The sequence below is a fragment of the Erwinia tracheiphila genome, from assembly GCF_021365465.1.
GTDB classification, from domain to species: Bacteria; Pseudomonadota; Gammaproteobacteria; order Enterobacterales; family Enterobacteriaceae; genus Erwinia; species Erwinia tracheiphila.
The window spans coordinates 2,705,246-2,762,916 of record NZ_CP089932.1 but is presented as its reverse complement, the minus strand read 5'-3'; the positions used below and the strand labels follow the sequence as shown (position 1 = coordinate 2,762,916).

Below are 57,671 nucleotides of genomic sequence, written 5' to 3'. Positions count from 1 at the left end.
ACGCGCTGGACGTCCTGGATGGAGTGATTGCTGATATCGGCCGGGAGGCGAAAAAAATTGGGCAGAAAAAACGCCTGAGAACTTTGAAAGATCTTGATAAATCGGCATTAGAACTGGCAAATATCTGCTCGATGCTTCTGGATGAAAATGTCGACAGTGAGTTGCTCCGCTCGACAATATTTGAAAAATTTCCTCCGGCCAGGCTGGCCGACACCATTACATTTATAAACGCTATTGCCCGGCTTCCTGATGCCAGCTTTCACGATGAAATGGTGGAACAATATGGAAGGGTCCGACGCTTTCTTCCCTGTTTGCTGGAAAATATTGAATTCAGCGCCGCTCCGGCAGGTAAAACCACGCTGGAAGCGACTCTGTTATGGCAAAGACGGTCATTTATCCCGACAGGGTTATACCCTTTGTGTTATGAATAAGTTACAGAACAGTCTGCGGCGACGGGATATCTACGTCACACGGAGCGAACGCCTGGGAGATCCGAGGGCTAAACTTCTCCAGGGTCAGGACTGGCACACCAACAGAGTACAGGTGTATCGCTCCCTCGGGCATCCTCTTAATGCCGGAAAGGCGGTCAACGCGCTGACCCGGCAGCTCGACACGGTATACCGACAGGTTGCAAAAAATTTTGCCGATAATCGGGCCGTTTCGCTTGATTTCACCGGCAAACGCACAAAGCTGACCATTGCTCATCTGAACGGACTGGATGAGCCGCCGTCGCTAAAGTTACTATCTAAACGTATATCTGACCTGCTGCCAGTTGTCGATCTGACCGAACTCCTTCTTGAAATTAACGCACATACAGGATTTGCAGATGAATTTACCCATGCAAGCGAGGCTGGCGCTCGAATGGAGGGCCTGACCATCAGTATCTGTGCTGTGTTACTGGCCGAGGCCTGTAATATTGGGCTGGAGCCATTTATCCGCCCAAATATCTCGGCGCTGACCCGTCATCGGCTGAACTGGACCCGACAGAATTACCTCCGTGCTGAAACGCTGGTCAGCGCCAATGCACGACTGGTTGATTATCAGTCTACTCTGCCTCTGGCTCAGAAATGGGGTGGTGGCGAAGTGGCCTCTGCGGATGGCATGCGATTTATTGCACCTGTCCGGACAGTGCACGCAGAGCCAAACCGAAAATATTTTGGCTCCAGCCGCGGGATTACCTGGTACAACTTTATTTCAGATCAGCATTCCGGATTTCATGGCGTTGTCGTTCTAGGTACGCTAAGGGATTTTATCTTTGTTCTGGAAGGGTTACTGGAGCAGCAAACCGGGCTAAACCCAACGGAAATAATGACCGATACGGCAGGCTCCAGCGATCTGATTTTTGGCCTTTTCTGGTTACTGGGCTATCAGTTTTCTCCGCGCCTGGCGGATGCAGGTGCTTCAGTGTTCTGGCGCGTGGACAAAGATGCGGATTATGGCGTACTGAATGATCTTGCCCGTAACACAGCCAATACGCAGAAGATAGAGCAGCACTGGGATGACATGATGCGTATGGCTGGTTCCCTGACATTGGGAAAAATACGCGCTTCAGTGGCGATCCGTTCATTGTTGAGCAGTGAACGACCTTCCGGCTTGATGCAGGCGATTATCGAAGCGGGGAAAATAAATAAAACGTTATATCTGCTTAATTATATTGATGATGAAGATTATCGCCGCCGCATCCTGACCCAACTCAACAGGGGAGAAAGCCGACATGCTGTAGCCAGAGCGATTTGCCACGGACAAAAAGGTGAAATCAGGAAACGCTATCAGGATGAGCAGGAGGATCAGCTGGGTGCGCTGGGACTGGTGACCAATGCAGTCGTTCTCTGGAATACCATCTATATGCAGGCTGCACAGGATCATTTACGTAATGAAGGGGAAACCATAATTGAAGAGGATGAAACCAGACTTTCGCCACTGAGGCACGCGCATATCGACATGCTGGGGCATTACACGTTCACACTTGCGGAGCAGGCAACAAAAGGCCAGCTAAGGCCACTGAAGCAAGCGGAAGAAACGGATGAATGGCCTCTATGACGGTCATATTGTTGCGGGGCTTGATGACCATCTATTCAAAAAACATACTTAGCGTACGTTTTCGTACGGTTGGGCTTCAGACCCCTTGTATTAGCCACACGCCCGACCATATATCAAAATATGGACGTAAAAAATCCGCATGTCTGTCGGATGCGGTTGCCGCTCTAACAGGTGTTTTGAGCACCTGCCCGCAATCTACCGCAACCATACACTGGCGTCAATCCCCAACCCGGGTTAGAATCCCGTCCATCATCAGGAGGATTTATTTATGGCACAGGTTGCATTTGACACACTGAAATTCGTTGAAACCCTCGAAGGTGCTGGCCTGCCTAAAGAGCAGGCTAAGGCTATTTCGCTTGCGGTTCGTGATTCTCACGAGGCAGTTGATGTTGCGACCCGGCGCGATCTTGGCGATGCTAAAAAAGAGCTTTCATCCGAAGTTACAGTCGTTAAGCGCGACCTTGAAGATGTCCGCAAAGAGCTGAAGTCTGATATTGCTCTGGTGCGCACTGAAATCACCGATGTCCGCAAAGAGCTGAAGTCTGATATTGCTCTGGTGCGCACTGAAATCACCGATGTCCGCAAAGAGCTGAAGTCTGATATTGCTCTGGTGCGCACTGAAATCACCGATGTCCGCAAGGAGATGATTTCCCGTTTCGAGAAAAGTGATGCACAGATAGCCGATGTCCGCAAGGACCTTGAAGCAAAAATCGATAAGTTAAGCCTCCAGCTTACTGTCAGGCTCGGCGGTATGCTTGTCGCCGCCATTGGCGTGCTCGTTGCCCTCACCAAACTCCCTTTCTGACGCACCCGTACTTTCCGTCAACCATCGGTGAGCAACATCGTCATGCTGTCAAAGTGGTGGCATTCGGTTGCTACTCGTAATTAATCTTCTGGACGTGGATTCATCTTCTCTCCTTACCGGGTTATTTGCGGGCTTGTGATTTCTGCATGTCTTTGACTCGGTATTTTCTCACCTCCGTTTCATCAACGCCGCAGCAAATACAAAGACAAACCTCTTCCATCTGTTCGTGAATCACATTGGTGGCAGGTATTTTTACAGGCACATCCACCCATGAATTTGGCCTCAAGCGTCCAATTACTTTGTGAAAGAACATCTCATTAGGAGCGTAATATCGTTTTTGCTCTATCAGAGTGTAATCTCCGAAATCAAAGTTCATTTCCCCTCCTGATATTAAGGCAATAAAAAAGCCGCTTATGCGACTTCATCAATATATTCTTTGCTGGTTAACCAGTCCGGCCTCTCACCCCTGCCAGGGTTGAAGTCAATAATATCCAGCGGGCGTGGATAAAACTTCAAAGCTTTTCGTCCATCCATTTCTGCTATTTCACGTTGACTGAAATTGTGCCATTTCTCAACTGTGTGATTCTGACACCCAGCTTTTACATATTCACCATTGGTTATTTGCACGTAATAGGTATGACCAATTAAAATAACTGGTTTAAGTGTCTATCCTGTCTGCCGATGCTAATAACTATATACAAATCAGTTAATTAACATGGTAGACACTTAACAGTTAACTGTCTGCCGCGTCTACTTTTTGATTGTTTTATATACAAAAGGTAGACACTTAAAAGGTCAACTCCCTACCATTTAACTCACTGAATTAAATGAAAAATATCACTGCGGTAGATAGGTGGACACTTAAACGTATAAATTTTATTTTTCCTGATTTACTGTTGCTCAGTATGTTACTTTCGAAAGACCAACTTCATTCGTTTCTCTGTTGACCCATAGATAGTAGCTGGAGGACGCTGAAATATTTTTCTCCCAATGTTCGCTATCACCTTCTTTGGGCCATCGCCAGTGATAACCGTCTTTTGGGTGTGGCCGTTGCGGGCGTTGGTCGCCAGTTCTGGCTGATTTTTATCGTCGCCGGGGTGACGGGTCATTTCGGCGTTGAGCGCCGCCCCGACACTGATTTTTTTCAGCAGGCGCTCAAACTGACTGAGATCGTCAGGGGTTTTGATATTTTTGGTCAGTTCGTTAGCCAGGGCCTGCGACTGTTTTTCGTCCATAAATTAACCTGCTTTTGATGCTGGATTGAACATATCAAAATCAGGCAATTACACAAATCTATGTACAGGCTCGCCATCGGTGCTGCACTGATGAGCCCCGCTATTATTCCGCCTTGAAGCTGTGCAGGCGGTTCATTGCTTTCAGGCTGCCTTCCTTTATCCACAGTTCAGTACATCTTGCCGCTTCGTCCACGGCTTCATCAATACGCTTTTGCTCACTGACTGGTGGTTTACCCAGTACAAATCCCACCACTTTGTTTCTGTCTCCCGGGTGCCCAATGCCAAGGCGCAGGCGGTGGAAGTTCTGATTATTGCCCAGTTTGCTGATGATGTCTTTCAGACCATTATGACCACCATGGCCGCCACCCTGCTTAAATTTCGCCACGCCCGGAGGCAAATCCAGTTCATCATGTGCCACAAGAATCTCTTCCGGGCTGATACGGTAGAACGTTGCCATCGCCGCCACCGCTTTACCGCTCAGGTTCATAAAGGTACATGGCACCAGCAGCCGGATATCCGCACTCTCGATATTTAGCCTGGCGGTAAAACCATAAAATTTACTCTCTTCTTTCAACAACTGATTGTGGCGATCTGCCAGTAAATCAATGTACCAGGCACCGGCATTATGGCGTGTGTCTGCGTATTCGGCCCCTGGATTGGCAAGGCCCACAATCAGTTTGATGCTGCTCACTTATCTGAATTCCTGAAAAGTGCGGAAAAGGGAACCCAGTTTACTCACAGTGGCGGCAGAACTCAAAAACGCGCGCGTAAAAATTGGTTCAGTCAGGTGATAATGTATTTTCTATAAATGAATCAGCGAGCTAAATGTAAATACTTGTCAATTTACCTGCTGAAAATGTGATCGTGCCCGCAACGAATTGGACCGCTCTTGCCTGGAATCATTAGCAGAAATGTATCGGATTATTCATCTGGAGGTGCATAATGAAACGTAAACATGCCTGCTTAACTGGTAATGCGCTGATGGCGCTCGGCTTGGCTGTGATGGTGGTTGGCGTGGGATATGCGGTTTTAAATCAGCTACCCCAATTGCGGTTACCTGAAATGATGGTTCTCGGGGCTATTTTCAGCATCTTTGTTGGTGCATTGATGTGGCTGGTTGGCGCCCGTATCAGCGGCAGGGAAAAAATAACTGACCGTTACTATTGGGTGCGCCACTATGGGGACAAGCGTTGCCGCAGAACGGCGAATCACCCTCATCATTGATGTTAGCGGGTTAATTTCACAACGTCGGTTCTGCGTCTGTCCGTCATTGTCCGTGGCTGAAGCCCCGGAAATTTTGAGTAAGGCCTCGTCGCCGCATGGGTATTTTCCTGAAACGGGCGAAGAAAGCAGGGTAATCAGAGCGTAATTCTATAGCGCATTTCAGATGCAATAATGCGGGTAAAAATGGATAGTGCCGATGGTCGATGAGCAAAAGGCAGGAATAACCTTCGGCCTGCCATTTCGAATAAACCTGTGACAGAGTAAAGCCTGTCATCAGCCTGAATCAGCAGCAGAAATCTTGTTCACAGCAGGTGGCTCTCAGCGCGTTTCATCGCAGCATACTAAAAATGAAGCTTTTGCCTGTACTGCCAGATTTAAATCCAAAGACAATCAGGTAGGGCTAAAAACCGGTTGATGAGTGCGCCAGCGGGACAAGGTTTCAGTCAGCAGTAAAAAAACCACCTGCATAGCAGGTGGCATTGATATCGCCCCACAGGGGCGCACTAAGTCCAGACTCAGAGAGCCTTCCCTTCACACTTATTTCAGTGGAAGCTGGCTCTCTTCAACTTCATGTTTTTCCTGATACTTCACGTACTTTATTATCATTTCTTCGTTTATACCTACGGTATCGACACAATAACCTCTTGCCCAAAAATCATTCCCCCACTGCTTGTTCTTACGCAGGCAGGGAAATTTACTGAACAATCGAAGGGCTGTTTTACCCTTTAAGTCGCCTGTTACATGGGAAATCGAAAGCCGTGGAGGCACTTTTACCCGCAAAGGGACATGGTCTGTCTGGACATTCAGCTCCACTACTTCTATCCCGGGCTGCTCACCTGAGATCCTTATCGGCTCACAGACCTCTTTACCAACATTGTTCCTGAGGATGCGAAACCGGTACCTGGGTGTCCATACGATATGATATTGACAACATCAGGGCACATGAGATGCTTTCTGGAATCTACTCATGGTTAAATCCCTGGCAGTTATGGGGATAACAGATTCGGATTTTCCCATGAGTAGCATGACTGACAGAGCCAACTTATTGCTGACCACCTCCACAGGAGGTGGTGTTCATGCAGGGGTAAAAAAAAGACGGGTCACCCCGTCTTTTTGCTGAAGGTACGCTATGATTAATGCTCAAACATCGCTGAAATGGACTCTTCATTGCTGATACGCCGGATGGCTTCGGCCAGCATGCCTGAGAGTGTGAGAGTACGCACATTCGGCAGCGCGTTGATCTCTTCCGGTAGCGGAATGGTGTCACAGACTACCACTTCGTCAATTACCGAATGACGCAGGTTTTCTACCGCGTCGCCGGAAAAAATCGGGTGAGTGGCGTAGGCAAAAACGCGCTTTGCACCACGTTCTTTAAGCGCTTCTGCAGCTTTGCATAGTGTGCCGCCTGTGTCGATCATGTCGTCCACCAGCACACAGTCACGTCCCGCAACATCACCAATGATATGCATCACCTGAGAGACATTGGCGCGAGGGCGACGTTTGTCAATAATCGCCATATCCGTGTCGTTCAGCAGTTTAGCGATTGCACGGGCGCGAACTACGCCGCCGATATCGGGTGAAACCACGATCGGGTTTTCAAGCCCAATCTGCAGCATATCTTCCAGCAGAATTGGACTACCAAAAACGTTATCAACCGGGACATCAAAGAAGCCCTGAATCTGCTCTGCGTGTAAATCAACCGTCAGTACCCGGTCAACGCCTACGCTTGACAGAAAATCGGCTACCACTTTCGCGGTAATTGGCACACGAGCAGAACGCACTCGACGATCCTGACGGGCATAGCCAAAGTAGGGGATGACCGCAGTGATACGGCCAGCGGAAGCACGACGCAGTGCATCCACCATTACCACCAGCTCCATCAGGTTGTCATTGGTGGGCGCGCAGGTGGACTGGATGATGAAAATATCACCGCCGCGTACGTTTTCATTGATTTGTACGCTTACTTCACCATCGCTGAATCGGCCAACGGCGGCATCGCCCAGGCTGGTATAGAGTCGGTTGGCAATACGTTGTGCTAGTTCCGGGGTGGCGTTACCAGCAAAAAGCTTCATATCAGGCACGAGAAGAACCTCAGGCTTTGCGTCCAGAGAATGAACATCATAGTCAGCAGCACTGGGCGGTATACTGCTGATCGGTTCATACGGAAGTATCTGTGAGTGCGATGCAACGTCTGAAACAGGTTGACGCTGTCACCACAGCTCTTTTTCGCATTGGACCGAAAGGTGGGCGTGCAGCGGCGAAACATTAAGACCCCGCGCGACAAACCCTTGCCACTTTTTCGGAACAACCGCAAACACCTGGCGGGCAGTGGACTCGGTGTCAAATTGGGCAAACACACAAGCGCCAGTACCGGTCAGGCGTGACGGCGCGTATTCTAGCAGCCAGGAAACGAGCTGTTCAACCTCGCGAAAACGTTTTCTTACTACTGGCTCACAATCGTTGTGATAATCGCTCAGTAATAATTCAGTCATATTTCTCCGTGGCGTATCGCGCGTCAGTTCGGGATCGTTAAAGATTAGCGGTGTGGGAATGTGAACGCCGGGATGGATCACCAGAAACCATTTTTCCGGTGGATTTACCGGGATCAATTTTTCACCGACGCCTTCCGCTATTGCTGCATAGCCGTGGATAAAAACCGGCACATCCGCGCCAAGCGCCAGGCCGAAAGCGGCAAGTTCATCAAGGCTGAAGCCCGTTTTCCAGCTGTGATTGAGTGCCACAAGTACCGTGGCGGCATCTGACGAGCCGCCTCCCAGCCCGCCTCCCATTGGCAGGTTTTTGATTACCGACAGCTTTGCCCCTGCCTGTTCTGACAGCCTGCCCTGGTTCAGCGCATGCTGACGTAGCAGTTTTGCGGCGCGGACAATGAGATTTTGTTCCTCTGGCACCCCTGCTACGGCATTAAGCAACTCGATGTTTCCGCTGTGATTTATGGTAATGGTCAGCTCATCACCAAAATCCAGAAACTGAAACAGCGTTTGCAAATTGTGATAGCCGTCAGATCTTTTTCCGGTCACGTAAAGAAAAAGGTTTAGCTTGGCGGGAGCAGGCCAGTTCAGGGACGAATCGTTCGTTCTGACATTACTGGCGCTCATTTCACGGTCCAACTGTCCATTTTCAGTTTAATGCGCTGGCTGCCCTCACGAAGTTCAAGACTGGCAGGCAGGACAGGGTTCTGGCCGCTGTCATAGCTCAGATAATTGACCGTCCACTGCCTGTTGTCCTGGGTATAACGCACTTCACGCAGGCGGTATTGATCATCCAGTGAATAATCGGTGGCATCACCCGGAAGGCCCATTATCCACTGACGCAGATTAGTTAATGGAATAGCCATCCCGGTAAGCTGTGCAATCATTTTTTCGGCATCATTACTGACATAGCGCTTGCCCTTGCTGTCGACAATCTGCACCACGCTGCCCTGCGCGTCCAGTTGCAGTTCGGTAATGCCCAGCGGATTTGTTAGCAATAAGCGATACCTGTCTGGCGCAGTTTGCTGCCAGTTGAAACGCGCATACATTTTTTGGCTATCGGAAAGATAGGCAAAAGCGCCACGGGTTTGATACTGGGTAATTTTTTGCACCTGTTTCTGGTACTGTTGCCATTGTGGCGAGTGGATACTTTGCCCGGGTCCCTGGGGTTTATTTATGCTACAGGCCGCAAGTAACAGGCCAGCAAGCGGAAGAAACCGCATCAGACGGTGTTTCTGTATAAACATAGGGGGTTCAGCTCCTGAAACTCTGGCCGGGCGTTGATGCCCAAACTAACTTTTCACGCTAGCTGCCTGCCAGCGTAACGTCAATGCACAATTTATCTTATTTAGACTGGTTGGTCTGCCACTCATGGCAGCGAACCTGTATGGACGGCTTTTATTGCTTCCGTTCATCTTGTAGAATGCGCCTCACAAAACCTTATCAACAGTGGGATAAACCCAATCACGCCTTATGACGCTGCTGGCTCTCGGAATTAATCACAAAACGGCACCTGTTACTCTGCGTGAACGTGTGGCGTTCTCGCAGGAGTCGTTAGATCAAGCACTTGACAGCCTTCTCGCCCAGCCGCTGGTGCAGGGGGGGGTTGTCCTGTCTACCTGCAACCGGACCGAATTGTACTTAAGTGTGGAGCAGCAGGAAAATTTGCAGGAGCAGCTGGTGCAATGGCTGTGCGACTATCACCGGCTGAGTGCTGATGACGTTCGTGCCAGCCTTTACTGGCATCATGGCAATGAGGCAGTCAGCCACCTGATGCGTGTTGCCAGTGGACTGGATTCGCTGGTGCTGGGGGAACCACAAATCCTCGGGCAGGTAAAGAAAGCTTTTGCTGATTCCCACCGTGGCCTGCCCCTGGCCAGTGAACTGGAAAGAATGTTCCAGAAATCGTTTTCCGTGGCGAAGCGAGTGCGTACGGAAACCGATATCGGTACCAGTGCCGTTTCTGTTGCTTTTGCTGCCTGCACGCTGGCCAGGAAAATTTTCGAATCACTTTCGACGGTTAACGTCCTGTTGGTGGGGGCGGGAGAAACCATTGAGCTGGTGGCTCGTCATCTGAACGAACATTGTGTACAAAAGTTGATGATTGCCAACCGCACCTACGCCCGTGCCCGGCAGCTGGCAGAAGAAGTGGATGCTGAAGTCATCGGTCTTGCGGATATCGACGATCGCCTGGCCGAGGCTGATATCATCATTAGTTCTACCGCCAGCCCGCTGCCCATTATCGGCAAGGGAATGGTGGAGAGGGCGTTAAAAAAACGCCGTAATCAGCCGATGTTGCTGGTTGATATTGCCGTACCGCGTGACGTGGAACCTGAAGTGGGCAAGCTCGCCAATGCTTATCTTTACAGCGTGGATGATTTGCAGGTCATTCTTGAGAGTAATATGGCCCGGCGTAAAGCCGCCGCGGTTCAGGCTGAAAGTATCGTTGCGCAAGAAAGCAGTGAATTTATGTCATGGCTGCGTGCGCAAAGCGCAGTTGAAACCATTCGCGACTATCGTTCGCAAGCGGATCTGGTTCGCAAAGAGCTTGAGGTGCGTGCGCTGGCGGCGCTGCAACAAGGCGACGATCCTCAGTCCGTCTTACGCGATATGGCCTATAAGCTGACCAGGCGATTGATCCACACGCCAACAAAATCTCTTCAGCAGGCTGCCCGTGACGGGGATACTGAACGCCTGCAAATTTTACGCGACAGCCTTGGGCTGGATTAGCGTTTTCTCTTAAGAATCATAAGGTAAAAAATCATTAATGAAGCCTTCTATTGTTGAAAAACTGGAAGCCTTGCAGGAGCGTCATGAAGAAGTTGAGGCGATGCTGGGTGATGCAAGCGTTATTGCCGATCAGGAGCGTTTTCGCATGCTTTCGCGTGAGTATGCACAACTGAGCGACGTCAGCCAGTGTTTCCAGCGTTGGCAGCAGACCCAGGATGATATCGCCACGGCAGAAGAGATGCTGGCCGATAGTGAAATGCGTGAAATGGCACAGGCAGAACTAAAAGAGGCGCGCGAAGCCAGCGACATGTTGGCGAAGGAGCTGGAAATTCTGCTGCTGCCGAAAGATCCTGACGATGAGCGTAACTGCTACCTTGAGGTTCGTGCCGGAACCGGCGGAGATGAAGCCGCTATTTTTGCCGGTGATTTGTTTCGTATGTATACCCGCTATGCGGAATCACGTCGCTGGAAAGTCGAAGTGATGAGCGCAAATGAAGGTGAACACGGTGGTTATAAAGAGGTCATCGCCAAGGTGGTCGGTGAGGGCGCTTATGGCCGCCTTAAGTTTGAATCGGGGGGGCATCGCGTGCAGCGCGTACCGGAAACCGAATCTCAGGGGCGTATTCACACGTCTGCCTGCACTGTTGCGGTGATGCCGGAAGTGCCGGAAGCCGAACTCCCTGACATCAACCCTGGCGATCTGAAAATTGATACCTTCCGTTCCTCTGGCGCGGGAGGACAGCACGTTAATACCACCGACTCAGCGATTCGTATTACGCACTTGCCGACCGGTATTGTGGTTGAATGTCAGGATGAGCGCTCACAGCACAAAAACAAGGCCAAAGCCCTTGCAGTGCTGGGTTCGCGGATTCGGGCCGTTGAAATCGCGCGCCGCCAGCAGGAAGAAGCATCCACGCGCCGTAACCTGTTGGGCAGTGGCGATCGTTCAGATCGCAACCGTACATATAATTACCCCCAAGGACGTATTACCGATCATCGTATTAATCTGACCGTTTATCGGCTCGATGAGGTGATGCAGGGCAAGCTGGACATGTTGATTGAGCCAGTTGTTCAGGAACATCAGGCAGATCAGCTGGCGGCGCTGGCCGGGCAGGAGTAATGGAAATAAGGCAGTGGCTGCAAAAGGCAGTAAGTGAACTTGCCGAAAGTGATAGCCCAAAGCGAGATGCAGAAATTCTGTTGAGTTTTGTAACCGGTCGTACCCGCAGCTGGTTAGTTGCTTTTGACGATACTCTTCTCAGCGCGGCACATCTGGAGGCACTGACGCCGCTGCTGGCCCGTCGCGCGCGGGGGGAACCCATTGCTTACCTTACAGGCGAACGCGAATTCTGGTCATTATCGCTGACCGTCTCGCCCGATACGTTAATCCCTCGTCCGGATACCGAGTTGTTAGTAGAGCAGGCACTGTTGCAGCTGCCCGCCACAGCCTGCAGCGTTCTTGACCTGGGCACAGGAACGGGGGCTATCGCTCTGGCTGTCGCCAGTGAGCGACCGGATTGTGAGGTCACGGGGGTTGATCGCATTGCGGCTGCGGTAGAGCTGGCGCGGAAAAATGCGCATCGTCTGGCAATAAACAACGTTTGTTTTTATCAGAGTAACTGGTTTAGCGCCCTGGCGGGCGGGCAGTTCAATATGATTGTCAGCAATCCACCTTACATTGATGCCGATGATCAACACCTCTCCCGGGGAGACGTGCGTTTTGAACCGGCCAGTGCGTTAATTGCTGCCGATGATGGCTTGGCTGATATCCGGCATATTGCGACAGCGGCCAGTGCGCATTTACTCTCCGGCGGCTGGTTACTGTTAGAGCACGGCTGGCAGCAGGGCGCACAAGTGCGCAACATATTGAGCGAGAACAGGTTTTTGCATGTGGCAACCTGTCAGGATTATGGTGAAAACGAGAGGGTGACTTTTGCCCGGAAACCTTAATCAGATAAGCGCCCTTGATTGGTGGCAACGGCCCGTTGTTACCCATGCCATCTGCTTTTACTCTTTGTAGCATAACCAGTCAGGCTGACGGAAAAAGCGTTTGGCGTTATCATCTTTTCAGTTCACAGGACTGCTACCTTCAGAGGGGCATCCGGAGTGCATAAAATAAGGGTAGTTGCCTTAAAATTCGTGCCTGCGATAACTGGTGCGAATTCATAATATGGCCAACATCAGAATGTCATTGTTGGGGAAGGTATGACATCGAAAGTAACCACAGATTTCACAGTTGCACCGCTATCTGAGGCTGTAATAGCCGCCATGCAGGCTATCCGCCCGGATTTTCCTGCTGAAGCAGTGGCGAGGCAGTTAGCCTTGCTGGTGTCCGAGGCTCGTGCTGCCATCCCGTCGCATCAGGATCAGGATTTGCAGCTGGAGCAGCTGATTGAACTGTTCTGGAGGCAGTGGGGGTTTGGCGGTGCCAGCGGTGTCTACCGCCTTTCCGACACCTTATGGCTGGATAACGTCCTGAATTCCCGGCAGGGTACTGCGGTGTCACTGGGGGTTATTTTCCTGCATATTGCAGAGCAGCTGTCGCTGCCACTGATGCCAGTCATCTTTCCTACGCAGCTGATACTTAGAGCCGACTGGCTTGACGAGGAGATGTGGCTCATCAACCCTTTCAATGGCGATACGTTGGATGAACATACGCTGGAAGTCTGGTTAAAAGGCAATATTGGCCCGATAGCGGAGCTGTATGAAGATGATCTGCATGAAGCAACATCGCAGCAGGTGCTGAGTAAAATGCTTGATACGCTTAAAGCGGCACTAGTGGATGAAAAACAGATGGAACTTGCGCTGGCGGTCAGCCAGCTGCTGGTGAATATGGATCCTGAAGATCCCTATGAAATTCGTGACCGGGGGCTAATTTTTGCCCAGTTAGATTGTGAGCACGTGGCCCTCAGCGATTTAAACTATTTTGTTGAGCACTGCCCTGACGATCCCGTCAGCGAAATGATTAAGATCCAAATCCATTCGATTGAACAAAAACAGATTACGCTGCACTGAACATAAGGCGATGACATGAAACAGAAAGTGGTAAACATTGGTGATATCCGGGTGGCAAATGATCTGCCGTTCGTGCTGTTTGGCGGTATGAACGTGCTGGAATCGCGCGATCTGGCGATGCGCATCTGTGAACACTATGTAACTGTGACCAGCAAACTGGGTATTCCTTACGTGTTTAAGGCCTCGTTTGATAAAGCTAACCGTTCGTCAATTCGTTCTTATCGTGGACCAGGCCAGCAAGAAGGCATGAAAATCTTTCAGGAACTGAAGCAAACATTTGGCGTAAAGGTCATTACTGACGTGCATGAGGTGTCTCAGGCACAGCCGGTATCTGAGATCGTTGACGTCATTCAATTACCGGCATTCCTTGCCCGACAAACCGATTTGGTCGAGGCGATGGCAAAAACCGGGGCGGTAATCAACGTAAAAAAACCCCAGTTTGTCAGTCCCGGACAGATGGGCAACATTGTTGAAAAATTTGCGGAAGGCGGTAATGAAAATGTCATCTTGTGCGATCGTGGCACCAATTATGGTTACGACAACCTGGTAGTCGACATGCTGGGCTTTAACGTGATGAAACAGGTTTCAAAAGGCAGTCCGGTGATTTTCGACGTGACGCATGCTCTCCAGTGCCGCGATCCCTTTGGTGCTGCATCCGGTGGTCGCCGTGGACAGGTGACAGAACTGGCTCGTTCAGGTATGGCCGTTGGCCTGGCTGGACTCTTTATTGAAGCGCATCCTGATCCTGCTCATGCTTTGTGTGATGGTCCCTCAGCGTTGCCGCTGGAAAAACTGGAACCCTTCCTCAGACAAATCAAAGCGATTGACGATCTGGTTAAAAACTTTCCTGAGCTGGATACCAGTCACTGATAATGCTGGGAGCTGGCACGTGGTGCCAGCTTTTTTACATGGAGTAAGCTTATGAAGAAAAACGGCACGTTAATCCCGGCAGCCGTGCTGCTTTCTGGCTGCAGTTCCTAGTCTGATAAACCCATTCAACCGATATTAACAAATCAAAACTTTACGCTGAAAAGCGTAGATGGTCAGATCGTGCCACCTCTGGCGGGAATGAAGCTGGGCATCAGTTTTGCACAGAATATGCGGGTGAGCGGTGTGATGTGCAATCGTTTCTTCGGTCAGGGCGCTCTGCAACAAGGTGTTCTGAGGGTGCCACAGTTGGCTTCCACGCGCATGATGTGTACCGATCCTTCCCTTAATCAGTGGGAGGTTCTCATCGGAGAAATGTTAGTGGAGGGCGCTGAACTCCAGCTGGATCAACAAACATTAACGCTGAAAGGGGCGGGACATACCCTGGTATATGGAAAAGATAACTGGCCGGATAGCCAGCTGTCTGAAACAGCCCCGTTGCGTTCTCGCAGCGGGGCTGTTTTTTTCACAGCATGATGGTGATGAGATAGCCGATAAAAAGGGCAAGATGCGCTGCACCATTAAGCACGTTGGTGCGGCCCGTCGAGAACGAGATTTGACATAATAGCAGGGAAGCCACCATCAGAACCATGTGCGGTGAATCAAGCCCGAAAATGAGTTGTTGCCCGGTCAGAGTAGCGATAATGGTTACTGTTGGAACCGTCAGCGATATGGTGGCCAGCACAGAGCCAAAAAACAGGTTCATCGCTCTTTGTACCTGGTTTGCCAGAACGGCTTTGATCGCACCAAGCCCTTCAGGCGAGAGAATCAGAAACGCCACCAAAAAGCCGATAAAACCTTCGGGGGCCTCCATTCTGTGCAGTAGTGCTTCCAGCGGAGCGGCATCCGTTTTGGTTACGGCAATCACCGCAATCAAATGTACAACCAGCCATGCGCTGTGCCACCGGCTGGAATGATCGGAAGGTTTGCCGTGATGGGGGTTGCCGTCATCACTGTCATCTTCATGCTGGTATACAAATAAACTCTGGTGGGTTCTCGTCTGAATAAGCAGAAAAACGCCGTACATCGCGGCAGAAATGGCTGAAATAAGTAGCGCCTGGGCCCTAGTAAAATCGCCATCCGGTAAAGCATTCGGAAACACCATCACCAGGATCACCAGCGGAAAGAGCGCAATCAGATACTGTTTTACCCCGGCAAGGTTAATAAACTGTGTGGCAAATTTACGTCCGCCCAACAGCAGAGCAAACCCTACCAGACCGCAGGTGACAATCATAATGATTGAATAGAGGGTATCGCGCATTAAAGCCGGTGCAGCATCGCCAGTGGCCATCAATGCAGAGATCAGGCTCACTTCCAGGATCACCACCGACAGGCTGAGGATCAGTGAACCATAGGGTTCTCCTAATCGGTGCGCCAATACGTCAGCATGGCGCACCACGCTGAATGCGCTAAAAAGTATTGCCACCAGTGCGACCAGATTAATACTGATGATGATCGGCAAGGAACTACTTTGTCCCCAGAACCACAAAATTATCAGTGCAACAATTGGCAAGAGTAATGATGTCTCTTTATGACGGGTTTTGATGCTTTCTGATTCAGTCACAGGTGCTGTTCTCCTTACTTGCGTCTTTCTGGGCCTGATATCCGCCTGTTAAAAGATTAACAGGAAAATAGCGTGATGGGTGGGCGAGCATTATTAAAATGCGGTAACATTGTAATGGTAAATAAATGATTAAATTGGGTGTTTTACGTTTATTTACTATAAGGATTTTTTTAAATTTGCCGTCTGAATACCCGGTTTTTTCCTGTCTGCGTGACTCAGATAGTTTAATTTTGTCGGAGCGGAATACGCATTTGGGGGAATTAAAGCACATTAAAAAGATTTATGTTGTTAAAAACGGTTATTAAAGGGGCTGGCTGTCAGAACCTGTAAAAATAAATGGTAACAACTGAGCACGTTTTACTGCCGTTAAGTTTTTTAATCCAGAGCCGATATCCAGCCTGTGAAAAAATTTTTTTTGACCGATGCCAAACTTGATTGTCCGGTCTCAAATAGCTTATGTTCATGAACTGACAACGAAATAACAAATTTCCCAATAATAATTAACTGCTGGACAGGTTGTTTCAGGAAGTGTGTAGTGGCAGAGGAGGTTCTATGTTAACAAAAGATTTCCTGAAAAAAGCGGACTGCCGCACCGCATTTGGTGCTGTTGAGGACTCTCTGCTTTGGACCTGCGAGCAGCGAGCGACTTCACTGACCGCCATCCTGGCTTCCCGACCCGATTGCAGTCCGGTATGGATTTTTGGTTATGGTTCACTGATGTGGAACCCGGTATTTGAATCTGACGATGTTGCAGAAGGGACGCTGGAGGGATGGCACAGAGCGTTTTGCCTGCGTCTGACTTCCGGGAGAGGTAGTGCTTCCCAGCCGGGCAGAATGCTGGCGCTGAAGGAAGGAGGGCGCACGATCGGGCTGGCTTACAGGCTACCGGAAAATCAGCTGCAGGAAGAGTTGGAACTGCTCTGGAAGCGTGAAATGCCTACCGGCTGCTATTTGCCAACCTGGTGTGAGCTTATGCTGGTTGATGGACGCAAAGTAACAGCTATTGCTTTTATTATGAACCCTTGCCATCCATTGTATGAAAGTGACTCCTGTCCAAAAACCATTGCCCCGCTGATTGCACAAGCGAGCGGGCCGTTGGGAACCAACGCACAGTATCTTTTTGCGCTGGAGCAGGAACTGCAAAAACGTGGTCTCTATGATGACTGTCTGACCGATATTGTCGAGCGCGTTCGGGAAATACAGCAGTGTTTTAATCAAGGCGTTGCTGGCTAACAGGCGCGTTAACGCGGGTCAATTAACCATGTACCCGCGTGCGTGACTTCAAGCTGTTGTCGGCGCGTCGCGGTAGCGCTTGCGACTTCAATTTGGTGGCTGCCTGCAGGCAGGCTCAGTGAAGCAAAACCATTGCTGTCCGGCGTGACTGCATGCGTTCTGCCATCCACGGATAAGCGCTCGTCATGATTCATTTTCAGATAGACTTTGGCTATTTCCTGAACGCTATCGGGTGTTTGCTCAGAAACTCTTGCCGGGGACGGGCTATTTCCGGCATCGTCTGCCGTCTGATCAATCCAGCTTATTACGGACACTGTGGCTGCAATCAGACAAGCTATTACCCCTCCCGCTATTATTAACGGCTTTTGCATTGCAAAAATGGGGCTTGAGGTGACCGACTCAGCTGTATTTTCAGCCGTTCGGGCATTAACGCTAATCACTTCCTCGTGGTGTAAAGGTGCAGTGGTAGCCGCCTTTTCTCTGGAGGGGGCCGCTTTAGCCACCAGTTCCTCAACGGTTCTCACCGGGAGTTCGATCAGCGCAGCCAGTTCATCGATGCTCTGCGGACGATCCTGTGGTTTCATTGCCAGTGAACGATCGATGGCATTCAGCAGGGGTAGTGAAAAGCCCTCAGGGCGGAGTGTGGTCAGCGGTTGGTAGCGATCCTCAATACAGCGCACCACGCTTACCGGAGGCGGTGAACCCATTATCAGGGCATGTAATACTGCGCCAAGCGCATAGATATCTGTCCACGGACCCTGATCGGCATTGCTGTCTTCATTGTATTGTTCAATGGGTGCATAGCCCGGCTTAAGCATCACTTCGGTTTCATCACTGAGATTGCCTATTTCTTTACGGGCAGAACCAAAATCGAGCAGAATTGGCAGATGGTTATCCTGAATCTGTATATTATCCAGTGAAATATCCCGATGAAGATAACCTGCCTGGTGGATGGTATCAATTGCACCGAAAAGAGGGGGTAACAGCTGGCGAATCCAGGTATCGTTTAGCCTGTGTGGATTATTCTGGTGCCACTTTTTCAGGGTTATGCCGCTATAGTAGAGCGTCCCCATATAAGCCGTGCCGTTTTCTTCCCAGAATCGCAGGACGTGCAGTAGTCCCGGATGATTAAAGCGCGCCAGCAGTCTGGCTTCATGAATAAAACTATTAAGGCCTGCATTAAATAGTTTCTGATGGCGTTCGCCACGCAGCACAATATTTTGCCGATCATGACGCGTAGCCAACGAGACAGGAAAGTATTCTTTGATAGCAATGGTACGCTCAAGCAGATGGTCCCAGGCACGATAAACAATGCCAAACCCACCTCCGCCAATGACCTCTTCGATTTCAAACTCATTAAAACGGTGGCCTGCCGGAAGTGCATCAGGTACATCTGTTATTTTATCTATTTTATCTTTTGCCGACATATAAACACTCTCCTGGGGCTGATGTCCTGTGTTGCCTGTGGTAACCCGCTCAGTTAACGATGCGCCAGGCACCGGTGGACGGATCAGCTAGATCCACGTGCAAATAATCAACCAGCAGCACATTAATCTTTATTTGCCGATCCACCACTGAATACCATGTCTGACGTATGGACTCTGCTCGCTCTTTCAGTAAAAGATGATCGGCAGTCTCAGCATGGTTTATTTTTACTAAAAGAGTGCCATCAAATGACCACACATGAAGAGCAGGATTAAATCTCAGCAGCAGCCAGCTGTCCGGTGCGCCTGCCAGCGTGGCGACCAAGCGCTGGTTATTGGCTGAGACAATATTAATTTCTCCACTGGCAGGGTGCACATTGTGCAGAGGGAAGCCCTGGTAAAAATGTACGACAACCGACTGATGCTCACCCTCCACGTAGAGGGTTAACGTGCTTTTGCCCTCAAGCCAGCCCCCGGAGGTACAGTTCAGATTTTTATCATCTGGAATAAAAAGTGATTTACCGTTGCCTTCCCATGACGTGCGAAAGTGGCAGCCACCCGGCAGGGCGAAAACGGGTAACGGCGTAGGATTTGCAGGCGGGGACAAATCTGACGGTGAGGCACTACTGCTGGTGGAGATCGGCGCATCTGCAAGGAGAATCGGGCGCCAGTTATGCTGTTTCAATGCGGTACCGTTGGCCAGCGCTAAACCCTTTTCGCTTGTCATCTGCCAGGGGAGTTCTTCAAGATTATTGCACTGTTTTTGCAGTAGCGTTCCAACCCGTGGCAAAAAGCTACCCAGTGTATCGGGTGTCGTGCTTTTGCCTGACACAATGCGTAAATGAATAGATTTATTACACCAGTCACGCGGCGCACTGCTGTCAACATTATCAATAAACACCTCCAGCGCCATGCTGGGGGAGTAAACCACGCGATAATCCTCCGCCTGTACGGCAGTCGCTATCAACAGTGTGGCAGTGACAGGCAACCCAAATTTCATAGCGTTCCTTGGTGTTATTTACGCGGCGGCAGAAACCGGGCTGAGTCCGCCGTCAATTGTATCAACGTAGCTTCCTGGGGTGAGCCAATCCAGATTGCTACCGCGCTCAAATTATCTTCTTTTTTACTACGACTAATCGCCGCGTGCATGAGCGCCAGCCACTCTTCAGGAGAGTTAACCATACGAAGTGCCTGTTCCATTTCTTCAGGAGTCAGATTGCACCAGAAACCGTCTGTGCAAACCAGAAAAGCATCTCCGTCCTCAAGAGGGTGTATACCACTGCAGCTGAACGGATGCGGGACTTCAGCACCGAGCGCATTATAAAGTAAATTACTGTTAATACCCGTATTATCAACCCCGGCATCTTTTAATTGCTGTACAAGACTGTGATCGCGGGTGTGCGAGTGAATATAGCCCCGTCGAAAGTGGTAAACCCGGCTGTCTCCGGCGTGTATCCACCAGGATTGTTGTGTATCACGATTGATAAACAGCGCCGCCAGCGTCGTACTCATATTGCTGAAGTTCGCCATCGACTGTTGTGCCTGTCGTACGGCCTGTTGAGCATCCGCTACCCAACGTTCGGTATCGGCAGGCTCAACAGGCGCGTCGTCGGTGAATCGCGAAAGCAAAGCATCCCTGGTTATACGCGCTGCTATTTCTCCCCCAGCAGTGCCTGCCACGCCATCACAAACCAGAAAACAGGCACAGTGTTCCTGCAGTATTGCCCCCATTTTGTCCTGATTATGCTCTCGCTGGCCCTTATGCGACATAGCCGAGTAATTAATATTCATTCTTCTTCCGGCAAGGTTTGCGAATCTTTGTACTGATTGACTTCCATATCGTAAGCTTGCAAAAAAGCGTTACCAAACAGCATGTGGAAATCATCTTCAATCTCGCCTGACATATTTTGATAGTGACGAAAAAAATAGTCCCACAACGCTGCCTTTTTCAATATTCCGCGGCTGATACGTGGCAGATTACCGTCTCGGCGTGCGAATTCTTCGAGACGCTGCGGATGAAAGGATTGCAGCATGGCAGCAATAATGGCACGGATCCCCGAAATCATTCCCAGTTGATGCGCCTGTAAATCGACCAGCGCATCCCGTACGGCCTGCTCCGGTCCCATAAAGCCGGGCATCTCGCTTTGATAAATCTGCATCAGTACCGTTTTGCCGGAAGGCAGGATTTTAAAGGGATTATTCGCCTCATTCAGGATCATTGTCATTTCGGCTTTCACGCCGCGTTTAAGGATTGAACGCGATGAAAGCAGGGCGACGGTTCCCTGCGAAAAAAGACTGAGCATTCGCCCGGTTGTGCGCATCTGATCTTCCGTGAGCTGCGGCTTATTAATGTGATCCAGCCCCATTCCTTCCATCAGCGCAGCGAGCAGCCGTTGTTCATTTTCCGGCGCGGCGGTGCGTTCCGTATGCATATTTCCATGATTCACCGGGTTGATACCTAACCGGGCATCTTTCTGTCGGGTTTGTCTGGCGTACAGCTGTTCGGCGGTGTGAAGCTCCTGAGCCGGCGTCGAAACCGACTCCTCGCCAGGCGAAATGCCCAGAGGATCGGGCGTGCTGAGATCGGGTTGCGTAAACAGGACCAGCGGGTCAACATTGCTGAAAGTCGGCTCATCCTGACAGGAGGGGTCACTCACCCTTATCCTGTAATGACCGATACCCAGCATATCATTGTGTTGCAGCAGGATCTGCGTGCCTCTGGCCAGCGGGGTACGATTATGAATAACGGCGGTGACGCTACCATGATTGGTCAGCCGGCACTCACCATTACTGGCAATATGCACAACCGCCTGTAAACGTGAGATAGCACGTTCTTCATCTGGCAGCACCAGATCGTTATCGGGGCTGCGCCCAATTGTGCCGCCAGGAGCGACAAAATCACAGCAGGTAAGAGGTTTACCATTTTTGCTTTCAACAAGGGTAAATCGCATGCGCTTTTCCTGAAGCCGGGGCCGTGTAGGGCCAGAAAACGTTATTCAAACATAGGGGGATAAAGCCCATGCCGACCCGGCCGTGCCGCAGCTGCCGGATTGAATAATTGCGAGAACAACTGAGCAGTAAGGTTACCGCTATGTTTGTGGCTGGTAAGAGGATAGCCATCACTTTGATTTGTCCACCAATAGCTGGTGTAACCCATTGGGTCAAAATGCGTCGCCACTTCCGGCCAGGCGAGCGTGGAGGGTAAGTTTTGATAACCGAGAACTTCCATAATATCCGAGCGGCCCGCGCAGGAAATCGCTAACGATGGCTGGTTTTTCAATGCATTATCAAGTTGTGCCGCCGTGAGTGGAGCCGTTGTCGCCTGATGCAGCGTGGTACCCAGAAAGCGAAACCAGTCGCCGCAGACGATTAGTTGAGCCGGGTGCCAGTGGTTAAGGCTGATTCGCTGAAGTGCCAGCAGGGGCCATGAACGGCCTACGCGATCTTTTGAAGGCACCAGACAGCCAATCTGTACCTGCTGTAAACCCAGAGTGGCAGGCAGAGCGAAATTCCATGCCGGAGCTTCACTGAAACGTTCGCCGTCACCCCCGCCATGGTGGTGCCAGTATGCCAGTCCAAGCTGGAACCAGTTAGACCAATAAGCAACGACAGGCTCAGAAAGATCGCGTTGTAAAAAATCGCCGTCTCCCGGTAGTTTGCCATACCACCCCTGCTGATTTTTCTCTGCCATGATTAGTCCTCTTTTGATGGATAATCATCAGAGACAGTTGGGATAGGAACTAAACTGCCCAGCGGATCCTCAGGTATATTATTTTTGATTAACTTCTTACGCATCAGTGAATTATCGCGGGCGTAGGGCGAGGTCTGAATTTGTCGATCGAGCAGCTGACTCAGATGCCAGTCCAGCTGCTGTAGCTCGCGGGTTGTCACATTGCCTGGCAACGTGCGCTGTAGATTTTGCATTACCCATCCCCGTAAGAATTCACCATCATAACTGCGTGGTTGATACAGCATTTGATATGCTCTTAACGCATTACGGCTGAACTCGCTATCGCCACCCTGATCATTCCTTAAAGCCTGGGTGATAGTCTGCGCAACACGCGGTAATAACAAACTTTTTAATGCGTTTTGATATAAACCCCACGCAGCCTTACCAATCTGCCCCCCCTGATAAAGCCCTCCGCGCATACTTAACGGCGGAGCATCAAGAGAAAACTGCTGACTTTGCGGCAGGGCAACCAGATTGTTCAGGAAGGGGAGCAAATCAATAATCTCACCGTGATTACTGACCTGCAGCTTTTTGGCCTGAAGTTCAATCGGGGCCAGACGGTGATTTACCTGCTGCAAATACTGCTTATTTTTATAATAGCTGGTGGCCCATAAAAATGTTGTCGCGGCAAGGGCCAGCATTAGCACAGCGTAGCTTGCCCAATGCATCTGTCGGTTGCGGCGCTCCCATATGCGATCGCTCCCTGCGAGGCAGCGCTCCTGAAAAACCAAATCGCGTAACAGCGAGTGAATAAAAAAGCTCTGGCCTTTTGTTGCCGGAATCGGAGTACGGCGACTAATCCGGTTCCAGTTGGCGATGGAATGGTCGGATGCCTGAGGGAGCTGTAATTTACGCGACAACTCCCCCATAATGCGGTCAAAAGGCAATCCTTCCTGGGTTCCACTGGTAAAAAAGAGTCCGCGTGGTGCCCACGGCATTTTGCCATTTTCTGCGCTGAAGATGACGTCGAAATATTCAGCCAGTAAGGGGCGAAGAGAGGCAAATTCCTGGGGAAAGAGGAAACACTCAGCGCGCTGATTCAGTTCTTTCTCGCGCGCCATTTTGCCTGCCAGAGCGTCCTGCAAGCATTGTGTAAGATAGCGGAACTGATGTTCGAAGTTGTTCTCGTGCGGCGGGCTATTTTGTCTTTCAGATTCCCATGCGAAGGTAAATCCCCATATCGCGTCACGCTGTACTTTATCCAGATTTGCGTGATAACTCATAAACCCCTTCAGCAGATCGGTTTTGGTGACCATCACATAGACGGGAAAATGAATAACCGTTTGCTGGTGTAGTTCTGCCATGCGCAGACGAAGTGCGCTGGCCTGTGCATGGCGCACCTCTGCTGAGTCACTCAGTAAGTCTGCAACGCTAATGGTCATAATGACGCCATTTATTGGTTGCCGGGCTCGGTAACGTTTTAAAAGCGCGATAAACGTTTGCCATTCGCTGGCGTCTCTCTCTCGCTGGCTCTCCTGCAGCGTGTAACGTCCTGCCGTATCGAGCAACACGGCTTCCCGGGTAAACCACCAGTCGCAGTGACGTGTACCGCCAACACCGCGCAGGGCTGTCCTGCCCAGACTTTCGCTAAGAGGAAACTCCAGTCCTGAATTAATTAAAGCCGTGGTTTTACCCGCCCCGGGGGCACCGACAATCATGTACCAGGGCAATTGATAAAGATACCGGGCGCTAATGCGTTGCAGCCAGGTATACTGCTTTTTTTTCCTGGGAGACGTAAATTGCATTCTTTTCAACAGCGTCGTTGCTTCACTGAAGCGGGTACTCAGCAGCTCTGTGGTTGCCGCCTGCTCGGCATGATCGACACTGTGCTTTTGTAAATTATGTAAGAGTTGCCTGTTAAACCAGGCGCGGTAAAGCTGTGGGATCAGCTGCAATAAAATCCACAAGAAATAACATAGCCCAATGGCAAGCTGCCGGTTGAGCCTGCTTTCTCCCCAGTGTTGACCACCAAATGAGATCTGTGGCCCTACTATCCAGATAAGTGCAGCAAGGGCTGTGATGCCTGAGAAGCTCCACAGCAGTCGGTTAAAGATCAACGAGGAGAAGAGTAACGGCATCAGGGTTTCTCCTTTTGATGGCCCGTTGTTTGTGGTGCCGCATACAGAACAATCTCTACACGACGATTTTGCGCCCGGTTCTCATCGCTGTCATTGGGTAGCAATTGATTGCTGTCGCCGCGTCCCTCACTGCGGATAACGTGCAAGGGTTTTTGTAAGTGAATCATCAATGCGCTGACGTTTCGTGCGCGAGCCAGTGAAAAGTCGTAATTAGACGTGTAATGGGATGCATGGAGAGGTCGATCGTCCGTGAATGATCTGACAAGGATCATTCCCGGTATATCATCCAGCGCTGCGGAGACGCGGGTAATAATAGCGCGCCCTTGCGGCGTCAAATCGGTACCGTCCTCGCTGAAAAGTTTATCAGCGGCAATGATAACCACACTGCCGCTACTTTCGTCAGAGACATCCAGCTGGTGGCTGGCAATCAGGTCATCAAGCCGTTTACGAATATCCAGCAATGTTTGTGAAGAGCGCATTGATTTGCTGGCTTCAGTTTTGGGGAGTGGCGTTTGCCAGATAGCGTGCAACAGTGGCCTTGCGGTATTTCCCAGCTGCCAGTTAAACGCAGAATAAATAAGACTGGCGATAAACGCTACCATGGTGACACACACCCACAGTGGCACGGGCGGAGACCATATCGTATTCTGGCTGACCGCTGTCAGCGCCTGAGGCGCAGGGGTATTTTCTGCCGCACTACGCGTGTCATCAATTAATCTGGCCAGACGCTCACGCATGGCATCACGTTGAGCACGTCCCTGTTCAATTGCCCGGTAGCGGCCTTCATAGCCAAGTAACAGGCAATAGTCAATCACTTCCAGCAGCCAGAGATGTTGAGCAGGTGTTTGTGAAATACGCGAAAGTAGCTGAAAAACTTTTTCCCCGCCCCAGCTTTCATCATGAAAGGTCACCAGCAGTCCGTTGCCGGACCAGACGCTTCGGTTGCCCCACGGTGTTTGTGCTGCCGCTTCATCCAGTGCGCTGCACAGACAATAGCGTGCGCCAATAATCATGTCGAAGGGTAAACCCACCTGTTTACCGCGTCGTTCGAATTGACGGATCTCATCAATAAGCTGCTGACGCAGCATCATCGGGTCGTCATGGGTTGCGGCCATGCGGATTTGCACTATCGCATTAAGTAGCGGTGCGGCTGCTGCCAGCAACAGATTTTCCCGACCGGCTGAAAGAGACACGTCAGTGTGGTTTTCCTTGCTCATCAGCTTTGCTGTCTCTGTGGTAAGGGCTCCTGCTGTACAGGTGCTTTTGAAAGGGCAGACACTGAATTTATCCTTAAGTGGTTGGTTAAAACTACTCCAGGATCCAGGTTTCAGTGTCGTTGTTACGGCATGCTTTACTTTGATCGCCAACGTCGACGCAGATTTTCTTATTGTTTTTGCGAACCTTTGGACGATCACTTTTCAGCGTGGCGTCATAAAGCTCACTTTTCACCCCTGCTTTAAAGGGAACGTAACCTGTAAGCAGCTGCAGATCATCATCTGTGATAGCCAGCCAGTGATTTTCAGCCTCGCCAAGAACAGTGAATGATTTGCCATTTTCCAGATGGCGAATAATCTGTCCACCATAACCGGGTCGATCCATTACGGAGGCACTGTATAATGCCCGGTAAGTCTCATTGACTGGTGTAAAGGAAAGAGGAGCCACGATTGCATGGCGATGCATTAATGTAACGCCATCGACAACTGTACTAATCAGTGTGTCATCGGTGACCTGCAGTTTTTTTTGACAACCAGTCAAAAGCAGTACCGTCAGCAGCGTAAACGCAACGCTGAACTTTACATCATTTCTGGCGAGCATCATTAATAAACCTTATATTTTAAAATCTGGAATCTGCATCCGTGCGGCACATTTAAAATAAAAAAATGGGTTCGCATCTAAAATACACTTATTTAACTAAAGACAAATTTTCGTGCCAGTTTACCTCAGGCTCCAGGCTAAGGGAATAATTGAGCTATGTCTTATTGCATATTGGCGGTGGCAAGGCACTTAACATGGATTGATGTTATTTTAATTGAAGTACAATGGTTAGTTATATTGATTGTTTTCGGTCGGCAGAAGAGTGAAAAAGCGGCAGAAGGAATAGCGCGAAAGGTGGGGTATACGCCGTTGTATCACCCCGTTACAGGTAACATTCATGACGCAAAATTGCTTACGGCCTTGGTTGTTGCCAGAACGGCAACTAATCCTGTGGCAGCCAGCGTGTGGCCTTTTAGTTGATCGAGCAATTCTTCATGGTGTAGCCCGGGTTTCAGTGCGCCAGCAGGGGCGGTGATAATCAGCGCATAACTTTTGTTTGCATGGGTGAATGTTGCCAGATCAACGCAGGGGAAACATTCTCTCCGGTACAGTTGACATTGCTTTTGGTTGTCCCGGCGAACTTTTTTGCCATCAGGGCGTTATCGCTGAAATCTGGTGAACTGAGCCTGAATATTGGCGCAGCAAAGGCAGTTGATACACACTTCAATCCGGCACAGCACAGCAGCCTTTTTTTTCATCCGAACAAATCTTTTGGAAATGGGTGAACAGAATTTTGTTCGATAATCTGCAGGTGTGCCAGTGATTAACTCGCGTATACTTCCGGAAAAATTGCTGTGCGCTGCCCGTTTACGGGTAAAAGTGTCAGGCTGATCGTTTTTTACAGCAATCAGCCAGTGACATTTTCAACGTGCCCGTCCCCTGACAGGCGGTAATTGCGGTAATTAATGAGGTTATGAAAAGAGTACATCGTATCTCCCTCGTGTATTACAAATTGATTTTTATGACGTTGGCGTTTCACAGCCTGCCCGCTGCTGAGGCATTTACTCCCGCAGAGTGGATTGATAATGCCCCCTTTGCTTAACCCTCCTTTTTTAGTCGCAGACTTCCTGATTTCGGCAGCACACCATCATCCGATGATGCGGTGCTGGAAAAACGTGTGGCCCTGGTAATGAAAAGTATTGGTGAGGCCAGCATGAACAGCGATGATGATAAATCGCCTGGCAACTCTGCGGGACAATGGGCCTTTAACCACTTATCGTGATGAGGCAGTGCATTGGGCAGAAAGTGAAGGTAAACAGCTGCTTTCATCCTGTGGCCGCGCCAGTTTGTCGTTGGAAGTGGATAGCCGGGGCAATTTTGATGGGCATCAGCACAACTGGTCACGCTCTGGCAGGACAATTACACATGGCTCACCTTCAGTCAGGTGGGTATTCAACAGACAGATAATGGGCCTGTGGGGAATGCCGGGCTGGGTCAATGTTAGTTATCAGGAAAATGGCGCTTTGGCTATAACGCCTTTATCGACAGTTTGTTAACATCAGGACAGCAGCGGGGATCGTTGTGGGCTGAAGTATCCGGTCAGTTTTTGCGTTTTTCGGCAAATTACTATCAGCCTCTTTCTGGCTGGTATGATGATACTGACAGCATGCAGAGCCGTATGGCACATGGTTATGATGTGGCTACGCAAGGGTATCTTCCTTTCTACCAACAGTCTGGCGTTTCATTAAGTTATGAACAGTATCTTGGCAGTAATGTTGATTTGTTTAACAGTGGCACTTACTGCAACAATCCTGCTGCTATTGGACCTGGGATCAACCACACTCCTTACGCTAACGGCTTCACGTAAAACAGCTGATACGGGTAAACGCAGGATCTGCTGGGCCTGAAAATGAATTATCAGATTGGCGTGGCGCTCAGTAAGCAGCTGTCATCTGACAATGTTGGCACCTCACGATCACTAAGTGGCAACCGTTATGATCCTGTCAGCCAGCGGGATACGCCAGTTATGGCGTTTCGTCAGCGCAAAACGTTGTCAGTGTTTTTTGTAAGCCTTCCGTGGCAAGCTCGACCTGGTGAAGTATTACCGCTTAAAGTGCAAGTTCGCAACGTTAACCTAATTAAAGCCATCAGCTGGCAGGGGGACACGCGGGCGCTCAGTTTGACTTCACCGGCAAACCACGCCAGTTCACAGGGTTGGAGCACCATTATTCCGCAGTGCGACAATTCATCCGATGTGACTGGTGAATATCATTTGTCGGTGACTTTCGAGGACAGTCAACGGCAGTGCGTGTCGTCAAACTGGATTACCCTGAAACTGTCACCTCCGGTGGTGCTCGAAAGCAGTGATGATAATCATTTTGATCTGATTGCGCCCTGAAAAATATCGTGGTAAACAGCACCATCATGCTGCAGGGGGTCGTCCGGGGTGGCAAAACACTCCTGTTCGCCGGGAGCGTCAGTGTCTGTATATAACATTATGAGACTTCCGGCGGCCAGCCTGGCTTTGTAGCGAAAAAATAATCAGCCCTGTGATGTCGACTGTCTGACCTGATTTGTCGCAGCGTGAATAATAGTGGTGTCATTGCGTTTGGACCAGTTGCTGCTGGCAGGGAGACAGATTGACCACCGAATTTTTCTGTTACCATTGCGTTTGGTTTACGTGCTGACTCACAGATACTAAATTTCCCCGCTTTCCCGCAGGGAAAGTGCCAATCCGGTCAGGATGATACCTTTATCTGAAACTTAGCGTGAGACAGGTTATTTTTCTGGCGCGGCGAATCTCCCGGACTGAAATATTTTCCAGTTAAACGCCCTGTGCCGGGATAAACGGCATGTTTTAAAACGACTTTAATGCCGCTTTAAAACAGCCCACGGATTTTGTATTAACGAAAAAGTGGCATAATGGGAGCGTCACAGAAATTTATTAGAGACTGTAATTAAAATTGTGTAATTTCCTGTTTTTGATATGTTCACTCCAACAACGAGGACAGGCAAATTATGGACGAAAAGAAACTTAAAGCCCTTGCGGCTGAACGGGCTAAAGGTCTTAAAACCGAAGCTGACCTTAACCAGTTTTCCCGAATGCTGACGAAGCTCACCGTCGAAACGGCGCTCAATGCTGAACTGACCGACCACCTCGGGCATGAGAAAAACGCGCCCAAAAAAAACTCTGACACCCGCAATGGCTACGCATCAAAAACGCTGCTTTGCGATGATGGCGAGATTGAGCTGAACACACCGCGTGACCGCGAAAACACCTTCAACCTCAGCTGATTAAGAAGAGCCAGACGCGTATCACGCAGATGGACAGCCAGATTTTACCCCTGTACGCCAAAGGAATGGCCATGCGTGAAATTGTTGCCACGTCCAAAGAGATGTATGACGCCGATGTCTCACCCACCCTGATATCTAAAGTCACCGATGCCGTAAAAGAACAGGTTGCTGAGTGGCAAAACCGGCAGCTGGATGCACTTTATCCCATTGTTTATATGGACTGTATTGTCGTAAAAGTTCGTCAGAATGGCAGCGTGATAAACAGAGCCGTTTTCCTTGCGCCGGGCATTAATACCGAAGGTCAGAAAGAACTGCCGGGGATGTGGCTGGCTGAAAATGAAGGCGCGAAGTTCTGGCTGAACATCCTGACAGAGCTGAAAAATCGCGGCCTTCAGGATATCCTGATTGCCTGCGTGGACGGACTGAAGGGCTTCCCGAATGCGATAAACAGCGTTTATCCCGAGACACATATCCAGCTGTGCATCATTCATATGGTGCGCAACAGCCTGAAATACGTGGCATGGAAGGACTACAAGGCCGTCACCAGCGGTCTGAAGAGGATTTATCAGTCTCCGACAGAAGAGGCGGCGTTGACAGGGCTGGATGCGTTCGCAGAAATCTGTGACGACAAGTACCCGCAAATCAGCAAAATCTGGCGTGGCCACTGGGAAAACCTCAATACGTTCTTCAGTTACCCGGCGGATATCCGCAAGGCCATCTACACCACGAACGCCATCGAATCGCTGAACAGCGTGATCCGTGCTGCGATAAAGAAACGCAAAGTGTTCCCGACAGACGACTCGGTGCGTAAGGTGATTTATCTGGCAATCAGGGATGCGTTGAAAAAATGGAGTATGCCGAACCAGAACTGGCGGCTGGCGATGAGTCGTTTTATTATCGGGTTTGGTGACCGCCTGAGCGCTCACCTTTAATATGGTGGCAGTTACACAGAATTATTTGTATTCGTCGCGACGTGATCTGACACCGGACCCTGCAAGGTTGGGGGTTACCGGTTCTGATATGGGTGTAGAATTTTTATACAAAACGCGAGGTCACCCTCATGCTCCATACTCACAATCCCATCATCAAACACAAAGCCGGCCTGCTCAATCTTGCCGAATAACCCGGTAACGTCTGAACAGCCTGCAAGAGCACGGGCGTGTCACGCGACACCTTCTACCGTTATCAGGAACTGGCTGCTGAAGGCGGCATTGACGCGCTGGTTAACCAGAACAGCCGGGGGTCCAACCTCAAGAACCGCGCCGACGAAGCCACTGAACGCGCGGTTGTTGAATACGCCGTTGAGTTCCCGGCGCCCGTGCAGCACCGGACCAGTGATGAGCTGCGTAAAAAAGGCGTGTTTACCTCCGGCAGCGGCGTGCGCGCCATCTGGTAACGACACGACCTGGAGAACTTCCGTAAATGCCTGAAGGCGCCTGAGGAAAAGTTCGCCAGAGAAGGTATCGTGCTTACCGGTGCCCCAATCGCCGCGCTGGAGAAAAAGGCGCATGATGATGAGGCCAGTGGCGAAATCGAGACCGCTCACCCGGGCTATCCCGGGTCGCAGGACACCTTCTGTGCTGGCGATCTGAAAGGGTGTGGGCCGTATCTGCCCGCAGACGTTCGTGGATACGTACCCGAAAGTGGCGCACTGCAAGCGGTATACGAGTAAAACGCCGAACTCTGCCGCCGACTGCCGTTCTGTGAGGCTCAGGGACTGTCGGTGCTGAGAAGACTGACCGACAGGGGAACGGAGTACTGTGGTAAGGTGGAGCCGCATGATTACCAGCTTTATCTGGCCATCAACGATATCGCCCATACAAAAACGAAGGCGATGTCCCCACAGACCAACGGCATCGGTGAGCGCTTCCATAAAACAATTTTGCAGGATTTTTATCAGGTTACGTTCCGTAAGAAGTCATATGGGGAGCGGGAGAGCCTGCAAACGGATCCGGACAACGGATTATGGCATGACAATAATGAGCGGGCTCATCAGGGGAAAATGTGCGGCGGGCGAACGCCAGTGGCCAGGTTACCTGATGGAAAACGTGTCCGGGCAGAAAAGGAGCTGAACCGGATGTAATCCGACAGACACCTGTATAAATAACCGGTAACGGTCAGATCAGGTCTGAGCTAGTACAAGTCAGGAGACTAAAGCTGCTGAAATTTTTCAGTTTATAAGCGTCATTAAGCCGAGGTACTGAAAAACTATTTTTTCCAGAAGTCATCAAACACAGTGACGGGCGGTCGGCGTTTATGTTCGGTTTTCAGATACCAGCCTTCGATAATTTTGCTGGCTGTGGCATCAATGCTCTGTCCTTCGAGATAGCGATCGATTTGCTGATAGGTCACCCCTAACGCCACTTCATCCTGTAATCCCGGTCGATCATCTTCCAGGTCAGCGGTCGGATGTTTCAGATACAGGTGCTCCGGGCAGCCAAGCTCTTTTAACAGTTGCTTTCCCTGACCTTTGTGCAGGCGAAAGATAGGGTTAATGTCGGTGCCGCCATCGCCATATTTAGTGAAAAAACCGGTCACAGCTTCAGCCGCATGGTCAGTTCCCACAACGGCACCGGCTGTCATGCCAGCAATGCTGTATTGCGCTTTCATGCGTTCACGGGCTTTTTCATTGCCCCGGATATAGTCTGAAAGTGCAATGCCGGCGTCGCGCAGGGCTTTCTCGCTGGCCTGCACCGCTTCTTTAATATTTACCGTCAGGACGCGGTCGGGCTGGATAAAAGTAATGGCATCCTGGCAATCTTTCTCATCCGCCTGCACGCCGTAGGGCAGGCGTACGGCAATGAATTGCAGACGCTGATCGCCAGTCTCAGCACGAAGTTCATTGATAGCGGTCTGACAGAGCTTGCCGGTCAACGTAGAATCCTGACCACCACTCAGGCCCAGAACCAGTGTTTTGAGAAAGGGATTCGCTTTCAGGTAAGACTTAAGAAAATCGACACTGGTTCGGATTTCCTGTTTCACGTCGATAGTTGGTTTCACACCCAGTGCGTCGATGATTTCCTGTTGCAAAGCCATTTATCTCTCCTCAAATTCAGTGCATGTCAGTCAGACAGTGACAATAAGATCTGTTGTAAAGTTAACCCGCCAGCGCCTAAACGACAAGATTCAATCCTTATGGCTGCTGGGCTTCGCCGATAAATCAGCCATTTTGCGCTGGTTAAGCACGTTAATTACCTGTAGCCAGTATAGCGTTAGCGAATCCAGGATTGTTATGTTGGGCTGATGAAAAAATGGATTAATTTACCCGCCCGCCAGGGTTTTGCAAGACCGGCATAGTGCTTTATGGGCATCACATAAATCGTTTCAGGAAGGGGCTTGCCTGTGAGGACCGGGCGTTATGCTGAACCCGACAGGGTGAGGTGCCTCGCGCCTGTGGGGCAGGCTTTTATCAAAGGTATGCGGGGTAATTTTTGTTAATAAGGCCCTGGCTGGCAAAAGCGCAATAAATATCACAACACGCAGTTCTGCCTTTGCCGCGCTCTGTGTCGTAAACGCTTTCACACCGAAATAACGGCATATTGCTCTGAATTTTTATTCCACCGCACACAATTGCAATATTGTCAGCACTTGTTAGCAAGGATCGGCTTTATTGCATAAGAACGACATGGTGGTGTTCCTGGCTTGAAACTGACGTTGATTGTTTAAAGCCCATGATGATGTTGTAATGTGGGCGCTATCCTGTGGTTTTTCTTCGCTATAAAGTTGATTAATCTACCTTTATGTTCCAAGCTTAAGACCATATGGATTACCTCAGAGGAATAAAAACGTGAATAAAGTAATAGGATTTATTTGTGCAGCAGTGGCGCTGGCTGTTTTATCGGGCTGTACCGCCTATGACCGTGCGGAAAGCTATGTGACAAAACCCGTCGTTCAGGATGTGAAGAAAGGCATGACACGTCAGCAGGTCAGGGACATCGCCGGCCCACCTTCCACTGAAATTACTATGGTTCACGCTCGTGGCACCTGCCAGACCTATGTATTAGGTGAACGTGACGGTAAACTGCAGACTTACTTCGTTAGCTATAGCGATAACGGTCGCGTGATGAATTACGGTTTCCAGAGCTGCAAAGATTACGATACCGACCCGCAGACCGGGCAGTAATATTCTGTTTTCTGATGATAAAAAACGGTCACCTTGGTGACTAATGCCGATCATTTAAGGATCGGTTGACCGATCCGGTTTATGCGGTAAAAAGGGTTCTATGTTCATCATGGAACCCTTTTTAAATGGAACTTTCCCAGGCCCTCGGCATCATCAATGCCGCCACTCCTGAGCGCGCCCGTAGTCTCGCCGACCTTATTCCTCCCGAGCTTATTCAGCAGGCGCTCACCCTGACCGATACCGTTACTTTGCGTAAACGTAAACTTTCCCTCGAATCCATGATTTGGCTTGTCGTTGGGATGTCCATTTTTTGCGATCGTCCGATGACCGAAATCGTCAATCTGATGGATATTACTGACCGGACCGGAGCTCCTTTTACCGCACGCAGCGCTGTCATTCAGCGCCGTAAGACTCTGGGTGAAAATGCAGTGCGGGAGCTTTTTGATATCACACAGCAGCACTGGAATCAGCAGGCTGCACATCCAAAATGGCACGGTCTGAATCTGTTTGCTGTCGACGGCGTGGTCTGGCGTACCGCCGATACGCCGGAAAACAGAGCCGTCTTCAGTAAACACAGCAGCCAGTACGGCGAAGGCGGCTATCCTCAGGTGCGAATGGTTTGTCTGATGGAGCTGAGCAGCCATCTGATCGCCGCCAGTGCATTCGACAGTGAAAAAGTCAGTGAAATGCGGCTGGCTGAACACCTGACGGAGAAAACCCCGAATAACAGTATCACCCTGTTCGATAAGGGATTTTATTCGATGGGTCTGCTTCATCACTGGCAGACAGCAGGAGAACACCGTCACTGGTTGTTGCCGTTGAAAAAACACGTACAGTATCAGGTGGTTCGCCGTTTGGGGCGTGGAGATGAACTGATATGCCTGAAAACCAGTCCACGAGCCAGGAAGCAATGGCCAGGGGTCCCGGAAGAAATGGTGGCAAGACTGCTGACCCGCAGGGTAGACGGTAAAGAGAGGCAGGTGCTGACGTCACTGACAGACCCGAATCGCTATCCGGGTAAAGATATCAGCGAGCTATATCGCCACCGCTGGGAAACAGAACTGGGCTACCGGGAAGCAAAGCAGGGTATGCTGGACAGCCGGTGGACATTACGCAGTCGCCTGCCGGAGCTGGTGAGACAGGAGCTATGGGGGGTACTGCTGGCTTATAACCTGGTGCGATATCAGATGGTGCAGATGGCGTTCCATCTGAAAGGAGATTACCTGCCTTACCAGCTGAGCTTCAGTGGAGCGATAAGCGAAATAATCCGGATGCTGATAACCCTGCCCTGGGCTTCGCCGGGAAAAATGCCGGGAGAACTGAGAACCCTGTATGAACAGGCGAAATGGCTTGTGTTACCGGGTAGAAGAGAGCGAAGTTACCCGAGAGAGTTGAGGGTAAAGAGCAGGAAATATCCGGATAAAAAGGTTGCTGGTCACCTTAAGTGTACTAGCTCAGACCTGATCTGACAGTTACCGGTTATTTATACAGGTGTCTGTCAGATTACATCTGGTTCAGATTTTTTTCTGCCCAGACTCGTTTACCATCAAGTAACGTGGCCATTGGCGTACGCCCGCAGCACATTTTTCCCTGATGAGTTCGCTCATTATTGTAATGCCACAACCCGTTGTCCAGATCCGTTTGCAGGCTCTCCAGGTCTTCGTATAACTTCTTACGGAACGTAACCTGATAAAAATCCTGCAAAATAGTTTTATGGAAGCGCTCGCAGATGCCGTTCGTCTGCGGAGACATCGCCTTCGTTTTTGTATGGTCGATATCGTTGATGGCCAGATACAGCTGGTAATCATGCTGCTCCACCTTACCACAGTACTCCGTTCCCCTGTCGGTCAGGATCCTCAGCATCGGCAGTCCCTGAGCCTCGTAGAACGGCAGTACGCGATCATTGAGCAGGTCTGCGGCGGTGATCGGCGTTTTACTCGTATACAGCTTGCAGTGTGCCACTTTCGAGTACGTATCCACGAACGTCTGCTGGTAGATACGACCCACACCTTTCAGATTGCCCACGTAGAAGGTGTCCTGCGACCCGAGATAACCCGGGTGAGCAGTTTCGATTTCTCCGCTGGCCTCGTCATCGTGGGCCTTCTTCTCCAGCGCTGCGATTTGAGCGTCGGTAAGCACGATGCCTTCTCTGGCGACCTTTTCCTCAAGTGCCTTCAGGCGTTTACGGAAGTTCTCCAGGTCGTGCCGTTGCCAGATGGAGCGCACGCCGCTACCGGAGATAAACACGCCTTTTTTACGCAGCTCATTACTGGTCCGGTGTTGCCCGTGGGCCGGGAACTCAACGGCATATTCAACAACAGCGCGTTCAGTGGCTTCGTCGGCGCGGTTCTTCAGGTTGGGGACGCGGCGGTTCTGGTTAATCAGCGCATCGATGCCGCCTTCAGCAGCCAGTTCCTGATAACGGTAAAACGTGTCGCGTGACACGCCCATGATCTTGCAGGCTTTTGATACGTTACCGAGTTCTTCGGCGAGATTGAGCAGGCCGGCTTTGTGTTTGATGATGGGATTGTTAGTATGAATCATGAGAGTTACCTCGCGTTTTGTTTAAGGATTAGACACCCATATCAAAACCGGTAACTCTCAACCTTTCAAGGTCCAGTGTCAGATCAAGTCGCGACTAATACAACTTATCACCTTTTTCATACATTCTCCTGATTCAAACATTACTCCGGGCCAGCCAGAATACAAGCAGGAAAGCGCTGCTGCTGTCTGTTTCTTACAGAGCTTAACGTATTCTTAACTCTCGCTGCACTATCCCGCGCAGATTACCTCCCCATTGGCTGTCCTGACCGGCTCTGTGTGCCTGGACATCTCGAGTTAATACGGGCTTAAGCCGGAATACTCAGCGCTTTTTGGCTGCGGGACCAAATGTGATGCGCTGTCACTGCGGTCAGAAATTCACTCATTGGCGCACCCTCGGCTTTCATTTCAACAATCAGACCTTCCTCCTGCTGCTCATCTGTCAGGCCAAACTGCGATTTGAAACGCCGGGCGTCGCCGCTCAGGCCTGTCACGTTAAGATGCTTGTAGGCTTCCAGAAGGAAGTATCGTGCGTCGCCACTGAGCAGCAGAGCAGTGCGTCAATATTCCCGTCAGGCAAAATGACCGCGTCAAAAGTTAATGATGGCTGGTCGCTGAAGGTCGCACCAACGGGTAAATGGGAGCCGTCGTCGGCGCGTACTTGCCTCATATGAGGTGCCAGCAATTTGCCATGTACGCCATGTGCTTTCAACGCGTGCAGAATCGCCAGCACATAGGCAGCAGCCACGCCATCACTGAGCAACAGCGCAATCTGCCGCCCCTTTATTGAGCCACCTGACACTGCATACAAACTGAGGTTTGCATCTTTTTTCAGGCCGTTCACGTCCTTTGGTGGGGCGGTGTGCATTTTTTCCTCTGAGCGCGCGATCCCCAGATTCTCTGCCACGCTGTTAGCAAGTGACACATCAATATGCACCAGATGGTCAACGACGCGCTCGCGGATCCACATCCGGCACACCTTGCCGGCTGAGAAGCGCACGAAGACCTGCGCGTCTTCTCAGGAGAGCGTAAGAAATCTGCTTTTGTAATATCACTCATATCGCGATAGGACTGAAAATAATGGTGAACTGCGGAACCCCGGGCGTGGATAATTCGCTCCGGGGTACGTTCATGATCGAAGTGGGTGATTTTTTCACGCAGAATAAAATCTTCCAACAATATTGGCCCATGTGTTCCGGTGCGCAGTGAATTTTTATCGTTGGTTATACACGTTCCCTGATTTGTCATCAGAGGAAAATTTTCACTGCCCTTGCGAAACATCTCCAGTGAATCAATCTTTGCGTTGCTGGTTTCTGGTGCCTTCAGGCTAACGGGTACCGTGGGCTGCTTGCCCGGCCCCGTTTTTCAGCCACGGTTTTCCAGCTGCCCTCATCAGGAGCAAGCGAGTCCATTCCAGCTTCGCGGAATCAGGCCCGGTTAACGGGGTCTGATGAGTGATTTCCTTATTATCGGTTTCTTTCGACATGTTTATAGCTCCGGTAGCGGTCATTGCAGACTTCAGTGACTATAGATTCAGTCAGGCAAGTACGCCTGGAAAGAGCAGGGTTTAATTCAGGACGTAAAAAGGGCGGGGTAATATCCGCCCTTTGATGCAATAAATGCTTAAAGTATAAATCAGCGCGGAATTAATGTCGCATCGTTTTCTGCATCGCTGTGCAGACGTGAGGTATCCGTCTGTTTTAGCCACTGACTGGTCAGCGTGCCGGCAGTGATAGAACCGTTTACGTTCAGTGCGGTGCGGCCCATATCAATCAGCGGTTCAATTGAAATGAGCAGTGCGACCAGCGTGACTGGCAGGCCAAGAGTCGGAAGCACGATCAGGGCCGCAAATGTTGCGCCCCCCCCTACGCCGGCGACGCCAGCAGAACTGAGCGTAACGATGCCAACCAGCGTGGCAATCCACATCGGCTCGAAGGGATTAATACCCACGCTGGGTGCGACCATAACGGCCAACATTGTAGGATACAGTCCGGCACAGCCATTTTGTCCGATAGTGGCGCCAAATGAAGCAGCGAAGCTGGCGATGGATTCGGGAATGCCGAGGCGGCGCGTTTGCGCTTCCACACTTAGGGGGATGGTGGCCGCGCTGGAACGGCTGGTAAATGCAAATGTGATAACCGGCCATATCTTACGGAAGAAGTGTGCGGGATTCACACCGTTGATGGACAGCAATAACGCATGCACGGCAAACATAATGGCTATTCCCAGATAGGAAGCTACCACAAAGCCCCCGAGCTTAATGATTTCGTTAAGGTTAGAGCTGGCAACGACTTTGGTCATCAGCGCCAATACACCATAGGGCGTAAGTTTCATAATGAGGCGTACCAGCTTCATTACCCAGGCCTGCAATACGTCGATGGCTGCCAGCACGCGTTCACCTTTAGGCTTATCATCTCTGAGCAGATGGAGCGACGCCACACCGAGAAAAGCCGCAAATATTACCACGCTAATAATGGACGTAGGATTTGCGCCGGTGAGCTCGGCAAACGGGTTTTTAGGGATAAACGAGAGCAGCAGCTGTGGCGGTGACAGATCGGCAACTTTACCCATGTAGTTCGACTGTATAGCGGCCAGGCGGGCCGTTTCCTGTGGGCCCTGCACAAGGCCACTGGCATTCAGGCCGAACAGCCAGGTAACAAACACCCCAACCAGCGCAGATATCGCGGTGGTAAACAACAGCACACCAATAGTTAACGTACTGATTTTGCCCAGTGAAGAGGCGTTATGCAGACGAGCGACCGCGCTGAGAATAGACGCAAATACCAACGGCATGACAATCATTTGCAGTAGCTGAACATAGCCGTTACCGACAATGTTAAACCACGTGACAGATTCTTTCAGCACCGGGCTACCCGAACCATAAATAGCCTGCAGGCCGAGGCCGAAAACGATGCCAATAACCAGACCCGTTAATACCCGTTTAGACAGACTCCAGCTGGTGTTGCCAATTCTGGCGAGAATAACCAACAAAACGACAAATATCGTCAGGTTGGCCAGTAATGGATAGTTCATCCCTTGTCTCCAGTCGCTGCGGAAGATGACACTGCGTTGCGTAATCAACGCTATTGTTATTGCACAACCAGTGCTTAAGTTCGGGAATGGTATCAGCCAGGCAAAGTGTCGCTATATATCCAAAGGGCATGTCTTATAACCAAAGCTTGTTTATTGGTGGTTTAACCCGCATCTTGCTGGTGTAACAAACGACCAAGATTTTCCTGGAGTGAATTAAATATTTGTGTCGTCCAGCCTTTCTCTGCGAAAGGGGACATACCGGCAGGAAGCCAAATGGCATAAATGACCAGCGCGATACAGAACAGGCGTTCAAGCTGATTACCCTTCTGGCTGTTAAGCAATGGCAAGCGAAAACGCCAGCGACATGGCCATAAAAAAGGGACGCCAGCGGGAGTTAACATATCGGCGAAGATATGGCTGAGATAGCCCAGTACCAGCCCCTGAAAAGCATCGGGGGGAATCAGCAACTGCGAGGGGAGTTTGAGTTGCAGCAATGCCATGCCGCTAAGAACGGCAAGGAAGCTGTGCGTAAACCCGCGGTGGCCAAAGACGCGGGCTATGGGTTGTGAAACCCATTTAAAACGCTGGCCAAGAAATGATTTAGGATGATCGATGTCAGGCAACAGGCAGGTTAGCAGCGCGGCGGGCAGAATATGCCACCAGTCGCCGTTTGCCAGTTCAGGCGTAAGTTCAGCCTTCCTGGCAAAAATGGCGCTGGCAATCGCAAAAATAAGATGGCCCTCAGCCGTCATAATTATACCTGATTATTTCACTGTAAATTAATCCAGTATAGGGGATCTGTACAGTAGAATAAACAGGTTACGTTGTAACGAAAAATGATTTTCCCGTTACAACACCTTGTCAAACCAACAGCGTAGCGCTGCTTGACATATCATTTTCCCAGTAAATCGCTCGCGGTCAGTTCAAAAAGTGAGGCCAGTTGCACATCTGCCAGCGTCCAGCGAGGGTCGCCAGAACCACGATTGACCGCATCCGGGCTGCTTTGCTTGCAATCATGCCGTTGAATGAGCCTTCGGGCGTCACACAGCGAAGGGGATCCACACCGAGTTTGCTCCTGGGGGTGGGTTTACACAACGGCAGTGATTCTGCTGAAGTCAGCACATCGAAAGAGTGATGCAGATTAAACATTGTCAGCACGCGTTTCAGCATGGAAATCGGCGGAGCGGATACCAGACCAAATTTCAGCCCTTCTGCCTGACACCGTTGCAGGGCCTGTTCAACGTCGGGTAGCAAAGGGCGGGTTTCCTCTACCAGTTCCTGAGTATGTACAATAATACGGCGCGTGACTTCATGCTGGTCCGCGCCTTGCCAGGGAAGGCGCTCGTGCCACAAACTCACCACCTGATCGATGCGTAAACCCACGGTGTCAGGCAGCGCATCACGACCGGAGAGGTCAACGCTCAACTGAACCAGAATTTCCATCTCCGCCTGTTCCCACAAAGGTTCTGAATCGATCAGCAGGCCATCCATATCAAAGAGTGCGGCAAGAATGGTGCGAGAGTAGGGCATGGCTGTTTCCATCAAAAAAATAACCGACACCATAACAAATGTTATGGATATCCACACCTTCTGCCCGGCTGTACTGTTGAAAATAGCTGGCCCATTTTTTCAGGCACATTTTATTTCCTGAGGGTAAACTTATAGCTTCATATCAGGATGACAGGAAGAAAGCATGACATATCAGCAGGCTGGCCGGATTGCGATACTGAAACGTATTACTGGCTGGATTATCTTTATCCCGGCGCTCATTTCAACATTGATCTCACTAATGGGCTTCCTTGAAAAAAGCCGTGAAAAGCATGAGAGCATCAATGCGGTTATGCAGGATTTCTCACATGTAATGATTGATATGATTCGTTTTAATACTGGTTTCCTCAATGGATTCTGGCACAATTCTCCGGTACCGGATTTTAATCATGAGAGCAATATCACCTTCTGGATTATCTACGCTGCAATTTTCGTTGGCCTTGCATTACAGGCCTCCGCTGCCCGTATGTGGCGGCAGTCAAGACGTATTAAAGAAGGGATTGAAGATCAGCTGATTCTGGAAAAAACGAAAGGAACGGAAGGGCGCACGCGTGAACAGCTTGAAGAAAAACTCGCTCTGCCTGGACATACTATTTTTCTGCAATTTTTCCCGCTTTATATTCTGCCAGTAGCAATTATCGTAGCAGGCTATTTTATTCTTAAATTACTGGGTCTTATTGGATAACCGCGCTGAAGAAAACATCAGGCTGGATAAGGAAATTTCTGATTCAGCCTGTTACGCTTCATCAACATCAGGTTATCGCTCTTTATCTGGAATGATTATGATATAATGCAGTCCTTCAAGCGGGCTATAACACCGCCAGGCAGTAAATTATTTTAAAATAAGCGGCACACATTATTATTGTTCATGATGACACTTTATAAAAAGCAGCATAAGGGCAGCAGCTGTTCCGCTTAGTTTAACCGCATGACATTACGACAGGCATTAAGTAAAGGGTTTGCTCATATTAATGTATGGCCGCTCTGTGGTTGTCTGCAACCGCGTTGTTCATTACTGCACTGCGCCACTCACCTCCCTGAATAATGCAAAAGATCCTCCGGTCATCATTTTTGACAGGCAATTTCTGGTTAAATAGCGAGTACTCAGAGGGCGTAAAACGTTATTAGCACCATTGTTACAGGCAAAAACAGTTACCGGATGTGGCGCAAATCTCAAGCGCGGATTCCGCGTTATTTCTCGCCTGTGTTAAGACTAAAAAGAACGCCCCTGGTCTGCATAAACAGGGCCACCATGATGCTCAATGAATTAACGTCAGCATCCTGCCATAAAGGCCGGATGAATCATCACAGGGGGTAAAGCGGAACACAGTCAGTGACTCAATGTCAGGATGGTAAAGTGTTTCAAGAAAGTAGGCCTGATGTTAACTGACAATATTGCTATAGCTGCTTTACGCGCTATGGCCTGAATAGCAACGCCGGATAGTCGATCACTTTGAAGGAACTCAGCCCGGATTGTGCGATCTGAGCAATCGCCAAACCAAAACAAATCACCAACCGGACTGAGCGATGCAGGTCATCGCACCACTGCCCCGCAGTGAACGACGCCTGATGCAGAAAACCATCCATAAAACCCGCGATAAAAATTATGCCCGCAGACTGATCGCCATGCTGATGTTGCACCGGGGAGACCGTGTCAGCGATGCCACCAGAACACTCTGCTGCCCCGTTCATCTGCCGGACGCCGGATTAACTGGTTTACCCGGTCGGGCGTTGAAGGTCTGAAATCTTTATCCGCCGGGCGTTCCCGCCGCTGGCCTTACGAACATATCTGCACATTGTTACGTGAACTGATAAAGCACTTTCCCGGTGATTCTGGTTATCAGCGTTCACACTGGAGCACTGCGCTTCTGGCAATAAAAATCAACGAGATAACCGGCTGTCAGTTACATGCCGGGACAGTCCGTCGCTGGCTGCCGACAGGCGGTGTGGTGTGGCGCAGGTCCGCACCCCACACAAAGAAGAGAAAATGGCGGCAATAAACACGGCGCGGGTGAAGCGCAGCCGGGAGCATCCTGTGTTTTACGAAGATGAGGTGGATATCCATCTCAGCCCAAAAATCGGTGCAGACTGGCAGGTCCTCGGACAACAAAAACGGGTGGTAACAAAAAAATACTCTCTGGCAGGCGCACGGCATAGTGGCACAGGTAAAGTCAGCTACGTTGGCGGTAATAGCAAAAGTTCGGCGCTGTTTATCAGCCTGTTTAAGCACCTGGAGGCAGGTTACCGGTGTGCAAAAACAGTTACACTGATCGTTGATAACGGCATCATCCACAAGAACCGTGAAGTTCAGCGTGATTTACCCGCTGTGGGTGAACCGCGTTGAACGGTTATGGCAGGCGCTTCACGACACGATAACCGGGAATGATCAGTGCCGTTCAATGTGGCCACTGCTGAAAAAAGTTCGTCACTTTATGGAAACGGCCAGCCCCTTCCCTGGCGGGAAACATGGTCTTGCAAAAGTGTAGTAGTATCAGGCGCAAGTGTTTAGTACAACTCCTGAACTTTCCTGTGTTAATCAGATGACTCTGAGTTATGCTGTTATTTTGCCGTGAGTCTATCAATTGTTGCTATTTAATAAAATGTTACGATTATTACCTTAAATAACATTGATCGTCATTCAAAACGCTTCAGACTTATGCCTTTAAACTGTCGTACGGGTTACATTTAATGAAAGCGTTTAACAAGCTGTCTGTTGTACTTTTGCTCTCCGGGGGTGCCTTATGTCATCAGGCCATGGCGGACAACAACGTATTTACCGTCATGGACGACCCTTCTACTGCTAAAAAAACTTTCGAGGGGAACGCTGCTGCTGGATATCTGGCACAAACAGGTAATACCACCAGTTCCTCACTGACTGCCAATACCAACATGACCTGGTATCAGCCTTCTACAGCTTATAGCTTGTGGGGAAATGCCAGCAATACTTCCTCGAATGACGTACGCGCTTCTGAGACCTACCAGATTGGCGCCCGTACCCGCTACAATCTTAATTCTGCCGATTACCTTTTTGGTCAGGCAAGCTGGTTGAGCGATCGTTTTAACGGCTATGATGGGCGCTCCACTCTGGTTGTCGGTTACGGTCGCCAGTTACTCAGCGGCCCGGTACATTCATTACGTGTGGAAGCGGGTCCTGGCGTACGTTATGACGATTATCACGATGGCGGTCATGAAACGCAGGCGCTGGCTTACGGTGCGGTAAGTTATCAGTGGCAGTTAACCGATAACACCAAATTTGTGCAGGGTGTATCGGTGTTGGGTAGCGACGACACCACGGTGAACTCTGAAACCGGCCTGCAGGTGGCAATCAACAGCCATTTCGCGCTTAAGCTGGCTTACAACGTGACCTGGAACCAGAATCCTCCGTCTTCCGCGCAGGATAAAACTGACACCAAAACTACGGTTCAGTTATCTTACGCTATGTAAGACGGACTTAAGTAAGCGTTCCATTAGCTATATTGTTTGATAAAAATGCCTGACTTCCGTGTCAGGCATTTTTGTGTTTTCAGTAATCCATGAATTTAATGATGAGATAAAATGGACTTTATATTTCAGGCATTATCGATCATTCCTGGAACCAGCAAATTTCACCCTTTATAGTAAGTGTACTATTCTATTTTTCAGCAATTTTGCCAATGATATCTTCAGTCATTTCTATGCTTGAAATAATTGTCAGTGACTAAGAGCCTGTCCCAAAAGGCGTTATCGTATAATGTATCCCGGTCATATCTGAGGACAAAGCATGGCAGGTGGTAAAGGGCAGATTAGCGATGAACTCCGGGACAAAATCGCTCCGCTTATCCTGGAACACAAAACCCGCCATCCTCCGGGTACGCGCCGAAAACGTGTTAATAATCGGGCCGCAATGAACGCTATTTTCTTCGTCCCCAGCACAGCCTGTCAGTGGAATGCACTCAATGCCACAGGGATAGGTTCATCAGGCTCTGCGCACCGGCGCGTCCGGGAACGGAGAGACGCAGGTGTCTTCGGGCGTTTCTGGCAGAACGGATCACTGGCCTGTGAGCACCCGGACGGCACGGACTGCTAAAAAAACAGGACGCAACCCCACGGACAGAGGGAAACAGGGCGTAAAGCGCACTGATGACAGATGCCGGGGGGCTTCCTCTGTCACGGGTCGCAGCAGCAAACAGGCATGACATCAAACTGGTGGCGGACACACCCGGTGCTCTTAAGGCAGGACGCCCGGGGCAAAAACCCGGACTCTGCCCGGACAAAGGCGACGAAGCGCCCGGGCTGAAAACAGACCGGTTGAGCCGTCGTGACGAGCCTTAATATCCCGTCGTGTAAAGAGGGATCAGATGCCAGTAAAACCACGAACTTCAGTGCCCGTCGCCGGGTCGTCGGGAGGAGGCACAGCCGGATGAACCGGTTCGCCGGACCCTGACCCGACGGGAAAAGATGTCTGAGAATGACGGGGCCCTGTTGCATTTTTCCTGTGGCCTTATTGTCTGGAATAAAGTTCTGTTGAGACAGGCGCTAAAACAGAATTAACTTCACAGACCCTTAAGGAATTAGCTGGCACCGGCATCTGATGGCGGGAGACACAACGTATGATGCCAGGTGTCGCCATCTGATGGTTTGTGAAGTGTGATCAGCGAAACAGGCCTTAGCACTTTGCGTGCAGGTTGCCTGGTAAAGATGCTGCAGCGAGAAAAAAAGAACGTATCAGACTTTATCTCGGCATATTAAGCGTCAGTGGTATTCATTTAGTAAAATCCAATAAAATTAATCCCAATCCGCCGATTTCTTATCAGGCGCAAGTTTGGGTTGCATAAGGATAATATATACGCCAAACTTTCAGTTATATCAGATGATTTAAGGGAAGACCGGGCGCTGACATCCTCAGTAATATTGCCAGGATTTAACCTGCCTGAAAATTATGCCTCGTTAAATTACACATAAGCACGCCACCTTCATTGAATATTGCGAAGTGGTCACTCGGATAAACAGATATTAAGATCAAAGCCAATAAACCGGAAGCATACCAGCATGTTCTCAGTTCATCCTGAACTGAAATTATTGTACACCAGAAAAATCTTGTCAGGTTCTCCGGGTGGTTTGAGATGTGCCAGTCGGATTTCTGTGCCTGCCGGAAGGCAGTCGATCTGCTTAATGCGGACATGTTGGAAAAGAAAAGCAGCCGCCAGCAAATTATGGCCAGCACTATCGTGTTGCTCAAAGTGATCGGTGGGTAATCATCGTTGATTTTATTTGATTCTTTTCAGTATCGTGCATTCACGGGTCATCATGTGTAAAATGCTGCATTCTAAAGGTCTGTAACGAGCATGAACCCTTGAAGATATGTATCAGACTTGGCTGAAAATTAACAAATGTGAGTTGATTTAAGGTATTAACTGCTTGTTATTTATTTGAAATTTAATTTTGTATGTAGCCTTGCGTATGGGTTACCACTGCAGCTAAGGATGTAACATGCCTGTAATTACTCTTCCTGATGGAAGTCAGCGTACTTTTGAACGTTCAGTGAGCGTGATGGACATAGCTCAGGACATCGGTCCTGGCCTGGCAAAAGCCTGCATTGCTGGTCGCGTGAACGGCGAACTTGTTGATGCAGTTGACCCTATCAGCACCGATGCGAACGTTGCCATCATTACTGCGAAAGATGAAGCCGGCCTGGATATCATTCGCCACTCCTGTGCTCATTTGCTGGGCCACGCTATTAAGCAACTGTGGCCAGACACCAAAATGGCCATCGGTCCGGTTATCGATAACGGTTTTTATTACGATGTCGATATTGACCGTACGCTGACTCAGGAAGATATCGAGCTGCTTGAAAAGCGCATGCATCAACTCGCTGAAACTAACTATGACGTTATCAAGAAAAAGGTGAGCTGGCAGGAAGCGCGTGACGCTTTTGCTGCCCGTGGCGAAATCTATAAAATGACTATTCTCGATGAAAATATAAACCATGACGATCATCCTGGTTTATACCATCATCAAGAATATGTTGATATGTGTCGCGGTCCCCACGTGCCAAATATGCGTTTCTGCCACCATTTTAAATTGCAGAAAGTTTCTGGTGCTTACTGGCGCGGTGACAGCAATAATAAAATGTTGCAGCGTATCTACGGCACTGCGTGGGCAGATAAAAAACAATTGTCAGCTTATTTGCTGCGCCTTGAAGAGGCGGCCAAACGCGATCACCGCAAAATTGGTAAGCAACTCAATCTGTATCACATGCAGGAAGAAGCGCCGGGAATGGTGTTCTGGCACAACGATGGCTGGACCATTTTCCGCGAGCTGGAGATTTTTGTACGCAGCAAACTGACGGAATATGGCTATCAGGAAGTAAAAGGTCCACTGATGATGGACCGCGTGCTGTGGGAAAAAACCGGTCACTGGGAAAACTATAAAGAAGCCATGTTCACCACCTCATCTGAGAACCGTGAATACTGCATCAAACCAATGAACTGCCCAGGACATGTGCAGATTTTTAATCAGGGACTGAAGTCTTACCGCGACCTTCCGCTACGCATGGCTGAATTTGGTAGCTGTCACCGGAATGAGCCGTCCGGTGCCCTGCATGGCCTGATGCGCGTGAGGGGGTTCACTCAGGATGACGCGCATATTTTCTGCACCGAAGAACAGGTGCGGGCCGAAGTTAACAGCTGTATTCGCATGGTTTATGATATGTACAGCACCTTTGGTTTCGAAAAAATTGTTGTTAAATTGTCCACCCGGCCGGCAAAACGTATAGGCACTGATGACATGTGGAATCGCGCAGAATCTGATCTTGCAGCCGCACTGGAAGAGAACCAAATCCCGTTTGAATATCAGCCGGGCGAGGGTGCTTTTTATGGTCCTAAAATTGAATTTACCCTGCACGATTGTCTTGATCGCGCATGGCAGTGTGGCACGGTACAGCTTGATTTCTCACTGCCGGGCCGCCTGGGTGCTTCTTACGTCGGTGAAAATAACGATCGTCAGGTTCCGGTCATGATTCACCGTGCGATTCTGGGTTCTGTGGAGCGCTTTATCGGTATTCTTACTGAAGAGTACGCCGGTTTCTTTCCAACCTGGCTCGCTCCGGTACAAGTGGTGGTGATGAATATCACCGATGGTCAGTCCGAATATGTTGCAGAATTGACCCGAAAACTTCAGAATGCGGGCATTCGTGTAAAAGCGGACTTGAGAAACGAGAAGATTGGCTTTAAAATCCGCGAGCACACATTACGTCGTGTCCCTTATATGTTGGTCTGTGGTGATAAAGAGGTGGAAGCTGGCAAAATTGCCGTTCGCACCCGCCGTGGTAAAGATCTGGGCAGCATGGACGTAAATGAAGTGATCGCGAAGCTGCAGGATGAAATCCGCAGCCGCAATCTTCATCAACTGGAGGAATAAGGTATTAAAGGCGGAAAACGAGTTCAACCGGCGCGTCCTAATCGTATAAACAGAGAAATTCGCGCCAATGAGGTTCGTCTGAGCGGCGTCGATGGCGAACAAATTGGTATTGTCAGTCTGAATGAGGCTTTAGAAAAAGCTGAAGAAGCAGGAGTTGATTTAGTTGAAATCAGCCCCAACGCCGAGCCGCCCGTTTGTCGTATCATGGATTACGGCAAGTTCCTCTACGAAAAAAGCAAATCTTCTAAAGAGCAGAAGAAAAAACAAAAAGTTATCCAGGTCAAGGAAATCAAGTTCCGTCCTGGTACCGATGATGGCGACTATCAGGTAAAACTACGCAACCTGGTTCGCTTTCTGGAAGAGGGTGATAAAGCTAAAATCACACTGCGTTTTCGTGGTCGTGAAATGGCGCACCAGCAGATCGGTATGGAAGTGCTTAACCGCGTCCGTAAAGATCTGTGTGACGATATGGATTTGGCTATTGTCGAATCTTTTCCTTCAAAGATTGAAGGTCGTCAGATGATTATGGTGCTCGCTCCTAAGAAGAAACAGTAGGCCATAAAGTAATATGAATCGCGGCGGCTTTAGCCGCAGTGTTTTTTATTCGCCTGTCTGGTTCATTTTATTAACAATGCGAAGTGGATGTTTTAAATGCCAAAGATTAAAACTGTACGTGGTGCGGCCAAGCGCTTCAAGAAGACTGCTTCTGGCGGCTTCAAGCGTAAGCACGCAAACCTGCGTCATATTCTGACCAAAAAATCTACCAAGCGTAAGCGTCATCTGCGCCCGAAAGGCATGGTGTCCAAAGGCGATCTGGGTCTGGTTGTTGCCTGCCTGCCATACGCATAAGTCATTTTTTTTAACAGAATATTAAACAGGAGAGCTAAATGGCTCGTGTAAAACGTGGTGTAGTTGCTCGCGCACGTCACAAAAAAATCTTAAAACAAGCTAAAGGCTACTACGGCGCACGTTCACGTGTTTACCGTGTTGCTTTTCAGGCTGTTATCAAAGCTGGTCAGTATGCTTACCGCGACCGCCGTCAGCGTAAGCGTCAGTTCCGTCAGCTGTGGATCGCGCGTATCAACGCAGCGGCACGCACTAACGGTATTTCCTACAGCCGTTTCATCAATGGCCTGAAAAAGGCATCGATTGAAATTGACCGTAAGATTCTGGCTGATATCGCAGTTTTCGACAAAGTGGCTTTTACTGCACTCGTTGAAAAAGCAAAATCAGCGCTGGCGTAAGTCAGTTGAAAGAGGGAGCTTGCTCCCTCTTTTATTTTCTGTACTATTAGCCTGAAAAAATTGATATTTCTGCCATTTTACGATCAACATGCGCGATGCAGAATTCACCATTACCGTAAGGTCACTCCAACATGAATGCGAATTTTCGTTTCTTTTTTTACTTTAGCACCTGACCACAGGGGGCTTGCGCTAAGAGAAGAAACGAAAAATCGCGCTGAAGGCCTCCCTTGTGGAGGCTTTTTTATTCCTGGCGTGGCACATCCAGGGCGAAGTCGTCCCCATAAAAAACAGACCAGCCACGGCGGCTGGAAGAAGAAGAAGAGGAAAGCATGTCACATCTCGCTGAACTGGTGGCAAATGCGAAAGCAGCCATTACTGATGCACACGATGTTGCCGCGTTAGACACGGTACGCGTTGAATATCTCGGTAAAAAAGGGCATCTGACCTTACAGATGACCACGCTTCGGGAGCTACCAGCCGAAGCGCGCCCGGCGGCTGGGGCCGTTATCAACGAAGCGAAACAGCAGGTACAAGAAGCGTTTAACGAGCGTAAGAATAGCCTGGATTCGGCAGCGCTGAACGCACGTCTGGCCCATGAAAGCATAGATGTTTCGCTGCCGGGACGCCGTATTGAAAATGGCGGACTTCATCCCGTTACCCGCACGATTAATCGTATCGAAACGTTCTTTGGTGAATTAGGTTTTGCCGTGGCGACCGGCCCGGAGATTGAAGATGACTACCACAACTTTGACGCGCTGAATATTCCCGGCCACCATCCTGCCCGTGCAGATCATGATACTTTCTGGTTTGATTCCACCCGTCTGTTGCGCACACAGACTTCTGGCGTACAGATCCGCACCATGAAAAATCAGCAGCCGCCGATCCGCATCATCGCACCCGGACGCGTTTACCGTAACGATTATGATCAGACGCACACGCCAATGTTCCATCAGATGGAAGGGCTGATTGTTGATAAAAACATCAGTTTTACCAATCTGAAGGGCACGCTACACGATTTTCTGAATAACTTCTTTGAAGAAGATTTGCAGGTTCGCTTTCGTCCTTCCTATTTTCCGTTCACTGAACCCTCTGCCGAAGTGGATGTGATGGGCAAAAATGGCAAGTGGCTTGAAGTGCTGGGCTGCGGCATGGTGCATCCAAATGTGTTGCGTAATGTGGGTATCGATCCTGAAGTCTATTCCGGTTTTGCTTTTGGCATGGGGATGGAACGTCTGAGCATGCTGCGCTACGGTGTGACCGATTTGCGTGCCTTCTTCGAAAATGATTTACGATTCCTCAAACAGTTTAAATAAGGGCGGTTAACAGTAATGAAATTTAGCGAACTCTGGCTACGTGAGTGGGTTAACCCGGCCATCGATAGCGCCGCCCTTTCTGAGCAAATCACTATGGCAGGTCTGGAGGTGGGCGGCGTTGAACCCGTTGCTGGTGCCTTTCATGGTGTCGTGGTAGGCGAAGTGGTGGAATGCGGTCAGCATCCAAACGCAGATAAGCTGCGGGTCACAAAGATTAACATTGGTGGCGATCGCCTGCTGGATATTGTTTGCGGTGCGCCAAATTGTCGGCAGGGCCTGAAAGTTGCCGTAGCAACGGTGGGTGCGGTCCTGCCGGGTGATTTTAAAATTAAAGCAGCGAAGCTGCGTGGTGAGCCGTCAGAAGGCATGCTGTGCTCTTTCTCCGAGCTGGGAATTGATGATGATCACAATGGCATTATCGAATTGCCTCTGGAGGCGCCCGTTGGTACGGATATTCGTGAGTTCCTTCAACTTGACGATAGCACCATTGAAATTAGCGTTACGCCAAACCGGGCTGACTGCCTGGGGATCATTGGTGTTGCTCGTGATGTTTCCGTATTGAATAAAATGCCACTGATCGGGCCTGATATCGTGCCAGTGCGGCCCACCATCCAGGACACATTGCCCATCTGTGTTGAGGCGCCGGACGCCTGTCCCCGCTATCTTGGCCGGATAATAAAAGGGATTAACATTAAAGCTGCCACACCGTTGTGGATGAAAGAAAAATTGCGTCGCTGCGGCATTCGTTCCATCGATCCGGTTGTTGATATCACCAATTTTGTGCTGCTTGAACTGGGGCAACCGATGCATGCGTTCGATCTTGACCGTATTGCAGGTGGCATTACCGTGCGCATGGCGAAAGAGGGTGAAGCCCTTACGCTGCTTAATGGCACTGAAGCGAAACTCAGCGCTGATACCTTAGTGATTGCTGATAATCATCAGGCACTGGCGATGGGGGGTATCTTCGGCGGTGCGCATTCTGGCGTTAGTGAAGAAACCTCTAGCGTGCTGTTTGAGTGTGCATTCTTCAGGCCGCTGTCAATTACCGGACGCGCACGATGCCACGGGCTGCATACCGATGCGTCTCATCGCTACGAACGCGGTGTTGATCCTGAGATGCAGTATAAGGCGATGGAGCGTGCGACTCGCTTGCTGCTGGATATCTGTGGTGGTGAAGCGGGGCCGGTTATTGATGTCAGCGACGCAGCAACGCTGCCTTCCTGTGCAACTATTACGTTACACCGTGAAAAGCTGGATCGCCTTATTGGACATGCCATCGCTGACAGCGATGTCAGTGATATTCTTCAGCGACTGGGATGCAAGGTTAGTGAAGGCGACGGCTTCTGGCAGGCAACCGCACCATCATGGCGTTTCGATATGGCTATCGAAGAAGACCTGGTGGAAGAGGTGGCACGCATTTACGGCTATAACAATATTCCGAATGTGACGGTGCAGGCAGGTCTGGAAATGACCTCTCACCGTGAAGCGAGCCTTTCGCTGACGCGCGTAAAAGCAATGCTGGTGGATAAAGGCTATCAGGAAGCGATCACTTACAGCTTCGTCGATCCCAAAATTCAGGCACTGCTGCATCCGGGTATCGATCCGCTGATTCTGCCCAGCCCAATCTCTACCGACATGTCAGCTATGCGACTATCGTTATGGACCGGCTTGCTGTCTGCGGTAGTTTATAACCAGAATCGCCAGCAAAGCCGCATCCGTCTGTTTGAAAGCGGGCTGCGTTTTGTGCCTGATAGCGAGGCAACCCTTGGTATCCGTCAGGATGTTATGCTGGCCGGAGTCATTGCCGGAACACGCTATGAAGAGCACTGGGACCTGGCGCGCCAGGTGGTTGACTTCTATGATTTAAAAGGTGATTTAGAGTCAGTACTCGATCTTACCGGTAAATTATCTGATATTTCATTCCGGGCAGAAAGCCATTCAGCGCTTCATCCCGGGCAGAGCGCCGGCATCTATTTGCATAATTCCCGCATTGGTTTTATTGGCGTTATTCATCCTGAATTAGAACGCAAGCTCGATCTTAACGGGCGCACCGTGGTGTTTGAACTGGAGTGGGATAAGGTTGCAAACCGTATTCTGCCTGATGTCGTTGAGATTTCTCGCTTCCCGGCAAACCGCCGTGATATCGCCGTGGTGGTTGCTGAAAGCGTGCCAGCAGCAGATATTATTTCAGAGTGTAAGAAAGTTGGCGTAAATCAGATAGTTGGCGTAAACTTATTTGATGTGTACCGCGGTAAGGGTGTGAGTGAAGGTTTTAAAAGCCTTGCTATCAGCCTGATTTTGCAAGATACCAGCCGGACACTCGAAGAAGAGGAGATTGCCGCAACCGTCGCCAAATGTGTTGCGGCATTAGAAGAGCGATTCCAGGCAACCTTGAGGGATTGAACCTATGGCGCTGACAAAAGCTGAAATGTCCGAATACCTGTTTGAAAAGCTGGGGCTGAGTAAACGTGATTCTAAAGAACTGGTAGAACTATTTTTTGAAGAGGTACGTCGCGCTTTGGAAAACGGCGAACAGGTTAAACTGTCAGGATTTGGCAATTTCGACCTTCGTGACAAAAATCAGCGTCCGGGGCGTAATCCAAAAACCGGTGAGGATATTCCGATTACTGCCCGTCGCGTGGTAACCTTTCGTCCCGGTCAGAAGCTTAAAAGCCGGGTTGAAAGCGCCACGCCGAAAGAAGGCTAATTTCTGTACGTAAAAAACCACCTGCATAGCAGGTGGTTTTTTACGCCTGCTGTCGCAGCCTGCCGCCAGCCTGTTCCCGGCAGAGCGGGGTTTATCAGCCACTGATAACAGCCACAGGCGGTTCATGTGTGGATATTATGTGGACGCACAAATTGTATTCACTCCTCCTTTAAGGGGGTTCATTCTGATTACATCGTTCAGATAATCGGGGGTAAAATGGGCGTAGACCATTGTCTGGACTATTTTCGTATGCCCCAAAACACATAGAAGCGTCACAATGTTACCGCCGTTCATCATAAAATGTGTGGCGAAGGTGTGGCGTAAAACATGCGTGGCCTGTCCAGACGGTAGATCAGGCTTCACTGCTTTCAGCGCAAGTCGGAATGCGCTGTAGTCAGCACCAGGAAACAGCGCCCCGGTTTTGTTTTTCGTTATCTCTTGCTCTACATCTTCAGAAATGGGAACTGTTCTACGATTACTGGTTTTGGTTTTCGTGAAAGTCACGCGTTGATGAACAATGTTGGACTGTTTGAGGTTTTTAGATTCCCACCGGTGCTTAACATAAGAACGGCCAACCGTCTGTTATCTCCATCCAGATTAGCAAGCAATGCTTGTATTTCGTGATCGTAGAGAAAACTCATTTCAGGCACAGCCTCCTTGAGTGAACCTGTACCTCGTATCGGGTGCTCGCCGTGAAATATGCCGGATTCAATTAACTGAGTGAATGCGCCGCTGATAGTTGTCATTTCACGATTGACCGTTGAGGCTTTGACACCGCTCTGCAATCTGACAGACTTATAGCGAGCAATGAGGTTTCGATTAATTTGAAACGCTGCTGGATTGCCTGTTATTTCAGAAAATCGCCTGAGTTTGAGTAGATAATTCTGACCGTGGTCGCTGTTCAGTCCGTGAAATTGCCACCAGATATCGATCAATTCTGATAATTTCCTTTTATCAGTTGGCTTTTGCAGCCATTCCTTGTTTCTGTGATTGGCTGAAACGTAGCGTACAAACGCTACAGCCTCGCCTTTTTTACTGAATTTCCTACGGATTCGCCTTCCGTTGCGGCCATTTGGCCGAATGTCCACTTCATATTGACCGCCTTCGAGCTTCTTAATAGTCATTAGAAAGCCCTCTGAAACGATCTTTAAAATTACAACTTTTATAGAGCTTTGTATCTGATAAATATAGTAAATGTAATGTTAACCAACCTTTTACCCCGATTGCTGAGAGGTTGTTTCTCCATGCCCATAGTGTGCGAGGGCCGGTGTTATTTGACCGGCATCTGGGGCAATCTGATCCGCTATAAACCAGAGCGTGTACTTGTTAAATCGAGGGTGCTTTAAAATTTTCATGATTGCTTCTACTCCCATACTTTTTGTTCCATTCTCGTAGCTGGAAAGTGAACTGTAGGCAACTTTAGTTAATTCACTGAATTGCTTACGATTCATTCTTTCGGACTCTCTGATCAACTTTAGCTTCTCAGAAATATCGATTGACATGATTTTCCTTACGGAGAAATATTCTCCTATTGGATAATCAAGTCACCATAGTGAAATAACACTATTGGCAGTTAATAGCCACTAAAGGCAATCAAATAATACCATAGGAGTAAGGCATGAACAGGTTAATAACTTCTGTCATAGACGCTCTCCCATACCAAGAGTTCGTGCGGTTGATTGGTAAACACCAGCTGCGGTCAAAGGGATGATTGAAAAGGGAAAGTTGCCAATTGTTGAGATGACCGATCCTCAATCGACTTCAGGCAGGGCAGGGGAAGTCTGGATTTACCTTCCAGCCTGGAATGATGGAATGAAATTGGCATATGAATGCCGCCCGAAAGAGATTCGTGAGGGATAGCTTAGATGGTTAGAACTGGGGGAACCTTAACAAACAGTACAATAACAATCAGCAGATTTTTGACAAATTGAAAACGAGATTAATGACATGCGATCAGGAAGTTGCAGTATCTGAAGCATTATTTTTCAGGTTGTATCCAACAACACAAACATGAACCGGAAATAAAGATGTAGTCTGGTACATTTTCTTAAATAAGAGATTTGATCATGAATACAATATGTCCTGATTTTGCCAGTCTGCTGATTAATGGTCAGCAAGTCACCCATCACCACCACATGCGTGGTTGGTTGGAAACACCCGATGGGCGTTTTTTTCAACCTAAAGCCAGTGAGGTTCAATTTATAAAAGGTCGCCGTATTCCTTTTTTTGTTAGTTCTCGCACCCGCCGCCGTTGGTTTTCCGGTCATGACGCTGATTTAGTGTTAGTGATGGATTGTCAGATACCAACCGATGATCTTATCGTGCATGACCTCTGACTTTGAGAAGCAGATAGTCCTGCGGGCAAGCCGCTTAAGATGAGTACGCAGGTTGAGATTATGTCGCTCTATCCGTTGGGTGTATTTTTTGCTGATAACATGACTGGTTGAAGCCAGTAAAGTCCGGTACACAGGCCAGGCGTCAGTCATGTAGAAAGCGATGTTAAACTGGCTCAGTAAAACCAGAAGTCGCCGTAAAGTCAGGGCATTGCGTGGACCGAATACATGGGCAAGGACTCGCTTCCGGATGCGGTCATAAGCATAGAATAACCAGCGAGGATTGCCCTTATACCGCACATAAGACCATTGTTCATCGGCTTCACAACAGATGACGACCTCTGCGCCCGGCTCAACGTTTTGTGCTACCTGGTACGGCGCAAGTTTTTTAGATGACGGAGAACGGTATTGAGGCTTATCTTCAATACGCTTGCCGTATCACGGTATCCGGAGCCGTTCATCGCCATATCAACAATGGTCTGATGAGTTTCAGGTTTAGCGCCGTTGTAGCGATAGCTGAACGGGAAGGTTTTCAGGCAGTGTTTACAGCGATAAAGTTGCGCTCCTGAGCCGGAATGAGCATTTCGAATGACATCCTTTGTCTCAGAACAGCGGGGACAAACCACATCTATCTTTGCCATTAGCAGACCCAAAAGACAAAAGAATACATCAACACTAAATCAGTGTCACGACCCGCGTTACAGGTGCGAGTGATAATGCAACATTAGGCAACCAGTCCGATCCATTTCGGCCACGCTACGCCGTTAATCTGCAACTGCTGGATGAAAATGGAAGTGATGCTGCTGATTGAAGAAGCGGCCGCACTGTGGTACACGGATCGCGATAAATTTCATCAAACCTGCTGTTATTTTTTTGAGAAAGTTTGAAATGAAAATATTTTTTCTGGCTGTACTTTCGCGTTTAGTTCAAGGAATTGGGATTGGTATCTGTGGATTATCATTTATCTACGCTGGGTGGTTCGTGTTCTTTTCATATAGCCCATATAAATATTATCTGGCTGTATTGATGCTGCCCGGCCTCGTGTTGGGGTACTACATTTTTAAATTTGCAGTGCGGAAAATCTATGATGAAAGCCCTGACGACTGGTGAAAAAAAATCCCTGAGAAGGGCTTTTATTTTTATGTGGTATTTGTGCGCAAAATTGCGTCCAGGGCTGAATTGATGCAATTTACGGCTTGGATGATTATGCAATTATTCGCAAAAAGGTAGGTCAGCATGAAATGCTTGGTCTGCATAAAGTTATTTATAAGCGGCACTGCCTTACGTCAATATCAACAACTGATTTTGACTTCAAATCGTAGGTGCAAGAGTAGATCATGTTGTTTTTTGCATTAAATCCATTGGTAAATTTTACTTTGTCACCAATAAAAACCAGTCGACCCTTCTCAGGCTCATTGCGATAATGCGTGAACGCCAGGTTGAATATGCTATCCGTCCATTCATAATCATATTTAGACGTTTTTTCGATCAGTTTTTTACATGGGTATACCGCGTCTGCCATATGTTTGTTGAACAGGCATTCACCGTCAGTAGCGCCGCAAACTTTCTCTGCCTTAGCTGCTGCCACAGTGGGTGAATTAGCGTCAGAACCGCCACCGACATCAAAATACCAATAGGCCGCTGTGCCAATAACGACGATTACAGCTAAACCTGCCAACGCATGCCACCAACGTTCACCTGGGTTTTTTACGCCACACTGCGGACAGACTTTAGCTATGTTGGAAACTTCCTTTTTGCATTCCTTGCATGTTGTCATTGCCATTGTAATTAATCCTCCTGATTAAAATTGAGTGTGAGAGGATATTACAAAATGTATAGATAGTCTGTTGGGGTTGAGCATATTTGATCAAAACCAGAAGGTTTTAAG

Annotated in this window: 45 protein-coding genes, 13 pseudogenes and 1 other annotated feature (1 of these 59 cut by a window edge); of the genes and pseudogenes, 31 read left to right on the top strand and 27 right to left on the bottom strand. The window is 49.5% G+C overall.

Features of this window, described 5'->3' with window-relative positions; genetic code table 11:
- Nucleotides 1-2,040 (top strand): annotated as a pseudogene (locus tag LU633_RS14585) (Tn3 family transposase); it begins 854 nt to the left of the window's first position.
- A 268-nt stretch (nucleotides 2,041-2,308) separates the two neighbouring features.
- A complete protein-coding gene (locus LU633_RS14580) occupies nucleotides 2,309-2,845 on the top strand; it encodes a coiled-coil domain-containing protein (protein ID WP_233485067.1) in 537 nt (178 codons plus the stop codon).
- A 121-nt stretch (nucleotides 2,846-2,966) separates the two neighbouring features.
- On the opposite strand, the gene LU633_RS14575 is transcribed toward LU633_RS14580, so the two are convergent.
- The 3 genes and pseudogenes from LU633_RS14575 to pth form a co-directional block, all read right to left on the bottom strand.
- Nucleotides 2,967-3,221: a hypothetical protein gene (locus tag LU633_RS14575; protein WP_016189480.1), complete on the bottom strand. Its 255-nt coding sequence runs from the start codon at nucleotides 3,219-3,221 to the stop codon at nucleotides 2,967-2,969.
- 634 nt (nucleotides 3,222-3,855) lie between these two features.
- A pseudogene (locus LU633_RS14570) lies at nucleotides 3,856-4,080 on the bottom strand (IS256 family transposase); the annotation flags it as partial.
- Nucleotides 4,081-4,183: 103 nt separating this feature from the next.
- Nucleotides 4,184-4,771: an aminoacyl-tRNA hydrolase gene (gene pth / locus LU633_RS14565; protein ID WP_016189477.1), complete on the bottom strand. Its 588-nt coding sequence runs from the start codon at nucleotides 4,769-4,771 to the stop codon at nucleotides 4,184-4,186.
- A gap of 251 nt (nucleotides 4,772-5,022) precedes the next feature.
- Between pth and ychH the strand changes: the two genes are divergently transcribed.
- On the top strand, nucleotides 5,023-5,304 hold the full coding sequence (ychH, locus tag LU633_RS14560) for a stress-induced protein YchH (protein ID WP_016189476.1): 282 nt from the start codon (nucleotides 5,023-5,025) through the stop codon (nucleotides 5,302-5,304).
- A 537-nt stretch (nucleotides 5,305-5,841) separates the two neighbouring features.
- Here the strand turns inward: ychH and tnpA are convergent.
- The 4 genes from tnpA to lolB form a co-directional block, all read right to left on the bottom strand.
- Complete coding sequence (gene tnpA / locus LU633_RS14555) at nucleotides 5,842-6,222, bottom strand: IS200/IS605 family transposase (protein WP_233482030.1); 381 nt, start codon at nucleotides 6,220-6,222, stop codon at nucleotides 5,842-5,844.
- Between the two features lie 215 nt (nucleotides 6,223-6,437).
- On the bottom strand, nucleotides 6,438-7,385 hold the full coding sequence (gene prs / locus LU633_RS14550; protein ID WP_016189474.1) for a ribose-phosphate diphosphokinase: 948 nt from the start codon (nucleotides 7,383-7,385) through the stop codon (nucleotides 6,438-6,440).
- 129 nt (nucleotides 7,386-7,514) lie between these two features.
- Nucleotides 7,515-8,420 carry a 4-(cytidine 5'-diphospho)-2-C-methyl-D-erythritol kinase gene (ispE, locus tag LU633_RS14545; RefSeq protein ID WP_016189473.1) on the bottom strand — a complete coding sequence of 302 codons (906 nt, stop codon included), beginning with the start codon at nucleotides 8,418-8,420 and terminating at the stop codon, nucleotides 7,515-7,517.
- Entirely contained in the window at nucleotides 8,417-9,040 is a 624-nt protein-coding gene (lolB, locus tag LU633_RS14540) for a lipoprotein insertase outer membrane protein LolB (RefSeq protein WP_016189472.1), read from the bottom strand. Before lolB ends, ispE begins: the two co-directional genes overlap by 4 nt.
- 226 nt (nucleotides 9,041-9,266) lie before the next feature.
- Here lolB and hemA point away from each other — a divergent pair, with 226 nt between their 5' ends.
- From hemA to LU633_RS14510, 6 genes are all read left to right on the top strand, one after another.
- The gene (hemA, locus tag LU633_RS14535; RefSeq protein WP_016189471.1) at nucleotides 9,267-10,523 is read left to right on the top strand and encodes a glutamyl-tRNA reductase; all 1,257 of its coding nucleotides are present in this window, start codon (nucleotides 9,267-9,269) and stop codon (nucleotides 10,521-10,523) included.
- A gap of 37 nt (nucleotides 10,524-10,560) precedes the next feature.
- Nucleotides 10,561-11,643, top strand: coding sequence for a peptide chain release factor 1 (gene prfA, locus LU633_RS14530; protein ID WP_016189470.1), 1,083 nt, complete (start codon nucleotides 10,561-10,563; stop codon nucleotides 11,641-11,643).
- Nucleotides 11,643-12,473: a peptide chain release factor N(5)-glutamine methyltransferase gene (gene prmC / locus LU633_RS14525; protein ID WP_016189469.1), complete on the top strand. Its 831-nt coding sequence runs from the start codon at nucleotides 11,643-11,645 to the stop codon at nucleotides 12,471-12,473. Before prfA ends, prmC begins: the two co-directional genes overlap by 1 nt.
- 255 nt (nucleotides 12,474-12,728) lie before the next feature.
- Nucleotides 12,729-13,538 (top strand): invasion regulator SirB1, encoded by an 810-nt coding sequence (sirB1, locus tag LU633_RS14520; protein WP_040465265.1) that lies wholly within the window; start codon nucleotides 12,729-12,731, stop codon nucleotides 13,536-13,538.
- Between the two features lie 15 nt (nucleotides 13,539-13,553).
- Nucleotides 13,554-14,408, top strand: coding sequence for a 3-deoxy-8-phosphooctulonate synthase (gene kdsA, locus LU633_RS14515; protein ID WP_016189467.1), 855 nt, complete (start codon nucleotides 13,554-13,556; stop codon nucleotides 14,406-14,408).
- Nucleotides 14,409-14,588: 180 nt separating this feature from the next.
- Nucleotides 14,589-14,942, top strand: a complete 354-nt coding sequence (locus LU633_RS14510; RefSeq protein ID WP_071598848.1) for an META domain-containing protein — start codon at nucleotides 14,589-14,591, stop codon at nucleotides 14,940-14,942.
- Here the strand turns inward: LU633_RS14510 and chaA are convergent.
- A complete protein-coding gene (gene chaA / locus LU633_RS14505) occupies nucleotides 14,932-16,029 on the bottom strand; it encodes a sodium-potassium/proton antiporter ChaA (RefSeq protein ID WP_016189465.1) in 1,098 nt (365 codons plus the stop codon). The genes LU633_RS14510 and chaA overlap by 11 nt on opposite strands.
- Nucleotides 16,030-16,581: 552 nt before the next feature.
- On the opposite strand from chaA, the gene LU633_RS14500 reads away from it, so the two are divergent.
- Entirely contained in the window at nucleotides 16,582-17,262 is a 681-nt protein-coding gene (locus LU633_RS14500) for a gamma-glutamylcyclotransferase (protein WP_016189463.1), read from the top strand.
- Nucleotides 17,263-17,270: 8 nt separating this feature from the next.
- Here LU633_RS14500 and LU633_RS14495 read toward each other — a convergent pair whose 3' ends face one another.
- The 8 genes from LU633_RS14495 to LU633_RS14460 form a co-directional block, all read right to left on the bottom strand.
- Nucleotides 17,271-18,689 carry a serine/threonine protein kinase gene (locus tag LU633_RS14495; RefSeq protein ID WP_016189462.1) on the bottom strand — a complete coding sequence of 473 codons (1,419 nt, stop codon included), beginning with the start codon at nucleotides 18,687-18,689 and terminating at the stop codon, nucleotides 17,271-17,273.
- Nucleotides 18,690-18,738: 49 nt separating this feature from the next.
- Nucleotides 18,739-19,686 (bottom strand): hypothetical protein, encoded by a 948-nt coding sequence (locus tag LU633_RS14490; RefSeq protein ID WP_016189461.1) that lies wholly within the window; start codon nucleotides 19,684-19,686, stop codon nucleotides 18,739-18,741.
- 14 nt (nucleotides 19,687-19,700) lie between these two features.
- A complete protein-coding gene (locus LU633_RS14485; RefSeq protein WP_016189460.1) occupies nucleotides 19,701-20,477 on the bottom strand; it encodes a PP2C family protein-serine/threonine phosphatase in 777 nt (258 codons plus the stop codon).
- Nucleotides 20,474-21,637, bottom strand: a complete 1,164-nt coding sequence (gene tagH, locus LU633_RS14480; protein WP_016189459.1) for a type VI secretion system-associated FHA domain protein TagH — start codon at nucleotides 21,635-21,637, stop codon at nucleotides 20,474-20,476. Before tagH ends, LU633_RS14485 begins: the two co-directional genes overlap by 4 nt.
- A 41-nt stretch (nucleotides 21,638-21,678) precedes the next feature.
- Nucleotides 21,679-22,377: a type VI secretion system-associated protein TagF gene (gene tagF, locus LU633_RS14475; RefSeq protein ID WP_016189458.1), complete on the bottom strand. Its 699-nt coding sequence runs from the start codon at nucleotides 22,375-22,377 to the stop codon at nucleotides 21,679-21,681.
- 2 nt (nucleotides 22,378-22,379) lie between these two features.
- Nucleotides 22,380-24,494, bottom strand: a complete 2,115-nt coding sequence (tssM, locus tag LU633_RS14470) for a type VI secretion system membrane subunit TssM (protein ID WP_233485066.1) — start codon at nucleotides 24,492-24,494, stop codon at nucleotides 22,380-22,382.
- Nucleotides 24,494-25,711: a type IVB secretion system protein IcmH/DotU gene (gene icmH / locus LU633_RS14465; RefSeq protein WP_016189456.1), complete on the bottom strand. Its 1,218-nt coding sequence runs from the start codon at nucleotides 25,709-25,711 to the stop codon at nucleotides 24,494-24,496. Before icmH ends, tssM begins: the two co-directional genes overlap by 1 nt.
- Nucleotides 25,712-25,802: 91 nt before the next feature.
- Nucleotides 25,803-26,309, bottom strand: a complete 507-nt coding sequence (locus tag LU633_RS14460; protein ID WP_016189455.1) for a hypothetical protein — start codon at nucleotides 26,307-26,309, stop codon at nucleotides 25,803-25,805.
- 156 nt (nucleotides 26,310-26,465) lie between these two features.
- On the opposite strand from LU633_RS14460, the gene LU633_RS14455 reads away from it, so the two are divergent.
- The 5 genes and pseudogenes from LU633_RS14455 (at nucleotide 26,466) to LU633_RS14435 (ending at nucleotide 31,626) form a co-directional block, all read left to right on the top strand.
- The gene (locus LU633_RS14455; RefSeq protein ID WP_016189454.1) at nucleotides 26,466-26,729 is read left to right on the top strand and encodes a hypothetical protein; all 264 of its coding nucleotides are present in this window, start codon (nucleotides 26,466-26,468) and stop codon (nucleotides 26,727-26,729) included.
- 743 nt (nucleotides 26,730-27,472) lie between these two features.
- The gene (locus tag LU633_RS14450; RefSeq protein WP_087949650.1) at nucleotides 27,473-27,805 is read left to right on the top strand and encodes a hypothetical protein; all 333 of its coding nucleotides are present in this window, start codon (nucleotides 27,473-27,475) and stop codon (nucleotides 27,803-27,805) included.
- Nucleotides 27,799-28,647 (top strand): annotated as a pseudogene (locus LU633_RS14445) (inverse autotransporter beta domain-containing protein). The gene LU633_RS14450 and the pseudogene LU633_RS14445 overlap by 7 nt, the downstream one beginning before the upstream one ends.
- A 620-nt stretch (nucleotides 28,648-29,267) precedes the next feature.
- Nucleotides 29,268-30,475 (top strand): annotated as a pseudogene (locus tag LU633_RS14440) (IS256 family transposase).
- 128 nt (nucleotides 30,476-30,603) lie between these two features.
- Nucleotides 30,604-31,626, top strand: a pseudogene (locus LU633_RS14435) (helix-turn-helix domain-containing protein).
- 125 nt (nucleotides 31,627-31,751) lie between these two features.
- On the opposite strand, the gene nadE reads toward LU633_RS14435, so the two are convergent.
- Nucleotides 31,752-32,579 carry an ammonia-dependent NAD(+) synthetase gene (gene nadE, locus LU633_RS14430; protein ID WP_016189448.1) on the bottom strand — a complete coding sequence of 276 codons (828 nt, stop codon included), beginning with the start codon at nucleotides 32,577-32,579 and terminating at the stop codon, nucleotides 31,752-31,754.
- A gap of 751 nt (nucleotides 32,580-33,330) precedes the next feature.
- On the opposite strand from nadE, the gene osmE reads away from it, so the two are divergent.
- Nucleotides 33,331-33,666, top strand: coding sequence for an osmotically-inducible lipoprotein OsmE (gene osmE, locus LU633_RS14425; RefSeq protein WP_016189447.1), 336 nt, complete (start codon nucleotides 33,331-33,333; stop codon nucleotides 33,664-33,666).
- A gap of 125 nt (nucleotides 33,667-33,791) precedes the next feature.
- Nucleotides 33,792-35,135, top strand: coding sequence for an IS4 family transposase (locus LU633_RS14420; protein WP_046371906.1), 1,344 nt, complete (start codon nucleotides 33,792-33,794; stop codon nucleotides 35,133-35,135).
- Nucleotides 35,136-35,169: 34 nt separating this feature from the next.
- Here the strand turns inward: LU633_RS14420 and LU633_RS14415 are convergent, their stop codons facing one another.
- From LU633_RS14415 to hxpB, 6 genes and pseudogenes are all read right to left on the bottom strand, one after another.
- Nucleotides 35,170-36,210, bottom strand: a complete 1,041-nt coding sequence (locus tag LU633_RS14415; protein WP_046371791.1) for an IS481 family transposase — start codon at nucleotides 36,208-36,210, stop codon at nucleotides 35,170-35,172.
- A gap of 305 nt (nucleotides 36,211-36,515) precedes the next feature.
- Nucleotides 36,516-37,201: pseudogene (katE, locus tag LU633_RS26245) on the bottom strand (catalase HPII); the annotation flags it as partial.
- Nucleotides 37,196-37,619 (bottom strand): annotated as a pseudogene (locus tag LU633_RS26240) (catalase); the annotation flags it as partial. The pseudogenes katE and LU633_RS26240, both read right to left, overlap by 6 nt.
- Before the next feature lie 223 nt (nucleotides 37,620-37,842).
- Complete coding sequence (locus LU633_RS14405; RefSeq protein ID WP_016189446.1) at nucleotides 37,843-39,240, bottom strand: L-cystine transporter; 1,398 nt, start codon at nucleotides 39,238-39,240, stop codon at nucleotides 37,843-37,845.
- Between the two features lie 161 nt (nucleotides 39,241-39,401).
- Nucleotides 39,402-39,992: a metal-dependent hydrolase gene (locus tag LU633_RS14400; protein ID WP_016189445.1), complete on the bottom strand. Its 591-nt coding sequence runs from the start codon at nucleotides 39,990-39,992 to the stop codon at nucleotides 39,402-39,404.
- 140 nt (nucleotides 39,993-40,132) lie between these two features.
- A pseudogene (gene hxpB / locus LU633_RS14395) lies at nucleotides 40,133-40,770 on the bottom strand (hexitol phosphatase HxpB).
- Between the two features lie 163 nt (nucleotides 40,771-40,933).
- Between hxpB and LU633_RS14390 the strand changes: the two are divergent.
- From LU633_RS14390 to ihfA, 12 genes and pseudogenes are all read left to right on the top strand, one after another.
- The gene (locus LU633_RS14390) at nucleotides 40,934-41,473 is read left to right on the top strand and encodes a YniB family protein (RefSeq protein WP_016189443.1); all 540 of its coding nucleotides are present in this window, start codon (nucleotides 40,934-40,936) and stop codon (nucleotides 41,471-41,473) included.
- An 842-nt stretch (nucleotides 41,474-42,315) separates the two neighbouring features.
- A pseudogene (locus LU633_RS14385) lies at nucleotides 42,316-43,274 on the top strand (IS630 family transposase).
- Between the two features lie 202 nt (nucleotides 43,275-43,476).
- Nucleotides 43,477-44,232: a DUF481 domain-containing protein gene (locus tag LU633_RS14380; RefSeq protein ID WP_016189439.1), complete on the top strand. Its 756-nt coding sequence runs from the start codon at nucleotides 43,477-43,479 to the stop codon at nucleotides 44,230-44,232.
- A gap of 316 nt (nucleotides 44,233-44,548) precedes the next feature.
- Nucleotides 44,549-45,318 (top strand): annotated as a pseudogene (locus LU633_RS14375) (IS5 family transposase).
- A gap of 939 nt (nucleotides 45,319-46,257) precedes the next feature.
- Nucleotides 46,258-48,186, top strand: a complete 1,929-nt coding sequence (gene thrS / locus LU633_RS14370; protein ID WP_016189436.1) for a threonine--tRNA ligase — start codon at nucleotides 46,258-46,260, stop codon at nucleotides 48,184-48,186.
- A 3-nt stretch (nucleotides 48,187-48,189) separates the two neighbouring features.
- Complete coding sequence (gene infC, locus LU633_RS14365; protein WP_071598845.1) at nucleotides 48,190-48,741, top strand: translation initiation factor IF-3; 552 nt, start codon at nucleotides 48,190-48,192, stop codon at nucleotides 48,739-48,741.
- Nucleotides 48,742-48,837: 96 nt separating this feature from the next.
- Nucleotides 48,838-49,035 (top strand): 50S ribosomal protein L35, encoded by a 198-nt coding sequence (gene rpmI, locus LU633_RS14360; protein WP_006118955.1) that lies wholly within the window; start codon nucleotides 48,838-48,840, stop codon nucleotides 49,033-49,035.
- Nucleotides 49,036-49,073: 38 nt separating this feature from the next.
- Nucleotides 49,074-49,430 (top strand): 50S ribosomal protein L20, encoded by a 357-nt coding sequence (rplT, locus tag LU633_RS14355; RefSeq protein WP_016169860.1) that lies wholly within the window; start codon nucleotides 49,074-49,076, stop codon nucleotides 49,428-49,430.
- A 122-nt stretch (nucleotides 49,431-49,552) separates the two neighbouring features.
- Nucleotides 49,553-49,676: a sequence feature (Phe leader region), on the top strand.
- Nucleotides 49,562-49,603 (top strand): annotated as a pseudogene (locus LU633_RS14350) (hypothetical protein). It overlaps the preceding feature by 42 nt.
- 83 nt (nucleotides 49,677-49,759) lie before the next feature.
- Nucleotides 49,760-50,743: a phenylalanine--tRNA ligase subunit alpha gene (pheS, locus tag LU633_RS14345; RefSeq protein ID WP_016169859.1), complete on the top strand. Its 984-nt coding sequence runs from the start codon at nucleotides 49,760-49,762 to the stop codon at nucleotides 50,741-50,743.
- 15 nt (nucleotides 50,744-50,758) lie between these two features.
- Nucleotides 50,759-53,146, top strand: a complete 2,388-nt coding sequence (gene pheT / locus LU633_RS14340) for a phenylalanine--tRNA ligase subunit beta (protein WP_016169858.1) — start codon at nucleotides 50,759-50,761, stop codon at nucleotides 53,144-53,146.
- Between the two features lie 4 nt (nucleotides 53,147-53,150).
- Nucleotides 53,151-53,450 carry an integration host factor subunit alpha gene (gene ihfA / locus LU633_RS14335; RefSeq protein ID WP_016169857.1) on the top strand — a complete coding sequence of 100 codons (300 nt, stop codon included), beginning with the start codon at nucleotides 53,151-53,153 and terminating at the stop codon, nucleotides 53,448-53,450.
- A gap of 94 nt (nucleotides 53,451-53,544) precedes the next feature.
- Here ihfA and LU633_RS14330 read toward each other — a convergent pair.
- A pseudogene (locus LU633_RS14330) lies at nucleotides 53,545-54,574 on the bottom strand (phage integrase).
- A gap of 90 nt (nucleotides 54,575-54,664) precedes the next feature.
- Nucleotides 54,665-54,952, bottom strand: a complete 288-nt coding sequence (locus LU633_RS14325; RefSeq protein ID WP_016169856.1) for a helix-turn-helix domain-containing protein — start codon at nucleotides 54,950-54,952, stop codon at nucleotides 54,665-54,667.
- Between the two features lie 116 nt (nucleotides 54,953-55,068).
- Between LU633_RS14325 and LU633_RS14320 the strand changes: the two are divergent.
- Both LU633_RS14320 and LU633_RS14315 read left to right on the top strand, forming a co-directional pair.
- A pseudogene (locus LU633_RS14320) lies at nucleotides 55,069-55,310 on the top strand (Cox family DNA-binding protein).
- A 206-nt stretch (nucleotides 55,311-55,516) separates the two neighbouring features.
- Nucleotides 55,517-55,786 (top strand): phage filamentation protein Fil family protein, encoded by a 270-nt coding sequence (locus LU633_RS14315; RefSeq protein ID WP_016169854.1) that lies wholly within the window; start codon nucleotides 55,517-55,519, stop codon nucleotides 55,784-55,786.
- On the opposite strand, the gene LU633_RS14310 is transcribed toward LU633_RS14315, so the two are convergent.
- Nucleotides 55,733-56,424 (bottom strand): IS1 family transposase gene (locus tag LU633_RS14310; protein WP_087949644.1). Its coding sequence is split into 2 segments (ribosomal slippage): nucleotides 55,733-56,166 and nucleotides 56,166-56,424, totalling 693 coding nucleotides; the frame shifts between segments, so codons are not numbered across the junction. The genes LU633_RS14315 and LU633_RS14310 overlap by 54 nt on opposite strands.
- 623 nt (nucleotides 56,425-57,047) lie before the next feature.
- On the bottom strand, nucleotides 57,048-57,566 hold the full coding sequence (locus LU633_RS14305; RefSeq protein WP_016169851.1) for a hypothetical protein: 519 nt from the start codon (nucleotides 57,564-57,566) through the stop codon (nucleotides 57,048-57,050).
- Between the last annotated feature and the right edge of the window lie 105 nt (nucleotides 57,567-57,671).

What these genes read in the sequence shown, in the direction of transcription:
- LU633_RS14580 (WP_233485067.1), top strand. Translation starts at nt 2,309, where the DNA reads ATGGCACAGGTTGCATTTGACACACTGAAATTCGTTGAAACCCTCGAA.
- LU633_RS14575 (WP_016189480.1), bottom strand. Translation starts at nt 3,221, where the DNA reads ATGAACTTTGATTTCGGAGATTACACTCTGATAGAGCAAAAACGATAT.
- ychH (WP_016189476.1), top strand. Translation starts at nt 5,023, where the DNA reads ATGAAACGTAAACATGCCTGCTTAACTGGTAATGCGCTGATGGCGCTC.
- ispE (WP_016189473.1), bottom strand. Translation starts at nt 8,420, where the DNA reads ATGAGCGCCAGTAATGTCAGAACGAACGATTCGTCCCTGAACTGGCCT.
- lolB (WP_016189472.1), bottom strand. Translation starts at nt 9,040, where the DNA reads ATGTTTATACAGAAACACCGTCTGATGCGGTTTCTTCCGCTTGCTGGC.
- hemA (WP_016189471.1), top strand. Translation starts at nt 9,267, where the DNA reads ATGACGCTGCTGGCTCTCGGAATTAATCACAAAACGGCACCTGTTACT.
- prfA (WP_016189470.1), top strand. Translation starts at nt 10,561, where the DNA reads ATGAAGCCTTCTATTGTTGAAAAACTGGAAGCCTTGCAGGAGCGTCAT.
- prmC (WP_016189469.1), top strand. Translation starts at nt 11,643, where the DNA reads ATGGAAATAAGGCAGTGGCTGCAAAAGGCAGTAAGTGAACTTGCCGAA.
- sirB1 (WP_040465265.1), top strand. Translation starts at nt 12,729, where the DNA reads ATGACATCGAAAGTAACCACAGATTTCACAGTTGCACCGCTATCTGAG.
- kdsA (WP_016189467.1), top strand. Translation starts at nt 13,554, where the DNA reads ATGAAACAGAAAGTGGTAAACATTGGTGATATCCGGGTGGCAAATGAT.
- LU633_RS14500 (WP_016189463.1), top strand. Translation starts at nt 16,582, where the DNA reads ATGTTAACAAAAGATTTCCTGAAAAAAGCGGACTGCCGCACCGCATTT.
- LU633_RS14495 (WP_016189462.1), bottom strand. Translation starts at nt 18,689, where the DNA reads ATGTCGGCAAAAGATAAAATAGATAAAATAACAGATGTACCTGATGCA.
- LU633_RS14490 (WP_016189461.1), bottom strand. Translation starts at nt 19,686, where the DNA reads ATGAAATTTGGGTTGCCTGTCACTGCCACACTGTTGATAGCGACTGCC.
- LU633_RS14485 (WP_016189460.1), bottom strand. Translation starts at nt 20,477, where the DNA reads ATGAATATTAATTACTCGGCTATGTCGCATAAGGGCCAGCGAGAGCAT.
- tagH (WP_016189459.1), bottom strand. Translation starts at nt 21,637, where the DNA reads ATGCGATTTACCCTTGTTGAAAGCAAAAATGGTAAACCTCTTACCTGC.
- tagF (WP_016189458.1), bottom strand. Translation starts at nt 22,377, where the DNA reads ATGGCAGAGAAAAATCAGCAGGGGTGGTATGGCAAACTACCGGGAGAC.
- tssM (WP_233485066.1), bottom strand. Translation starts at nt 24,494, where the DNA reads ATGCCGTTACTCTTCTCCTCGTTGATCTTTAACCGACTGCTGTGGAGC.
- icmH (WP_016189456.1), bottom strand. Translation starts at nt 25,711, where the DNA reads ATGAGCAAGGAAAACCACACTGACGTGTCTCTTTCAGCCGGTCGGGAA.
- LU633_RS14460 (WP_016189455.1), bottom strand. Translation starts at nt 26,309, where the DNA reads ATGCTCGCCAGAAATGATGTAAAGTTCAGCGTTGCGTTTACGCTGCTG.
- LU633_RS14455 (WP_016189454.1), top strand. Translation starts at nt 26,466, where the DNA reads ATGTCTTATTGCATATTGGCGGTGGCAAGGCACTTAACATGGATTGAT.
- LU633_RS14450 (WP_087949650.1), top strand. Translation starts at nt 27,473, where the DNA reads ATGATGATAAATCGCCTGGCAACTCTGCGGGACAATGGGCCTTTAACC.
- nadE (WP_016189448.1), bottom strand. Translation starts at nt 32,579, where the DNA reads ATGGCTTTGCAACAGGAAATCATCGACGCACTGGGTGTGAAACCAACT.
- LU633_RS14420 (WP_046371906.1), top strand. Translation starts at nt 33,792, where the DNA reads ATGGAACTTTCCCAGGCCCTCGGCATCATCAATGCCGCCACTCCTGAG.
- LU633_RS14415 (WP_046371791.1), bottom strand. Translation starts at nt 36,210, where the DNA reads ATGATTCATACTAACAATCCCATCATCAAACACAAAGCCGGCCTGCTC.
- LU633_RS14405 (WP_016189446.1), bottom strand. Translation starts at nt 39,240, where the DNA reads ATGAACTATCCATTACTGGCCAACCTGACGATATTTGTCGTTTTGTTG.
- LU633_RS14400 (WP_016189445.1), bottom strand. Translation starts at nt 39,992, where the DNA reads ATGACGGCTGAGGGCCATCTTATTTTTGCGATTGCCAGCGCCATTTTT.
- LU633_RS14390 (WP_016189443.1), top strand. Translation starts at nt 40,934, where the DNA reads ATGACATATCAGCAGGCTGGCCGGATTGCGATACTGAAACGTATTACT.
- LU633_RS14380 (WP_016189439.1), top strand. Translation starts at nt 43,477, where the DNA reads ATGAAAGCGTTTAACAAGCTGTCTGTTGTACTTTTGCTCTCCGGGGGT.
- thrS (WP_016189436.1), top strand. Translation starts at nt 46,258, where the DNA reads ATGCCTGTAATTACTCTTCCTGATGGAAGTCAGCGTACTTTTGAACGT.
- rpmI (WP_006118955.1), top strand. Translation starts at nt 48,838, where the DNA reads ATGCCAAAGATTAAAACTGTACGTGGTGCGGCCAAGCGCTTCAAGAAG.
- rplT (WP_016169860.1), top strand. Translation starts at nt 49,074, where the DNA reads ATGGCTCGTGTAAAACGTGGTGTAGTTGCTCGCGCACGTCACAAAAAA.
- pheS (WP_016169859.1), top strand. Translation starts at nt 49,760, where the DNA reads ATGTCACATCTCGCTGAACTGGTGGCAAATGCGAAAGCAGCCATTACT.
- pheT (WP_016169858.1), top strand. Translation starts at nt 50,759, where the DNA reads ATGAAATTTAGCGAACTCTGGCTACGTGAGTGGGTTAACCCGGCCATC.
- ihfA (WP_016169857.1), top strand. Translation starts at nt 53,151, where the DNA reads ATGGCGCTGACAAAAGCTGAAATGTCCGAATACCTGTTTGAAAAGCTG.
- LU633_RS14325 (WP_016169856.1), bottom strand. Translation starts at nt 54,952, where the DNA reads ATGTCAATCGATATTTCTGAGAAGCTAAAGTTGATCAGAGAGTCCGAA.
- LU633_RS14315 (WP_016169854.1), top strand. Translation starts at nt 55,517, where the DNA reads ATGAATACAATATGTCCTGATTTTGCCAGTCTGCTGATTAATGGTCAG.
- LU633_RS14305 (WP_016169851.1), bottom strand. Translation starts at nt 57,566, where the DNA reads ATGGCAATGACAACATGCAAGGAATGCAAAAAGGAAGTTTCCAACATA.